Below are 56,991 nucleotides of genomic sequence, written 5' to 3' on the forward strand. Positions count from 1 at the left end.
TGGTGACCTACTGATTACAAGTCAGTTGCTCTACCTACTGAGCTAAGTCGGCACACTAAATTCTTTATGCTTTTGTCCGTGTTGCTACTCCCTGTTAAAGAGTGTTGACACCAACAAATCAAATTGTGGTGCCCGGAGGCGGAATCGAACCACCGACACGAGGATTTTCAATCCTCTGCTCTACCGACTGAGCTATCCGGGCAACGGAGCGCTATTAAACGGATTTTCTGCATAACCGTCAACACCTTTTTTGAAAATAACTAAAAAAAACGTTCGTTAGTTGTTTTTTTATTCAAAAGTGAGGCTTACGTTTTACCTTGGTTAAAATCTTTCTTGAATTTTGTTACTTTCTCTAAGTATCGGCGCGACTCTTTATTGGGATGTTTCTTTGTTAGTGCCCAGTAAGCTTGACTCGGTTGCAATGAATTTAAGTCACGCATTGCTCGCTTTCTATCCTTACTGAAAGTATTGAGCACGCCACCAGTGCCGCCGTTGTATGCAGAGATCATACTGTACTCAAGCGTGGTTGGGTGTTTTACGTCTTTTAAATAACGATTTTTAAGGATGTAAAAGTATGCGGTGCCTGCATCAATGTTGTTTTCTGGATTGAATAAGTACTCAGGACTAGGCTCTCCAGGTTTCTTTTTAACGAGCTTAAAGACATCTCGTCCAGCGGTTTTAGGTACCACCTGCATAAGACCATAAGCATTTGCCCAGCTCACCGCGTAAGGATTGAAGCTGCTTTCTGTCTTGATGATTGCATAGATCAAGTCTTCAGGGATGTCATAGCGTTGAGATGCTCGTTGTACTATGTCGGCATACTTATAACTACGTTTGCTCGCATGATCTGCCACCATTGGGATTTCGACGTAGTAGGCTTTTTTAAAGTCTACCTCTTTGGTTTTTAGGTTATTGGCGATCAGGTAATCTGCGAATTTGTTAGCACGCCATGTCCATTGGATGGGCTTTTTCTCTTGGTCTACGACTTGGTTGTAGAGGAAAGGTTGACCTTCTAGCTTTATGCTTTTGGACGAAAATAGATCGACATGAGCTGGATCATCGGGTGTCAGGAGCGTCGTCATGATCGCATTTTTGAGGTGCTTTTTAGGATCTGTTAAGGAGACGGTTTCTACCGTTATGATACCTTGACTGAAGTTAACTTCTGAACGGCTTAGATAATTGTCTATGTATTTCACATAGTTACTCTTACCTGCCATCTTTACTTCACTGCTGCCCCAGCGCTTTTGGATATTGCCTGAAAAGCTACTAATCAAAGCATCCAACGCCCCAGTATCTTTTTCAAATTGCCCTGGTAGTTCTGCCAAATTACTTACAAACCGGTTGGTTGGTTCGTAGTTAACATCATAAATGCTTTCGACAAATTCACGACTGCACCCTGTTAACAACATGGCTGTTAGGAAGTAACTTAGCTTTTTCATAGTTCCTCATACAAAAATGACATCGCGGCGTAAACCATGATGTCATTAAAATTTATTTAAATAAATGTCTTATTCGCTAGGCGGGGTATAGCCATCAATAACGACATCTTTACCTTCGAAAAGGAAGTTAACCATCTCAGTTTCAAGAAGTTTTCGATGCTCAGGATCCATCATGTTCAGCTTCTTTTCATTGATAAGCATAGTTTGCTTACTTTGCCATTGTCCCCAAGCTTCTTTAGATACGTTGTCAAAGATACGCTTACCTAGGTCACCCGGGTAAAGTTGAAAATCTAGGCCTTCAGCATCTTTTTGAAGGCGAGCACAAAATACAGTGCGGCTCATAGTGGTTCCTCTTATCGCGTTCGTTGATTCAAACGTCGTTCAGTTCAAAGGGTAGGCTCTCAATAAGCTGCTTTACAGGAGCGGCTAGGCCAATTTCTTCCGGTTTTGATAAGTTATACCAGAGACCTTTAGTCCCTTCCATTATCAAATCTGGTTGTTTATCTAATTTTACTAATACAGGCGTGATATCTAAGTGGTAGTGGCTGAAAGTATGTCGAAACGCAATCATGGTCTTGATCGAATCGGTTTCATTGTCTTTGATCGAACGAAGGTCTAACTGATGTTCGATCTCTGCGTTTTCATTTTGAGGGAAACAGAATAGTCCTCCCCAGATACCAGATTGAGGGCGTTGTTCGAGCCATACTTGATTGTTGTGGTACAGAATCACAAACCATGTTTCTTTTATCGGCTTTTCTTTCTTAGGTTTCTTGCCAGGGAAATCGAGTTGTCTATCGAGCTTCTTAGCTTCACACATGCTTTCAATCGGGCATAACGTACATTTGGGCTTGCTACGAGTACAAACCATCGCACCCATGTCCATCATGGCTTGATTGTACTTATCAACATCTTGATTGGGAGTGTGTGCTTCTGCGTGTTCCCAAAGCTGGTTCTCGACTTTCTTTTGCCCCGGCCAACCTTCTACTGCAAAGCTTCTCGCTAAGGTGCGTTTGACGTTGCCATCAAGAATCGCATGAGGGAGTTTATGCACAGAGGACAACACTGCAGCGGCAGTAGAGCGCCCAATACCCGGTAGCGCGTTCATTTCTTCGATAGAAAGCGGAAATTCACCACCGTATTGCTCGGTAACAATCTTGGCAGCCTTATGTAAGTTACGAGCTCGCGCGTAATAGCCAAGCCCTGTCCATAAGTGCAGCACCTCATCTTGTTCGGCGTTCGCTAGGTCAATAACTGTTGGAAAGCGTTCTAAAAAGCGCTGGTAGTATGGAATCACCGTGGCCACTTGAGTCTGCTGAAGCATGATTTCTGATAGCCAAACGGTGTAGGCGGTTTTGTTTTGTTGCCAAGGTAATTCTTTACGCCCAAAGGCGTCATACCACTTTAATATGGCGGTTGCGAAAGGAGTCACGACATGCTCTATGCTTTGCTATTATTAGGAGTGAAATTGCACCACACTTACGGTTGGATGTAAAACAGACAAATTGTGTGGGAATTTATCCACGGAAAGACTTGCACCGGAGGCAATTCTTTGGATAATCCCCGCTTTGATTAATCAATGTGCAGGCAAAAATCAATGAGTGAAGTGACCACTAACGAATATACTGAAGACGGCAAACTGGTTCGTAAGATCCGTAGTTTTGTTCGCCGCGAAGGCCGCTTAACAAAAGGCCAAGAAAACGCGATGAACGAATGTTGGCCAACAATGGGTATCGACTACAACCCAGAACTTCTTAATTGGAAAGAAGTGTTTGGCAACGATAACCCTGTTGTACTAGAAATTGGCTTCGGTATGGGTGCATCACTGGTTGAAATGGCAAAGAATGCGCCTGAGAAAAACTTCTTAGGTATTGAAGTTCACAGCCCAGGTGTTGGTGCGTGTTTAGGTACAGCTCGCGATGCTGGCGTAACTAACCTGCGTGTAATGTGTCACGATGCAGTAGAAGTATTTGAACACATGATCCCAGACAGCAGCCTGCATACACTGCAACTGTTCTTCCCTGACCCATGGCACAAAGCTCGTCACCATAAGCGTCGTATCGTTAAGGCTGAGTTTGCAGAGATGGTTCGCGGTAAGCTGCAACTTGATACTGGTATTTTCCACATGGCAACAGACTGGGAAAACTACGCAGAACATATGATTGAAGTGATGAACGTAGCTCCAGGTTTCGAGAATATCGCTGAAGATGGTGATTACATTCCTCGTCCAGACGAGCGTCCACTGACTAAGTTTGAAGCTCGTGGCCACCGTTTAGGTCATGGTGTTTGGGACATTAAGTTCAAGCGTACTAAGTAATTCTGAATCAAATTAAGTGAAGGTGAATCCGACTTAGGATTAACCCCTACACTTTATGGGATTGATAAAAGCCAACATTATTGTAGTGTTGGCTTTTTTGTCCTTAGGCTTTTATTGCGATAAAGGTTTAAGGACAGAAAGTAATGTCGTACCCCCTACAAAAATAACAATAAAGAAGTAAGCACACATGAAACCAACTCAAGCTATTTTGGCCGAGATTTTAGATGAAGTTCGCCCTTTAATTGGTCAGGGAAAGGTCGCTGATTATATTCCTGCATTGGCTCGTGTATCGAACCAGAAATTGGCGATTGCGGTATACACCAATGAAGGTGAAGTCATTCAAGCTGGCGATGCTGATGAAGCCTTTTCCGTGCAATCAATCTCTAAAGCTTTAAGCCTGACGTTGGCGATGGTGTTGTATAAGCCGGAAGAAATTTGGCAACGCGTTGGAAAGGAGCCTTCAGGACAAGCCTTTAACTCGATGATTCAGCTTGAGATGGAACACGGCATCCCTCGTAACCCGTTTATTAATGCTGGCGCGATTGTCGTTGCTGACTTATTACAAAGCCGTCTATCAGCACCAAGACACCGTTTATTAGAATTTGTCCGTCAGCTATCAGGTGATACACATATCGTGTATGACAAGGTTGTGGCAGCTTCTGAGATGATGCACAGCGATCGTAATGCTGCTATCGCTTATTTGATGCGTTCATTTGGTAATTTTGAGAACGATGTTATCCCCGTACTCAACAATTACTTTCATGCTTGTGCGCTTAAAATGACCTGTGTTGACTTGGCGAAGACCTTTAGCTATTTGGCAAACAAAGGTGTGTCTGTTCAGACTAAGAAAGAGATCATCACGCCAGTTCAAACCAAACAGCTGAATGCTTTGCTTGCGACATGTGGTTTGTACGATGGGGCGGGAGAGTTTGCCTATCGTGTTGGTATGCCGGGTAAATCGGGTGTTGGCGGTGGGATTATTGCGATTGTTCCTGGCGAAATGACGATCGCGGTGTGGTCTCCAGAGTTGGATGCATCGGGTAATTCACTGGCGGGAACTCAGGCTTTAGAATTACTCTCAGAGCGTATTGGTCGCTCTATTTTCTAAGTTCTAAGTTCGACAAAAAAAGCCTCTCGTGATGAGAGGCTTTTTGCATTCTAGCGTTCGAACTATTCGTCTTCTTCTGCCATAAAGGCTTCAAGCAAATCGTTTAAGAAGAGTTTTCCTTTTTCAGTGATCTGCCAATGGCTGTCGGTTTCATTAAGATAACCGAGATCTTTGGCCCACTCTATTGTTGGTTGAATCGAATCAAATTCTAACCCAGTTGTATCAATGAAATCCTGCTTTGGACATGCTTCCATTAGCCTGAATCGATTCATAAAGAACTCGAAAGGGCGGTCCTCATTAGGTACTTCAAGTTCATCCGACAGATAGGGCTTCACCAGATTCTGATACGCGGCTAGGTAGCCTCTAGGGTGTTTAACCTTAGTGGTGCGAACAATACGTCCATCTGCAAAGCTCAGCTTGCCATGAGAGCCACAGCCAATACCTAGGTAGTCACCAAAGCACCAGTAGTTGAGATTATGCTGACACTGATATCCCGGCTTGCTGTAGCCTGAAATTTCGTACTGTACATAACCTGCGTCTGCGAGCTTCTTATGGCCTAAGTCGAAAATATCCCAAAGGTCATCATCGTCAGGCAGCTTTGGCGTTTTGTAATAGAACATGGTGTTAGGTTCTATTGTTAGCTGATACCAAGATAAATGCGGAGGATTAAGCTCGATCGCTCTGTCCAAATCAGCCAAGGCCTGATCAATGCTTTGATCGGGTAAGCCGTGCATTAGATCTAGGTTGAAGCTATTTAGTCCGATTTTATGTGCTAAATGAGCTGCGTTGACAGCTTCGTCTTGACCGTGAATACGCCCAAGCCTTTCCAGTTTCTCTTGTTCAAAACTTTGCACACCCACCGAGATTCGAGTTATGCCTGCTTTTTGGTAACCAGCAAAACGCTCAGCTTCGATAGTTCCCGGATTAGCTTCCATGGTGATTTCTATTTCAGGTTTGAACGGGATGCGTTGTTCAATGCCTTGCAGCAATCGACCTATTCCTTCTGGAGAAAATAGACTCGGCGTGCCGCCACCAATAAAGATCGAATGCAATGGGCGAGGTGCGCCATTGAGTTGGTATTTTTCGATATCGGTATCGAGATCCTCAAGCAGAGCATCGATGTACTCTTTTTCAGGAATCTCAGCTTTGAGAGCGTGAGAGTTAAAATCACAATACGGACACTTTTGTACACACCATGGAATGTGGACATAGAGGCTGAGTGCGGGTGGTATTAGCGCTGCATTGTGCATTACAGAGCTTGCTCCTTGAGAGTCTTGAATAATGACGCGAGGGCTTTACCACGGTGTGACAGTTGCTTCTTACGTGACGATTCAAGTTCTGCTGAGGCGCAGTTATCTTCTGGTACAAAGAATACAGGATCGTAGCCAAAGCCATTCCCACCGTGTTCTTCAGTCAGAATGCGACCTTCCCATTTACCGTGACATACTAATGGAGTTGGATCGTTTTCGTGACGCATTAACACCAATACACAGTGAAAACGAGCGGTACGCTTTTCAACATCGACACCTTGCATAGCATCTAACAGCTTTTCGATGTTTTGCTTATCAGTCGCCCCTTCACCTGAGTAACGCGCTGAGTAGATACCGGGTGCACCATTAAGGTAATCAACTTCTAAGCCAGAATCGTCAGCAATGGCTGGTAGCCCCGTCTCTTTCGCAGCGTGGCGAGCTTTGATGATGGCATTTTCAATGAAAGTCGTCCCTGTTTCTGCGACTTCTGAAACGTTAAATTCACTTTGCGCGACAACGTCGAAACCAAACTCAGACAGAATATCTGCCATCTCGCGAACTTTGCCTTGGTTGCCTGTTGCTAAAACAATCTTACTCATGGGGATGTGGCTCTAATAAGTTAATGACTAGAAATGTGAGCTTTGAAGCTACTCTTCTATATAGAATTTTTGTGTGAAACGCAGTGGACCAGTGCCTTTTAGGCCTGCGTTCACATCGATGTCGAAGGTGATGTTTTCTTCGTGAGTTACGGGAAACTCAGCAAGGTAATAAATCGCATCGCCTTCTTTGATTTCGCGAAACTTCAAAGTACGGGTGTTTCCAACGAGGTTCTTCGCTGTTCCCGTAATTTTAGCCGTTGTCGCAGGCTTGCCTAGAGAAGCGTTGTCTAGCACGCTGATGTTTAGAATCGCTGAGTATCCGTTTCGTTTCAGCTTATATTGCTTAGCGACCTGCGCAGTTAAAAACGTGGAATTGAAAGCCGAGTAATGAACCTCGACATCCTTGATACTTTTAAACTGTCCTGCCGAGCTTGGTAGGGCAATCAGAGCGGTGAGTAGTGCTGTTATCCATAGACGCATAATGACTCCAATAAATAGCAAAAAGCCATCATAGGATGGCTTTGACTTCAGTTGGGAGCTGGCTTGGTGAGCATATTCGAACTTGCTTATGCCGACCGAGCTCTCCCTTTTCTATCTTAATTTGCCCTTTCGCGACCTTAAATTGTTTCGCAAGGTATTTCGCTAAGTGAGCATTGGCTTTGCCATCAACCGGTGGTGCAGTAATGGCAATTTTCAGTTCCTCTCCGTGTAAGCCAACGATTTTATCGCGGCTTGCCTTGGGTTGGATATAGAGTCGAAGAAGAATATCGTCTTCTTCGGCCCAAACTGCTTTTGGCATCGTCAAAGTACCTGAGGTTCGTACTTAAATTATAGCTGATACCAAATAGGGCCAATTAGGTCACCCATTAAGAAGTTCGCGAATTGCAGAACAATAAACAGTACCAGTACGCTTAAATCAAAACCGCCCATTGCAGGAAGAATACGACGAATTGGAGCCAGCATTGGTTCAGTCAGTTGATGGAACACGTATTCAATTGGGCTACGGCCTTGGCTAACCCAGCTCAGGATTGCACGGATTAGCAGAACCCAGAAGATCAAACCACCAGCCGCTTTAAGCAGAGATAGCGCGCCAAAGATCAGGAAGCTGATGTCAAATACAGCCGCACCGCCAGAGATAATCAGGTTTAGAGCGACGAACTTAAGTACACATAGCACATAAGCGAAAACAACCGTCGCAAGATCAAGGCTGCCGATTGATGGAATTACTCGGCGTAGTGGTGCAACAACCGGTTGTGTCGCTTTTACGATAAATTGTGAGAATGGGTTGTAGAAATCTGCACGTGATGCTTGTAGCCAGATACGCAAGATCACAACCATGATGTAAAGATCAAAAACGGTCGAGATCAGAAAGCTCATCGAGTTCATATTGTTTCCTTTTTCGGATTTACTTGCCGTTTAGGTATAGCCTGAACGACACAATGCTTTTTTACTGTAATTAGTATTAAAACAGTTTTTCCATCTCTTCAGCTCGAGCAACCGCCGCTTGCATGGCTTTTGCTACGATATCTGAAAGTTGATGGTCGTTAAACGTGCGCAGTGCTTCTGCGGTTGTGCCGCCTTTTGAAGTCACTTGTTCACGCAGTGTAGATAATTCTGTGTCTGGATTTGCAACCACCATCTCTGCCGCACCTAATGCCGACTGCTGCACTAATTTACGAGCGGTTTCCTGGTCGAAGCCTTGGTTGATTGCTTCGGCTTGCATCGCTTCCATAAATAGGAAGAAGTAAGCCGGAGCACTGCCCGCCGCCGCAATGATGTTATTAATCCCAGATTCTTGCTCAACCCAGCTAACTTCACCTACAGCTTGCATCAGCTGAGAAGCAAAGTCTTTATCATTTTGGCTGACCGTTGAATCGGCATAAAGACCGCTCATCCCTTTACCAAGCAGCGATGGCGTGTTTGGCATCACACGAACAAGGTTCAGCTGGCAGTTTAACATCTCATTGAGTCGATTCGCATTAATACCCGCTGCAATTGAGATAACCAGTTTGTTGCTGAAATCGATACCTTGTAAGGGTTTACATACATCAGCCATCATTTGTGGCTTCACCGATAGCACAATAACGTCTGCTTGCTCTGCTGCGGCAATATTATCGCTGGTGGTATTGATGCTGTACTCTTGCTCTAGCGGCAGCCTTCTGGTGTCTGAAGGTGCTGTAGCAGTAATCTTTTGCGCTGGGTAACCACTCGCGACTAAGCCCGCTACAATTGAGCGAACCATGTTTCCCGCCCCAATAAAGGCGATGTTCTTATGTTCCATATATAAAATCCTGAGCGTGTCGCTGCGCGGTTCAAGCGAAGCTGTATCAATACTTGTACTTGGTTACTTACTACGGTTATTCGCGTAATCACGAGCACCAAAGATGGCCGTTCCAATACGAACCATTGTGCTACCAGCCTCAACTGCTGCATCCATATCACCACTCATACCCATCGAAAGGGTATCTATGTTTGGATACTTTGCGGCTAGCTTGTCTTTAAGCTCCGCCAGTTGAGAAAATGCATTAAGCTGAGATTGATAGTCAGATACGTTTGCAGGAATCGACATCAATCCTCTTAAAGTGAGGTTAGGGAGCGACGAAATCAACTCCGCGAGTGCAAAAACTGTTTCTTCTGACGTTCCAGACTTGGATTCTTCACCACTGGTGTTTACCTGAATCAAAACTTGCAAAGGTGGAAGTTCGCTTGGTCGTTGATCACTAAGTCTTTGCGCGATCTTATCGCGTTCAACAGAATGTACCCATTGGAAGCTTTCTGCGATTGGGCGGGTTTTATTGGATTGAATTGGGCCAATAAAATGCCACTCTAAATTTAGGTTAGAATGTTGTTCTGAAAAGTGTTTTACTTTATCAACACCTTCTTGAACATAGTTTTCACCAAAGGCAACTTGGCCTCCGAGTGCGGCTTCTAGAATCGCATCAATAGGTTTAGTTTTGCTGACGGCTAAAAGTTGCACGGACTCTGGAGCTCGTCCGCACTTTTGCTCAGCACTACGTATCTGTGAGGTGATTTGTTCGATATTTTGTTGAATACTACTCATAGCTGACTTTACTTAAGGGAAAATAAATGGATATCACTGAGTTACTAGATTTTAGTGTAAAGCATAACGCGTCAGATCTACATCTTTCTGCGGGTGTATCTCCAATGGTACGTATAGATGGTGAAGTAAGGAAGCTTGGAATACCAGCTTTGAGTCATGCTGATGTGCATCGTTTGGTTTTTGAGATCATGAGTGATTCACAACGCGGTGAATTTGAAGAAAAACTGGAAGTCGACTTCTCTTTTGAATTACCCAACGTTGGTCGTTTCCGTGTTAATGCTTTTAACCAATCTCGTGGCTGCTCTGCTGTGTTCCGTACCATTCCAGTAGAGATTCCCACCCTTGAACAGCTAGGGGCTCCTGAGATCTTTGAAAGAATATCTAATTACGAAAAAGGGCTAGTATTGGTCACTGGGCCGACGGGTTCAGGTAAGTCGACAACTTTGGCAGCGATGGTGGATTACGTTAACCGTAACCATAATAAGCATATATTGACGATTGAAGACCCGATCGAATTTGTTCATACCAACAACAAATGCCTAATCAACCAACGAGAAGTGCATCGCGATACTCACAGCTTCAAAGCGGCATTGCGTAGTGCGTTGCGTGAAGATCCAGACGTAATCCTTGTCGGCGAACTTCGTGACCAAGAGACGATCAGCTTAGCGCTAACCGCAGCAGAAACGGGTCACTTAGTTTTTGGTACCTTGCATACTAGCTCTGCGGCAAAAACCATAGACCGTATTATCGATGTATTCCCGGGTAGCGACAAAGACATGGTGCGTTCAATGTTGTCTGAATCGTTACGTTCGGTGATTGCCCAGAAGCTGTTAAAGCGTGTTGGTGGCGGTCGTGTGGCTTGTCATGAAATCATGATGGCGACACCTGCGATCAGAAACTTGATCCGTGAAGATAAGGTCGCGCAGATGTATTCGATTATTCAAACGGGGGCGGCACACGGTATGCAGACCATGGAGCAAAATGCGAAGCAGTTGATGGCTCAAGGTCTGGTTGATTCAGAAGAGGTCGAGAAAAAGATCGAAATTGAAACCTCAATGTTTTAATCAAGGTGAACAAAATGGAATTGAATCAAATTCTTGAAGGGATGCTCTCTCAAAAGGCGTCGGATCTTTATATCACTGTCGATGCGCCAATCCTTTTTCGTGTGGATGGTGAATTACGCCCCCAAGGAGAGAAGCTGAATGCGGCTCAGGTTGCTCAATTACTTGATGCAATGATGGATCAAGATCGACGCGATGAATACAAGCAAACGCGTGAGGCTAATTTTGCCATCGTGCGTGATTTTGGTCGTTTTCGTGTCAGTGCATTCTTTCAGCGAGAGCTACCTGGAGCGGTAATTCGTCGCATCGAGACTAACATCCCAACCTTTGAGCGATTAAAGCTTCCTGACGTACTACAAGACCTTTCAATCGCTAAGCGCGGGCTTGTGCTGGTGGTTGGTGCGACTGGCTCTGGTAAATCGACCTCGATGGCTGCGATGACAGGCTATCGCAATACCAATCGTTCAGGTCATATCTTGACGGTTGAAGACCCGATTGAATTCGTACACGAACATAAAAAGTGCATCGTGACTCAACGAGAGGTTGGACTCGACACCGAAAGCTATGAAGTCGCGCTTAAAAACTCGTTACGCCAAGCCCCTGATATGATTTTGATTGGCGAAATCCGTAGTCGTGAAACCATGGAATACGCGATGACCTTTGCTGAAACGGGTCACTTGTGTATGGCAACCCTGCATGCCAATAACGCTAACCAAGCGCTAGAGCGTATTCTTCACTTGGTGCCGAAAGAGCAGAAAGAGCAGTTCTTGTTTGATCTGTCGATGAATCTGCGTGGTGTGGTCGCTCAGCAGTTAATACGCGATAAAAATGGCAATGGTCGTCATGGTGTCTTCGAAATTCTGCTAAATAGCCCTCGTATATCTGACTTGATTCGTCGTGGTGAGTTGCATGAGTTAAAAGCGACCATGGCCAAATCGAAAGAGATTGGTATGCAGACTTTTGACCAAGCTTTGTATGATTTAGTAGTTGCGGACAAAATTAGCGAGGATGATGCATTCCATAGTGCAGATTCTGCCAATGACTTGCGTTTAATGCTTAAGACCAAACGTGGCGATGATGACTACGGAACTGGTGCGTTGGCTGGCGTTAAGATTGATATGGGCTAAGTCACGGCTTTGTTGATAAACACAAAACCCGCTTCTGTGGCGGGTTTTATTCGTTTATAGCTTAATGCATGTTAGATGAGTGCATGTTGGAGCGATGGTTATCATATGAGTAACCGCGCTCCTTTTCTAATTTGATTTTTGACGGGTACTGTTGACCGTCGTAACCCGCGGAACCGCTTCCCATTGAGCTGCATGCCGTTATAGATAACGCTATGAATATTGCTAGAAAAATTTTCATATGAACTCCCAAGTTCTTTTCCTTTATCGCTCCTTCATTACGCAGTTAAAATGGCAAGGGATCATAAGCTTGCTCGAGTTTGCTAAATAAATAACTTAGCTATATTGTGCTTCAAACCAGCTCTCTAGAATTACAACGGCTGATTGATTATCGACGTTACCTTTACTTAGCGCTTTATAGCCGCCCATTTCAAAAAGGTCGGCCCTTGCTTCTGTCGTAGAAAGTCTTTCATCATGTAGTTCAACATCCACACCAAAGCGTCCTTTAAGACGGTTAGCGAATTTCTTTGCTCTGGGTGTAATAGCTGCTAGATCTTTACCATGAAGGTCGGTCGGAAGGCCAACCACGATAAGATTTGGCTGCCATTCCTTAATTTGCTTCTCGATATCGTCCCAGTTAGGGATGCCATCTTTGGCTTTAAAAGCTTTTAGAGGGCTTGCAGTGCCCGTGATTTCTTGTCCTATCGCACTGCCGATACTTTTTGTACCGTAGTCAAATGCCATAATTGTTCGTGACATGGGGGTTCCAAATTTATCTGTGTTTGAGAGTGTTTATTTATTTTATGGAGCTAATTTGAGCTAGGCGTGTCCTGCGTCTGCTGAAAGCTGAGCCGCGTTAATACCTAACATTTGCACGGCAACTTTCCAGCGGTCCGAGATCGGTGTGTCAAAGATGACCTTTGGATCGGCTTCAACGGTTAGCCATGAGTTTTCGGTCAGTTCTATCTCCAACTGGCCAGGCTCCCACCCAGAATAACCAAGTGCAACCAGATAATTGATCGGTTCATCTTCAGTCCCTAAGACCATCAGAATATCTTTCGAGGTTGTTACTGAGATTTGATCCGTCATGTTGATGCTGGATTGATAGCTGCCTTTGGGCTTGTGCAAAATAAACCCGCGGTCTTCTGCTACAGGTCCACCATTTAAAACTGGCTTATCAAGGCTTGCTTGGTTGGATTTTGGTTGTTCAGAATCAACCTCAACTTGTTTGAGCATGCTGCCGACAGTGACATCAATAGGAGCGTTGATCATCAGACCCATTGCGCCTTCGTCATTATGCTCACAAAGGTAGATCACCGAGTTTTGAAAGTATGGGTCTTTCATTCCGGGCATAGCGACCAGAAAGTGGTTCGTTAAATTCATAGAGCCTCCTGCCAGTGTGTTCCCAGTAAAGGAAAAAGAGCGGCGTAAAGCCGCTCATTGATTCTGTGTCTAAATGTTTGCGAATAGCTAAGACTTTCTTAAGTTTAGGCTATTTAGCGTTAACGCGACGCTCGATTGCATCCATTAATTTACCCGTAACAGAAATATCAAAAGCAGCTTCAATTTCACGGATACAAGTTGGGCTCGTTACGTTAATCTCAGTTAGCTTGTCACCGATAACATCAAGTCCTACAAAGATTAAACCTTTCTCTTTTAATGCCGGTGCAACTGCTCTTGCGATAGCCCAGTCTGTTTCACTCAGCGGGCGAGCTTCACCTGTACCGCCAGCAGCAAGGTTACCTCGAGTTTCCCCTTTCGCAGGAATACGCGCTAGGCAGTAAGGCATTGGTTCACCGTCAACCACAAGAATACGCTTATCACCATTGCTGATGTCTGGAACAAAGGTTTGTGCCATTGCGTAGTTTTGACCGTGGTTGGTCAGTGTTTCAATGATTACCGATACGTTAGGATCGCCTTCCTTCACTCGGAAGATTGACGCACCACCCATGCCATCAAGTGGTTTTAGAATCACGTCACCGTGCTTCTCGCGGAACGCTTTAATTTTTTCAGCTTTACGAGTCACGATGGTGGTTGGTGTCAGTTCAGGGAACCATGCCGTGAACAACTTCTCGTTACAGTCACGTAGGCTTTGTGGCTTGTTGACGATAAGTGCGCCGTTCTCTTCAGCTCGTTCAAGAATGTAAGTCGCGTAGATGTACTCAGTATCAAACGGAGGATCTTTACGCATCAGTACCGCATCTAAATCGGATAGCGCGATAGTCTGTTCTGATTTGAACTCGTACCAACCGTTTGGATCTTCTTTTAGTTCAACAACCTTAGTGTCAGCAATGGCTACGCCTTGATCTAAATGTAGATCATCCATTTCCATGTAATGGATTTCGTAACCACGACGCTGAGCTTCAAGCATCATGGCAAAGCTAGAGTCTTTTTTGATGTTAATGGATGAAATTGGATCCATTACGATGCCAAGTTTGATCATTTCTTTCTCCTAGCCTAGATCGCCAAAACGAACTTGTAAGGCAGTAATTGCGGTTAGAGCTGCTGTCTCGGTACGAAGTACACGTGGGCCGAGTAGCGTCTCTTCAAATTTGTATTGTTCTGTCATACCGATTTCTTCAGCTGACAGTCCGCCTTCAGGACCGATCAATAGGCGCACCTTACTGATGGGTTCTGGAAGGGTGTTAATTGAGTATTTTGCACGAGGATGCAGGTTTAGCTTTAACGCTTCACTCGGTTCGCTGCACCACTCTTCAAGTTGCATGATTGGGCGAATAACTGGAACCGTATTACGGCCAGACTGTTCACATGCTGCGATAGCAATCTTTTGCCACTGCGCGAGCTTTTTCTCGAAGCGTTTAGTATCAAGCTTAACGCCACAGCGCTCTGAAATCAGCGGGGTAATGGTATTCACACCAAGCTCAACCGATTTCTGAATCGTGAATTCCATTTTGTCGCCACGTGAAATCACTTGGCCTAAATGTAAGTCTAACGGAGATTCGCTGCTACGCTCGATACGTTCAGTAACATTAACTGTGACGTTCTTTTTTGATACTTCAGCAATTGTCGCAGGGAATTCAGCGCCACTGCCATCAAATAGAAGAACATCTTGACCTTCTTTCATACGAAGGACTCGACCAACATGACCCGCGGCATCTTCGCCTAAAGCGAGTGAACCTAACTGATGAATGCGTTCTGGGTGATGGATACGAGGGATTCTCATGCTGGTAAACCTATAAATAGTGTCATTTGGGTATTTTGTCTCTGCCTAACATGGATGCTTTTAGTTGAAAAAACAAGGGTAGAGCAAGAGTTTCAGAGGCAATTCTGAAACTCTTGTTTGAGATGGAGGCAATTGGAGATGTTGGTTGCCTAAGTCGTGTTATTTACAAGCAGGGAAAACAAATGGGTTGTGATTACCTTGGATCGCATGGATTCGCTCATCACGAGTACATTCCCACTTATCGACAGGGAATTGCTTGTTCCACGCCATCATCAGGTTAGTCTGCTGCTTAGAGAGCTTGAAACCATACTCTTGGCTCATGTAAAGATAAGTACGCGCGATAGAACCTTTTGCTCTGTCTGGCGGCATCACTTTACGCTGTTTGAAGTTGACCTGCATTTCACACTGACCGTAGCTCACGCCATCCATTCCATTCCACTGACTGAAATTGTAATTGGAGCGATCACCGTTAACCTCGCCAATTGCCGGAGTTAGGTTGTGAAGATCGGCTTCCATCGATTTGAATATTTTGTCATTGCGAGTGCAGTTCTTACGTCCGCCATCTTGCCAGCACTGACGCTGGTGGCCAAATTGCCAAGCTGGAACTACGTGTTCCCACTCAATACGGGAAGCGCGTTTTTGCTGTTTTCTCACTTGATAACCACAGCCATCGAGGTCGGGGATACCTTTCTTTTTGTCTTTCCAAGTGATGTCACAACCACAATAAAATGAAGTCGGGTGATCGAGATAAATCTTCACTGCTTCTTTTTTTGCTTTGGAGAAGGAGCTTGGTGGAGCGGCGAAAACGCTTTGGGTTACCAGTAGGCCAAATACTATTGATAGGTAAAAAGACACCGATAGGCCAAATACTTTTGAAGTGGTTTTTTGCATAGAAGAGGACTGATGAAAGTATGATAAACAACAGTCTAGCACTCAAATGTTAGTTCTCTCTATTACATTTATTCTCGTTACCTTGTGAGCTTAAGACTTAGCTCAATTGAAGGCCGGTAAAAGCTAAGGTTTGCTGGCATTGTTGGCAACGATAAGTTGATTGGTTGCGGATGACTTTGTTGTGTCGTCTTATCGAAAGGGGATAAGTAGTGCAATCACAGCGGTACTCAAAGGTTTTGCCCTGCACTGAGGTTATCTCCAAGCTGTGGGTCGTTTTGGCCGGTACATTGAATACCTTTTCCATCACGTATTTCCACTCATTCCCGTGAGGCCTAACTCGTCCGAATACCTGATGTGTGATCAGGTGTGCGAGTTCATGAGGCACGACTTCGTTAATAAAGGCGTCTTCATTTTCGCTGAATAGCACTTGGTTGAGTTTTATCTCGTTTAACTGAAGGTAGGCTTTTCCCGCTGCCTTTCCTCTTAACTTGTAAGTGACGGTTGGGTATGGAAATTCACGAGAAAAATGTTGATTAGCGATAGCTAGGCATTCGCCCAGCTTCTTATTTACTCGATGTTGTTGCGGGGTGTAAGACAAGCGTTGTTAACTCCAAAAAAAGCCTCAGCGTTTAAGCTAAGGCCTCATCATAACATTGCTCATCGATCGTGAAACGATTTAAACGTGATGTTTCTTTTTGATGACTTCGTGGTAAGCATGCCATGTTCCGTAACCAAGTAATGGCATCGTTACAATCATCCCCACACCGTAGGTCGCGAAGCCGACTAAGATACCAGTACCAATGATACCAGCCCAAACGACCATCGCAGGGATGTTTGATTTAACAGCGTTGAAGCTAGTAAAAATCGCACTCATTACATCTACACGTCTCTCCATCATTAGTGGAATTGAAAATGCTGAGATACTAAATATCAGGCTAGCGATAACAAAACCAATTACAGACCCTGTAATTAAGAAGGGAGCAAATTCGGTCAATGGTGCCCCTTGTACTGAAGGGTAAAGTGCGTGCAATAATGCAGCGATACGCATCCAGAATATCATCGCAACCATTAATACAATCGCAAATGCCCATTGGTGGGTTGAGTTGCGTGTGATGGCTTTCATCGAGTGCAGTAGGCTAGCGTTGTGCCCCTTTTCTCTTTCCCAGGCTGCGTCATATAAGCCTAGGGCAAGAAACGGCCCTATTAGCATGTACACAATCAAGCTTGGCATAACGACTAAATGTGTTCCTTGCCATTGGACAAGTTGAACAATGGCGATGGCCGCACCCATAAAGCACAAACCGTAAAATGCGCTGATTAATGGCATTCTCACTAAGTCGTGCAGAGCAAGCGACAACCAATGAAAGGGCGCTGAAATGCTCACCTGATTACATGGTATTGTACGAGCGTATTCTGAGTCTTTGATTTCTTTTTGTTTATCGTCGAAGTCTTGTGTATTCAATGTACGAGGCATAGATCCTCCTTGATCGGTTTTCTACCTGCGCTGCAGTTAAATTGCAGCGAACGAAACTCGATGCCCGACTTGGCGACGTCTTTGATGTAAGCGCGCATCAGCTAAATAGTTCACGAAACAAAGTCTGATCTTGATTTGTTCGTTAACATTATTTTAACTATTGACCGTGAAGCGGCAAATATCAACTTTTGACAGGCTGTTATTAGGGCGCGTTGACCTTTTGTGGTTAAATTTCGTTCGAGATAAAAGCGTTTTAATCGCGGCGAGGGGGGAAGTAGCCTAGTCATTCTAAGCAAATCTCCCTCAACAAAGAGTAAAACGCTTTTAGCCGAACCCTTCGGGCAGCGTTTGCTGGTCATTTCTACTACGTTATCGGCTTCTCATGTAGGCTAGCTACACATCAAAGTCTCTGCCTTGTATAAATACCCAGCAACTCGCTGCAAAAATCAGCTCGAAAGATCAACTCGCCCTATTGAAAGCGTTCAAGGCGCATTTTTTCACCCATACTTAATAAAGCGCTCCTTTGAATATTTTCGCTACCAAATCAGGGTTATACGGGAAGTACCAATGTGCATAAGAAGCGATGGTGCTTTGTTTTATCCAAACAGGATCGGTTGGCCTACCATATTGAGATTCAGGCTGAGTTAGCACGGTTTCTTTACTGTCTGTTTTTGAATAATGGAAAGTATGACCACGCAGCATTTGACCATCGAAATTAGCTTCTAGGATCCCTAGCGCGGCTAGCTTCTTCTGCATAGTCGCTTTGGCATTTAACGCTCCAACCATGTTTTCTGTTTGGCTTTCTGTATCAGTCAATGCTTTGTTGAGGTATAGCATGCCACCACATTCGGCTAGGCAAGGTTTTCCTTGTTCAATGTGTGTGATGATTTGCTGTTTTAACGCATGATTGAGCGCTAGCTTATCCATATGTAATTCAGGATAACCTCCTGGTAAATACAAAGCGTCACACACTGGTAAATCATCATGTGCAAGCGGTGAGAAAAATGACAGTTTTGCCCCCAATTCGATCAACAAATCAAGGTTGGCTTGATACAAGAAAGCAAAGCTATTATCACGAGCTACTGCAATTGTATGACCAGTCAATGATTCATGTCTGGCTGGTAGTGCTTGCTTTGGTTTTTCAAATGCTTGTGCTGTTGGTAATGGGATATCACCATGTTCTAGTAGTAGCTTGGCTGCGTGATTAAGTCGCTCCTCTATGTCATCTAACTCTTGTGCTTGTACTAAACCTAAGTGGCGTTCTGGCAGCGACAAATCCATGTCTTTTGGTAACCAACCACAAAACTCGGTTTCAGGTTTTAGGCTTTCTTTTAGCATTTCAGCGTGACGTTCAGAACCTACGCGGTTTGCAACTACACCAAATACATCCACGTCATCACGGAATGTCGATAAGCCATTTACAATGGCTCCAAAGGTTTGTGCCATTGCGCCAGCATCTACCACGGCCAACATCGGAAGGTTAAATTTAGCCGCAATATCAGCACTTGAGCATTTGCCATCAAACATACCCATTACGCCTTCAATTAGAATCACATCCGCTTCTAGGGCTGCTTGGTAAATTAAGTGTTGGCATTCCGCTTCACCACACATCCACAAATCCAATTGGTAAGTGGGTGTATCTGATGCAATAGATAGAAATTGTGGATCAATAAAATCAGGCCCAGTTTTGAATACTCGAACTTTCTTTCCTTGTTGAACCAAAGCTCTTGCTAGAGCGGCGACCACGGTTGTTTTTCCGCTTCCAGAAGAAGGTGCGCCTACCACTAGGGCAGAACAGTAAGCTGTAGACATAATTATTCCTTGAGTTGTTCGAGTGCGCGAGTGAGCGCTTGCCATTGTGATTCGTTGGCGGGTAACCCGAAACGAAGTGCATCGTTTTCATCACAATGACGAGTAAAAACCCCTAACTTGGCAAGTTGATGGTGCCGTGATGCCGAATCCGAAATTTCAACTCGGTGAAAGAGTATCTGTGATGTTATTTTTACCGAGCCCGCCATTTGGCCAAAATGTAGTTGTAAGAGTTGGTTCATACGCTGAGCCTCTTCATGTAGGCGTTGGCGGTTTTTCTTTTGCCAATTGGAGTTGAGTAAGGCATGTGTGGTGACATAGCGAGTTGGGCCACTGAGTGTCCAAGGTCCAAGGTGTTGTTTAAGAATATTTAAACGCAATGGCGAGGCAAAACAAAAGCCTGCGCGAATCCCTGCTAGTCCAAAAAATTTACCCACTGATCGCAATACAATCAGGTTATCTGGAACTCCTGTTGGGAAACTCGGTAACACTGAAAGCTCAGGAGTACAGTCTACAAACGCTTCATCAATCACGAGCGTTGAATGATCTTGGATATGATCTAGCCAAGTCAGTACTTCACTTGGTGGCACATTCAGCGCGGTTGGATTATTGGGATTAATCACTACGACCACGTCTGCCGTTTTGAGCTGTTCGATTGTCGGTTTATGTAGGTAAAAGTCGAATATGAGGGCTTGTATGCTTTGTTCTGCGTACTGCTGCCACGCATGTTGATGTTCTTTGTAACCCGTATGAGGTAATAGGATGTGCATCAATGTTGGCTGTGTCTTTGCAATCATATGAGGTAGCGATTGAATGGCTGCCTGACTGCCAGCTACGGGTAACAAGGCATCACTTTGATAGTAGGTTTGCGCTGCTGTGATTAAGCCATCATCGTCTTCTGGTAGCCGATTCCATACCGATGCAGGGATTTCAGGTATAGGGTAGTGATGCGGGCTCACTCCAGTTGAAAGGTCGACCCATTGTTCGATTGGCCTTTGATAGCGCAATGAAAACTCGATTAACTTACCACCGTGATGCGGAAGTTCGTTTGAGGTTGAGTGTTGTTTAATCGTCATTAGCGTACTTAAAGTAAAGAGTTAAAATAGACATGAAATCAAAACAAACAAAGAGTTAAAATAGAAAGTAATAGCATTACGATGACCCAAAGCACACTGGTTTTTTGAACCAAAGATATGGCTCGTGGAATATCTTCTAAAGTCGCAATATTACCTTTTCCCATCGGACGCTTTTTCACAAGTTTTCCGTGGTAATAAGTATCGCCACCTATAATGATTTGTAGTGCGCCGGCACCTGATGTCATTACGGGGCCACCGTTTGGACTCGAGCAATGTTTAGCCTGTTCTTTCCAGCATTTCAGAGCCAACTTAGTGTTGCCTAAAAGGCTGTAGCTAAGTGCGGTTAAGCGCGCAGGTGCCCAGCCCATCACATCATCGACTTTTGCTGCCACATAGCCAAATTCTAGCCAGCGTTCATTTTTGTAGCCCCACATCGCATCAAGTGTGTTCACTAATCGGAACAGTAATGCCCCTGGAGCCCCAAGCAGTGCAAACCAAAATAGAGTGCCGAAGATCGCATCGTTACCATTCTCTAATACCGACTCAATCGTCGATGACGTGATCTGGCGTTGATCCATGGTTTCAGTATTACGGCTAACGATCCAACCAACTTTCTCTCGCGCTAAATCAAGATCACCTTGGCTCAGTGGCTGGTGGATCCACTGGGCGTGCTCAAGCAGGCTACGTTGACCTATCGCGATATACAGAACCACGATATTAAATAGCCAAAAGCCTAATGTGTTCCCCATGCTTAGTAGCGTATGTTGTAGCCAAAAGCTGAGTAAGCACAATGGAACAGTCGCAGCTATCCATGCGATCAAACCTGAGAATTTAGTGGCTCGGTTTAACAGCTTCTCGATTTTCTCAACCGCATAGCCAAAACCGATCAAAGGGTGAAATCGTTTAGGCTCACCTAGTAAGTGATCAAGCATCAAAGCTGCGATCATCATTAGCGCGATCGCTAAACTTGAATAACCAAAATTTAAATCAAAAAAGATCATCATATCTGCCAAATAATGCTGCTGACTGGATAGTGAAAATGAATAAACGCATAAACCAATCAACAGCTAATGAGCGAGGTTAGTCTGCGTTCTTATCGTCTTCCAATGTTCCACTTTCAGCTACACCCTCTTCAACGACACGTGCTTTTCGGCAAGCGTGTGAGAAGGTCGGATCGTAGAGTTTAGAGTCAACAAAATCATTGTCGCCTAGCACTTTACTGACGATGATCATCGCGGTGGAGCGAATCCCTTCATCATGCATAACTTGGGCGATCGTACCCAATGTAGCACGGAATATTCGCTGTTCAGGGTGACTGGCTTTTTCAACGACAGCCACTGGCCAATCTTGCGGGTAAACATCTGATAATTCACGAACCACTTTACGAATTAATGTTGCGCTAAGAAATAAACACAGTGTTGCTTCGTGAGAGGCAAGGGCGCGTAGATTCTCTTTTTCAGGAACAGGCGTTCGACCTGATGCTCGGCTAAGAATAATGGTCTGGCACTTTTCAGGTAGCGTCAGTTCTTGGCCAAGAGCTGCGGCACTCGCTTGGAAAGAGGAGACGCCCGGAACCACTTTCCAATCAATGCCAAGTTCGTTCAAGCGACGTGTTTGTTCTGCAAGCGACGAGTAAATTGAAAGATCGCCAGTTTGAACGCGTGCAACGTTTTGACCTTTTTCGTGTGCGGTTAGGTACACATTGGTTAGATCATCAAGATCCATGTCAGCGGAGTTATAGACCAGTGCATCAGGGTGAGCGCGATCGATGACGGCTTTTGGCACTAAACTGCCTGCGTAAACAATCACAGGGCACTCTTCAACTAAGCGTGCGCCTTTCACTGTTATTAAATCTGGGTCACCCGGCCCTGCGCCGATAAAAAATACCGTCATACTAGTTTGCCTCTTCCGTCACTGATTCTGGTTTAGGTTCAACTTTTAATGAATGGCCACGTTTTTGACCTTCTAGTACCTTGCCGTCTTTCAGTTGATATTTATTGGTGTAGCCACGCGGTGTTACGATCCAATCACCAAATCGGTAGCTGTTGCTGTTACCTATCACGACCGCGGCGTTCATACCAAATTCCACTTTGGTAAATTCAGCCAGTGTTGTCAGTGTGACTTTTTGCTCATCACGATACGCAGCATTCACGATAGCAACGGGAGTATTTGGGTCACGATGTTCCAAAAGGATTTCACGTGCAGTTTCAATGTGCTGAATTCGCTTTTTAGAGCGAGGGTTGTAGAAGGTAATCGCAAAATCAGCCATTGCCGCGGCTTCAATCCGCTTGGTAATCACTTCCCAAGGCGTTAATAAGTCAGACAGAGAAATGGTACAACTATCGTGGCCAAGAGGTGCACCAACTAAAGAAGCACAGGCGTTAGCCGCGGTGATGCCCGGAATAATATCCAGTTCAACTTGTGCGTTTAATTCTGCGTTTTGCTCCAATAATTCAAGCACTAAAGGCGCCATCGCGTACATGCCAGAATCCCCAGAACATACCAATACGACTTCTCGACCTTTTGCTGCTTCTTCTACTGCGGCTTGAGCGCGGTCCCATTCGCGAGTCATACCACTTTGAATGACTTCTTGAGTGTCGATTAGTGTGCTGATTGATTCTACATACGGCTTGTAGCCTGCAACGACATCTGCATTCTTTACGGCTTGTTGCGCTGCGGGGGTTACTAGATCAATAGCGCCAGGCCCTAAGCCTACCAGTGTTAGTTTTGCCATGATTATTTCTCTTCCTCTGGTGCACCTAAACGAATTAAGCCTTCTTTAATTTGCTTATCGATAATCTGTAACAGTTCTGGCATATCGAGCATGCAGAACTTGTCACCTTGGATTGGCTCTGCCACTTGAACGTCAGCGTCTTCTGCCAGCATCTCTTTAATTTCTTTAAGATCGTTGATGAAGTGGTTACCCGATACAAGCAGTAGTGGAACTAGATTAAGAAGCGGTCGGCCTTGGCCTGTATGTTGCTCTTGAATGCGGCGAACCATTTCATCTTTCACTAACTTAAATGGCCATGCGCCTTCGAGCGAGCAAGTGAAGTTGCGTTGCGATAATTTGCCTAGTAGATCATCACAGTAATGGACCGATTGGTGGCCCGGGTTATCTAACATAGGCGCACCGTGGTGAACGAATACGTTGAAATGACCTTGCGGAGCAAAACGATCATGGAGGGCTGAAAGCAAGTTGGTCGTCAATTGACTGTGATGCATTATCGCTGGTGTTTGTTCGATACGTGCAAATGAGAACAGCTTGAAGCCATCGACAATCGATGTCATGTAGCGATGTTCATCGGTAGGGAATAGGTATACTGAAACAATCAAAATACGTTCGTAACCTTGTGTGTCTAGATCGGCGAGTACCTGAGGTAGGCTGAAACATGGTGTGTCTTTACGAGCCAGCTTCTTGATCACCATCTTTGAGCTGGTGGCGATACGCACTGCCACATCTGGGTAACTTTGACGTACGCGCTCTGCGAGAGTTTCATAACGTTGTTGTTCTACAACGCTACCAAAGCAGCTCAGTACAATGGCTGTGCCTTGGTTATAATGACGAAGTCGTTTCATAATTGTCGCTGTCCTTATCAAATCTATATCACAAGATAAACGGGTTATCTCATGTTGGTAATGAGGTTGAAGTGAGCTTTGAAATATCATGTTCATAGCTTGCAAAGTATTTGGCCTACTGTGTTCCTAAAACTCAGTGATACCTAAAGCTCAGTGGTGCCGTCTGCATTTTCAATTGGTGCGATAAACTTAGGATCTAAATAAGCTTTTAATGATTTCCGATCGACTAGATTTGTGAACAAATCTTTCCAGTCTTGCTCGGTAAATTCTTCGATACCTCGAATCCAAAGCCCGTTGTTAACAGGTGTTTCATGTTCTAGTAAACGTTCGTAAATCACCATTGCAGCGCGGTTTCTGCAGGTGCCCGCACAGTGTGTACGGCTTATCTTGATGCGCTGTTCACCGTCGGAAAAATTGAGCGCTTTAAGTACCTGTCTAAGATCGTGTGCAAGGTTTTTACTGCCTTCTTTCGCGCAGCGGCCACCTTCACATAGCAATACGTGATGGCGGTGGTACAGCATCGGGCGGTTTAAATCGACATGCTTAGGCTTACACTGAAAACCATCTACCACTTCATTACCGTGAAGGTTGATTTTGACGTTTTCATCTAGCCAGTTTTTCCACTTCTTCTTGGCGAGGGGTTCATCGTATTCGATGCGAGTACAAGATAAAGTCATGTTGAAACCGTCTTGTTTGAACTTCCACTTAGGTACCAATAGTTGATCTCGCTTAGCGTGCTTTAGCGCGGCTGCTTCAGAAACCGATGATACGCCCGTAATTTTTTTTACGTATTCTGATGGGTTTTCAATCCCTTCAACGCCGTCGAGTTGCTCGGCTGAATAAGTGTGGAAAGGAATTTGGCTTTCAGACGAGAGTTCTAAAATACCTTTTTCATCCGCTTTTAAAGCGATACTGGCGAAAGCTGAAACACTGGCTTTTGCTAGGTTATATTCAGTCAGGAAAACATCGATACCTGCTTTCAATACATGCAAAGGAGTATTGCGGTCACAGCCTATTCCAAGCACAAGCGATTTTGGTCGCCACAGTACGGTTTTATTTTTAAAGTCGGCGTAACTTTTTGGTTGTGCTTCATCTGAAATCAGAACTAAACCATCCCAATCATCAGTACTGATTTGAGAAAGGTCTGTATCGCTTAGTGCAGGGTGGGTAATGATGTGTCTTGGCATGGAACGTTTGTTCTGCCACCAGTTCTGTTCGCCAGCGTGCTGCACTATTAGAATGCGTTTTTCATTTACAACTGCTGCGCTGGTGGCGGTGATCGCGGGTTCGCATTGTGGATCAAGTGTCCAACCAAATGGCGATCCGAGCATATCAACCGACAAACTGCCGGCAGCGTCAGAAGCGGTGGTGATCACAGGAGTCGCGTTGAGTGCTTGTGAGACTTGTAACGCGATCCCATTTGCGCCACCGCGATGACCAGATAGCATAGGGATCACGAATTGGCCGTGATCGTCAATGCAGATCACGCCGGGGTCGGTGCGTTTGTCTTCTAGCAAAGGGCCGATCATTCGGCTGACAATACCCGCAGCAAAAAAGCAGATATGGTGATCATATTGCTTAAATTGAGGAGGAAGAAAACCAGAAAGCGGCAGGGTTAACTCATCGGCTTCTGGGTATTCTTCTTGTCCAACTGGTGCAATAAAGACATCAGCAAACGGAAACGTTTTAGCTAAGCGTTTGGCTTGCCTTGCTCCGTGTAGCGTGATGGCATAAATGGCGATTTTCATTACGCTTTACCGCCAATAGTTTTATCGATGCCATCTTTACCACTATCAGCTTTACCATCATCAAGAACGGCACATTTCTTTGATTCATTAGTACCACGTAGTACGCCACGACGAGCGCGAACAGAAAGCTGAACCATAGAGAAATAACGGTTTTCATTCGGTACATCACGTAGGTCAGAGTAAAGCTCTTGTTTCTCTGTGGTGGCATGCGACACGTAGGTTGCACAATCCAACATATTCATCGACTCAAGTTGAGTGATCAGCTTAGGGATAACGCGACCTGCTTTGATTAGCATGATGGTGTCAAAATCTTCGACTAGCTTTTCTAAACACTCGATACCCCATGTCGCAGGTACAACACAAAAACGCTCCTGACCGTCAGCAAGTGGAATTTTTGTTTGTGATGGAATAGCGGTAACTGAAGTGATACCCGGAATGATCACCGGATCAAGCTCAGGAAGTAGCTCTGTCAGTTCTTCTTGGATGTATGCCCATGTGCTGTAAACCGATGGATCACCTTCGGTTGCAAATGCCACGTCTTTACCTTGCTTTAATAGTTCAACAATTGTGACGGCTGCTTTACGCCATGCAGGAACGTTGATGCTTGGGTCACGCGTCATTGGGAAATGCAAAAATAGGTATTCGCCTTTCATGCTTTCAGGGCTAACAGAACCCGCTGCAATTTGTTGAGCAAAAGAGTGGTTACTGCCCGCGTCTTTTTCTGGAAACGCGACAATGTCGACGGTGCTGAGTAGTCGGTGAGCTTTAAGTGTTAATAATTCTGGGTCTCCAGTGCCGACACCAATTGCGTACATAGTTCCTAATTTCATCTGTGCTTTCTCTAATTATGTTTTTATTTAATATGTTGAGTGGCGCTTAATTAAAAAATTAAGCGCTTATTTCTGAATAAACGGCTTGGTAAAAATAAATAAGTGAATCGGATTTTCTGATTGATAACGGGTGTAGTGAGCGAGTGGTACGCCTGTTGATATAGAGATCAGTTGAACCTGTGTCGGAGCATCGCTGTCTTTACTCCATTGATGAAGTTCGCAAACTGAATCGACAGTCACTGCAGAACCGATCACGACGCCTCCCGGTTTTATTGCTGACCAACAGAAATCTAAAATGGTGTGCATGTTGCCGCGGCTTCCACCAATAAAAATACTGTCTGGCTGAGGCAAGGTGTCGAGTTGCATTGGGGCTTTATCTCGAATCAGTTGTACGTTGTCGGTACCGTGCGCTCTAAAGTTAGCCTCGGCCGACTCATAACATTCTTGGTTTGATTCAATGGTGAAGACTTGTCCTTGATGGCACTGTTTAGCGGCTTCTATCGCAATAGAACCTGAGCCTGTGCCTATGTCCCACACCACAGATCTTGGTTGAATACGCATACTTGCTAACGCTAAGTGACGAACGGGCTGTTTGGTAATTAAGCCGCGTTTAGGCATGCGCTTCATGAAGTCATCATCGTTGGCGTATTGGCCCAATTCACCCCACGCATGAGGTAGCGGTCGGTGCAGTACCATTACATTGAGCGTAGAGAAGTCGTCGGAACTTTTTAGTGCGAGGTCTTCGAGAGTCCACTGGCTTATCTTTTCGTCGGTGCCACCTAAGTTCTCACATACCCAAGCCGTCCAACCTTGTTGATTAAATTCGACTAAGTGTTTCGCAATACGAGCTGGGTTGTTTTGAACATCGGTTAGCAAGCAGTAGCTAGTTCCCCATTGCATTTGGCTTGCGATACCTTTAATGCCATCGTAATGCTGCTTTCTTCCATGTAGTGAAATTGCTTTGGTTTCTTGCCATGCAATGCCGACTCGGCTGCAAGCGAGTTGCATTGAACAAGGGGAGGGAATAAAGCGCACTTCATCATTAGGCAGTTTTTTTAACAACGATTCGCCGATGCCAAAGAACAATGGGTCGCCAGAAGCTAATACGACGACGCCGCCTTCCTCGCATTCATCAAGTAACTTAGCGAACCAAGATTGATAGCCTTCTTGCATCGATAAGCGTTGACCTTTGAATTGGGGGAACCAATCCAATAGTCGGTCGTTACCTGCAACAACGCGTGCAGATTCAACTGCATTAACAGCTCGACTGGTTAGGCTTAAACACCCATCTTCGGGTACTCCGACTACCGTGATAGCCGATTGATAGCAATCGATAAGCTGAGAGTGAGTACTTACATTATTCATTTTACTGACTCAGCAAGTAGGGCGTGAATAGTCGATACCACTAACGGGCTGCCACCTTTACGGCCTAGGCTGGCAATGTAAGGCACGGTGTTTTGTTCGGTTAATGCTTGCTTAGATTCATCTGCTTTTACGAAACCAACAGGAATGCCAATGATCAATGCAGGTTTTGCTTCGCCTGCTTCTATCATGCGCAATAGCTCAAGTAATGCGGTAGGCGCATTGCCTACACCTATGATAGAGCCGTCGAGTAGGCCGTTATCGCGGGCATAACGCATTGAGTGAATAGCACGTGTTTCTCCTGTCTCTTTGGCCGTGCTAATGACGTCTGGATGACTAATGAAGCACTGTGCTTTATTGCCGTAAGCGTTGAGGCGAGTTTGATTTAAACCTGTCACGATCATGCTGACATCGGTAATGATGTTGGCACCGTTTTTTAAAGCGGTAATGGCAGACTCAATCGCGTTGTCGCTGAATTGATATAATTTAGCGTATTCAAAATCACCCGTTGTATGAATGGCACGACGAACCACATTCCATTCACCTTGATTGAAGTTATGTCCCCCATGGAGAGTTTCTATTTCTTCATCGATGATAGAGAAAGAGTCATTTTCAATTTGACGGCCTTGCTTGGTCATTTGACGCATATCGTTAGTCATGGAGTTTTCCTTGTTCATGCTTATTCATCATGAAAGTGAGTGTTGGTATCACTTCCTTTTGAGCAGAGATGTTCTGCTAATAGATCGCCGTTAAAATCGATCAATTTGAATTCAATGCTGACGTGATGTTTGACATACACAGCAGCGTGCTCTGCAGCTTGTTTGCAGAGCAAGGTAAGAAAGTCGTAATTGGGAATCTCTTGGCCCGATTGGGCTTCTTTCCATGTGTCGAGTACGTGGCGGCCTGTGTTGGCTTGGCTAACAGCTTCGGTAAACTCACTCGATGCACCCGATTGAATGGCGAGGTCGGCCAGCAATGAAAAGTCGATAGCTTTACCGGATACGTGAGTCATCATGTGCCCAGCGACCATCTTGCCGAGTTTGCCTATCATGGCGACGACGGTGATTTTGCTTACTTGATAACGTTTTGCTGCGCGCAGTCCGACCCCAACAAAATCACCCGCTTGGATAAAACACATCGAGTCATAACTTGGTAGCATGGCCATCGCTGATTTTTCGGTTCGAGATCCTGTCGTGAGAACCAAGTGGTTTTGGCCATTTTGTTTCGCTATTTGTACCGATTGACGCACAGATGCTGAAAACGCTGAAGTGGAGTAGGGTTTTACCGTTCCGCGTGTCCCGAGAATGGAAATACCACCGATTAAACCGAGTCTTGGCCCAATGGTTTCCTTGGCTCGCTCTTCTCCATCAGGGACGCAAATTTCCAGTAATATACCGACGTGTTTTTTCTGTTGACTGGTAGCTTGGTTCCATTCCAAAGTCACCATATCGAGAATGTTTTTTCGAGGAACGGGATTAATCGCCGCCTGACCGACGGGAAGTTCTAATCCGGGTAGAGTCACACGAGCTACGCCAACACCCCCATCGATGTGAAAACCGGGCTCTGAATGCCAGCGGGCAAGACTCTGAATATGGGCTTCGTGGGTACAATCAGGATCGTCCCCTGCATCTTTAACAATGCTGGCGGTCACCGCATCGTTGGATGTTTGGATAAACGCGACCTTAAACGTAGCGGGCTCACCATTAGGTAGAGTGATGGAGATATAGTCAGGCTTTTGTCCGGTTAATAGTGTTTGAACTGCCGCTCTGCTTGCTGCAGCTGCGCACGCTCCGGTGGTAAACCCACTGCGGAGATCGGACTTATTTTTGGATCGTTTAACTTTTGTGACCACAGTATTCTTCATCTACGTTTTAGGTATTGACGAATACAGAGCGTTCCCTTGTTAGACAAGGTATGGATGGTGTTGAGTTTTCCCGCTCGATATTCATGTGTGTCCAGGTATTCTGACTTACGATGTTGAGGTTCTCATTGCGCTTTACTCCTTCCCAAGTCGTGTGACTCAGTGGCTTGTAAAGGGCTCATCGCTTACAGCTGCGGGTACAGTTCAGGAGTTACACCTGATTCCCTGATGTGACGTTATACTTCGATATCTATCCTGAGGATTTCTCCGTTGTTTGGTGTTTCTATTATTTGCTTTGGTGTCCCTAAACTGGCTAATGTTTTTATCCAGTCGCCATGTCCGAGCAGCAAAATAGGGTTCTCATTGTTGTGGTGACGAGAAACTCGTTGGATCCACTGAATCGCCATTGTTCTTCGTTGCTGTTCTGAATCGAACTCACTGAGCTCCATTTGAGAAATGACGGGCACTTTCAGGTAGCGTGCGATGGTTTTAGCACTGGAAATCGCACGGCCTAATTGACTGGTGTAAATAGCATTGAGGGTCAATGATTTTTGAGTTGCAAGATAACGACCGACGTTATGCATCTGTTGTTTGCCTTTCATTGTCAGAGGGCTATCCAGTTGATTCTGTGCTTTGCCTATTCGATTCCATTCGGTTTCGCCATGACGAATCGCAATGATGGTGAAGCGTTCAGCTTTCATTACTTTTCTCCATCAAAATGGAAACAATGAATAGTGCGCCAAACGCGGTGGTGACAACACCAAGAGGCAGTTCTTGAGGAGCAACTAAGGTTCTCGCCAAAATATCACTTAATAGCATAAGCAAAGCCCCAATCAGCCCTGAAGTGATGAGTAATTTTTTGTGTAATGGGCCGATGATTTTCTTCGCGATATGAGGAACCATCAAGCCAATAAATCCGACAACTCCGATGATAGAAACAAAACATGCCGTTGCAAAAGCGCAGACAATAAAGACACCGCTTTGCAGGCGTTTTGTGTCTACGCCCATGGTTTGTGCTACGTCGTCTCCTGCAAGTAAACAATCTAACTGGCGATGTTTTAATATACCTAGGGCTATCAAGGCGATAAGTCCAGCAAGCACAATTAGCACATTGTCCCAGCGTGCGTTTCCTAGGCCTCCTAGCGACCAAAATAGAATCGAATGGGCAGCTCGTTGATCACCATGGAAGACCAAGAAGTTAGTCAAGGCTGTAAATAAAAATGAAATAGCCAACCCGGCTAAAACAATTTGAGAAGACGCTTGTCCATCTACTTTTCTGACTAGAAATAGCACTGCCGAAGCCGAGATTATTCCACCGATAAAAGCGGCGAGTGGAAGTGTCCAAATGCCGATAGCGCTGCCGATGACTGTAATCACAAAGACTGCTCCCGTTGCGGCACCGGATGACAATCCAAAAATGAAAGGGTCGGCAAGATCGTTTTTTGTCACGGTTTGTAATAACGCCCCAACAATACCTAACCCAGCACCGCAAATAATAGCGATGATTGTTCTAGGTAAGCGCAGGTGCAGTACCACTTGATCTATCGGTGAGTCGATCTGTTGACTCATCGCCGCTGAAAAAATCGTAGCGACTTGTGCAAAAGATAGCTGAACGCTGCCTAAACTCAGAGAAAACATCGCTAAGAGGGCAAAAACAGAACTGAATACGCAGGTGTTCAGTGCGGTTCAGGTTAGTACTAAGACTTGTCATGGATTTCTTGGATGCGTTGTGCCAATTTTTCAATTGCAGCTATGTTTGCTGGCCCGGGAGTAATTTCCTCATAACGCAGAGGAAGGTATTGGATGGTCTTTACCGCTGTGGTCAGCTTCATCGCTGGGTGCTGTTCCAAAAAGGCTTGCATGCCTTTAGCGCCTGTCCCATTTTGATAATCGAGAAGAATAATGACATCAGGGTTATGCATCGCAACTGACTCCCATGATGTGGTTCCCCAGCTGATATCCAGATCTTTCATTACATTGGCGCCACCCGCTGCTTCTATCATGGCGCTCACTGTCGCGTACTTTCCTGCTGTGAATGGTTTCTCTTCCCCTGAATCATACAGAAAGACTTTAAGCGGGGTTTGATTTTGGGTTTGCTGTTGAATCAATATTAATTGCTCTCTCCAAGTGGAGATAAGAGTTTGAGCTCTGTCTTGTTGACCGAATAAAGTCGCAAGGCGTGTCACGTCATCAAACATCTGTTCCATGTTAGCTGGCTGCTTATCTTTACGGATATGGCTGCAACTCTCATTAAGAATCAGAGTATTGATGCCAAACTCTCTCAGAGAATCAGGCGTGACTGAGCCGCCCAACCGCATACCGTAATTCCATCCTGCAAAGAAAACATCAGGGTTGGCACTAACTAACACCTCTAAAGAAGGATATTTCGGTGCGAGCTCGGGAATGCTGCCCTGGAGGCGATTAAATTCAGGGGTCGTTTTGTAGTACCCGCTAATACCGGTCACTCCGATCATATTCTCTTCAAGCCCGAGAGAAAATGCCATCTCAGACATATTGATATCGTGAGTGATTAAGGTTTTCGGCGCTTTATCTAAGGTAAGTGTAGAGTCGCAGTTTTCTACCGTAATTTGGGCTTGTGCGGACACGGTAAGTAATAAAGTTAATGCTGATAGTTTTTTCATGAAAGCTCCTGTCCTTGGTCGAGTTCAATGTCGAAAAATTTACTTGTTTTCTGTGTGCGCTTATTGGTCGTGCTGATTAAATCGACTTCAAAGATCGGCTTAAGTTGATTGTGAGTTAGTCGTTCTTCTACCTTTCCTTTCGCGACTACCTGGCCGTGTTCCAAAATCGCAATGTGCGTCGCGAACTTGGCCGCAAGGGAAATATCATGCAGTGAGCAAATCAGTGTTTTTTCTTGCTCTTTCAATAGTGATAAAACTTCCCCTTGAGCACATGGATCTAGATGGTTTAGAGGCTCATCCAACACCAGAAACTCGGCGTTCTGACATAAAGATCGTGCAATATGCGCTCGCTGCCTCTGGCCACCTGAGAGCTGTCCCATTCTTCGTTCGAGGAAAGTATCGATCTTTAGTGCTTTACTTATTTGGTCAAGTGAAAAGCTAGAAGTGGCTTGATTGGAAGCAGTTAGTTGAATGTACTCTCTGAGTGTTAAACGACCATCCACTTGACTGTGTTGTGGAAGGTAACTGATTTGTTTTGCTCTTTGCTGGCAAGTTAACTTACGTAGCGGCAATTGGTTTATGACGACTTCGCCTTTGAAGGGAAGCAAATTAACCAGTGCCTTCAATAACGTGGTTTTTCCGGAACCATTGCGTCCAATGACAACCCAGCGCTCACCTTGAGTAATTTTCAGATCGAGTGGGTGCAGTCGTTGAGTGTTTTGTTGTTGAACTGAAAGTTTGTGGCAAAGAAGCATGAGTTACTGAGAATGGTTTGTTTTTAACAAGTGCTATTACATTAAAATTTAAACGTTTGCGTAACATTGATCTCAGCACGTAAAATCCCCACTATTATCAAAATAATCTATAAGTTAACGCTTGTGCTACGTGAAAGGGTTAGGATTTATTAGTGAAAGAATAGAAGAATAGAAGAATAGAAGAATAGAAGAATAGAAGAATAGAAAGAAAAAAGCCTCTGAGAACAGAGGCTTTTAAAATTACGTTTCAGCTAAGCGTGTTGCGTAATGCTTACAGGCCTGCGAAGTCCGCAAGGATAGCGGCTTTGTCAGTTGCTTCCCAAGGGAACTCTTCGCGACCGAAGTGGCCGTATGCAGCAGTCTGCTTGTAGATAGGTTGAAGAAGGTTCAGCATCTCTTGAAGACCGTATGGACGTAGGTCGAAGTTTTGACGAACTGCTTCAATGATGATTTCGTGCGCTACTTTCTCAGTACCAAACGTTTCAACCATGATAGATGTTGGATCTGCAACGCCGATAGCGTAAGACAGTTGAATCTCACAACGGTCAGCCATACCAGCAGCAACGATGTTTTTCGCAACGTAACGCGCTGCGTAAGCTGCAGAACGGTCAACTTTTGATGGATCTTTACCAGAGAATGCACCGCCACCGTGACGAGCTGCGCCGCCGTAGGTATCAACGATGATCTTACGACCTGTTAGACCACAGTCACCCATTGGGCCACCGATTACGAAACGGCCTGTTGGGTTGATGAAGAAGTTAGTGTCTTTGTTGATCCACTCAGCAGGAAGTACTGGCTTGATGATCTCTTCCATTACCGCTTCACGTAGGTCAGGTGTTGTTACTGAATCACAGTGTTGAGTTGAAAGAACAACTGCGTCGATACCAACGATCTTACCTTGGTCGTATTGGAACGTAACTTGAGATTTCGCATCTGGGCGAAGGAAGTCAAGCTTGCCGCTCTTACGTACTTCAGCTTGCTTCTTAACAAGAAGGTGAGAGTAAGTAATTGGAGCTGGCATTAGGATTGGCGTTTCGTTAGTCGCGTAACCAAACATGATACCTTGGTCACCTGCGCCTTGATCTTTAGGATCGGCTTTATCAACACCTTGGTTGATGTCTGGAGACTGCTTACCGATTGTGTTTAGTACTGCACAAGAGTCAGCGTCAAAGCCCATATCAGAATGAACGTAACCAATGTCACGAACTGTTTCACGAGTGATTTCTTCGATATCAACCCATGCAGACGTTGTTACTTCACCGCCAACCATAACCATGCCGGTCTTTACGTAAGTCTCACAAGCAACACGTGCTTTTGGATCTTGTTCAATGATGGCATCAAGAACAGCATCTGAGATTTGGTCTGCAATTTTATCTGGATGGCCTTCTGAAACAGATTCAGAAGTGAATAGGTGCTTAGCCATGAGAGCTCCACTTTTAGTTTAGTTTTTAGTTGCAAATAGTTAAATGCAAATAATTTATGCCGTCGCAATCGAGGAAGCGCCGCCATTCAATACAGTATATTTTGTAGGTGTTTCTACATCTAGACGGCTATTTTAAATTCCAACGGTCGAATTACAAGCTCTTTTTTAGGATATGTCATAACTAAACGTTTGCGTGTTGATAGGGGGAAGCCATTGTTAAGTGGTGTAAATGATCGAAAATTGCGGGAAATGACCGTTAAAGTACCAGTAAAACGTTTGCAGTCGCTATAGTCGTTTGAGAGAATACCCGCGCTAATAAAAATGAAAACTTTAGCATCTATCTCTTTTTTAAATCGCTTATGTATCCAGGAGCAGACATGCCTTCTCGTAAAGATCTAGCCAATGCAATCCGCGCACTTAGCATGGACGGTGTTCAACAAGCAAACTCAGGCCACCCAGGCGCACCTATGGGTATGGCTGACATCGCTGAAGTTCTTTGGCGTGGCCACTTGAACCATAACCCAGCAAACCCAGAGTGGGCTGACCGTGACCGTTTTATCCTGTCTAACGGTCATGGTTCTATGCTGATTTACTCTCTGCTTCACTTAGCAGGTTACGAGCTTTCAATTGAAGACCTAAAAAACTTCCGTCAACTGCACTCTAAGACTCCAGGTCACCCAGAGTACGGTTACGCTCCTGGTATCGAGACAACGACTGGTCCTCTGGGTCAAGGCATCACCAACGCTGTTGGTATGGCGATGGCTGAAAAATCATTGGCTGCACAGTTCAACAAAGAAGGCCACGACATCGTCGATCACTTCACTTATGCGTTCATGGGGGATGGTTGTCTGATGGAAGGTATTTCTCACGAAGCATGTTCTCTAGCAGGTACGCTAGGTCTTGGTAAGCTGGTTGCTTTCTGGGATGACAACGGCATCTCTATCGATGGCGAAGTTGAAGGTTGGTTCTCTGACGATACACCTAAGCGTTTTGAAGCATACGGCTGGCACGTAATCCCAGCAGTTGATGGTCACGATGCTGACGCAATCAATGCGGCTATCGAAGCGGCTAAAGCGGACCCTCGTCCAACACTTATCTGTACTAAGACTATTATCGGTTTTGGTTCACCAAATAAAGCGGGTACGCACGACTGTCACGGTGCTCCACTAGGCGCTGATGAAATCACAGCAACTAAAGCGGCACTGGGTTGGGAACACGGTCCTTTCGAAATTCCAGCTGATATCGCAGCTGAGTGGAATGCGAAAGAAGCAGGCGCAGCGAAAGAAGCAGCGTGGAATGCTAAGTTTGACGCATACGCAGCGGCTCACCCTGAGCTAGCAGCTGAATTCAAACGTCGTACTAACGGCGATCTTCCAGCTGAGTGGGAAGAGAAAGCAAACGCAATCATTGCTGATCTTCAAGCTAACCCAGCAAACATCGCATCACGTAAAGCATCTCAAAACGCACTAGAAGCGTTTGGTGCTATGCTACCTGAATTCATGGGCGGCTCTGCTGACCTTGCGCCTTCTAACCTGACTATGTGGTCTGGTTCTAAGTCGCTTGAAGCGAACGACTTCTCAGGTAACTACATCCACTACGGTGTACGTGAATTCGGTATGACGGCTATCATGAACGGTATCGCTCTGCACGGTGGTTTCGTACCATACGGCGCAACATTCCTAATGTTCATGGAATACGCTCGTAACGCGATGCGTATGGCTGCTCTGATGAAAGTTCAGAACATTCAAGTTTACACGCATGACTCTATCGGTCTTGGCGAAGATGGGCCTACTCACCAACCGGTTGAGCAGATCGCTTCTCTACGTCTGACTCCAAACATGAGCACATGGCGCCCATGTGACCAAGTTGAGTCTGCTGTTGCTTGGAAACTGGCAATCGAACGCAAAGATGGTCCTTCTGCACTTATCTTCTCTCGTCAGAACCTTGCACAGCAAGACCGTGACGCTGAGCAAGTAGCTAACATCGCCAAGGGTGGTTACATCCTGAAAGATTGTGCTGGTAAGCCAGAGCTAATCATCATCGCTACAGGTTCTGAAGTTGAGCTAGCGGTTAGCGCTGCTGCTGAACTAACAGCTGAAGGCAAGAAAGTACGCGTAGTATCTATGCCTGCAACTGACGCGTTCGATAAGCAAGACGCTGAGTACCGTGAGTCTGTACTGCCATCTGACGTTACAGCGCGTATCGCAGTAGAAGCTGGTATCGCTGACTTCTGGTACAAATACGTTGGTTTCGGTGGCAAGATCATCGGCATGACAACGTTCGGCGAATCTGCACCAGCAGGCGAGCTATTCAAGATGTTCGGTTTCACTACTGAAAACGTAGTAAAGACAGCTAAAGAGTTATTAGTTTAAACAGAACTGTATAGTTAGCGTAAAAAGCCTCTATCCTAGATAGAGGCTTTTTTTTTGTGAGGACGAAATGGAATTCTCATCAGTTCAGGGTAGGCGCTTAATTTTTTGGTTTGCTATTGGGAGCATGTTCTCTCTTTATTTTTCTTATATCGACACGATAGACCTTCTAAAAGGGGAGCTATCTAGAGGACAAATGATAGGGCGAGACTTTTTACACTCATGGACAGCAGCCAAATTAGCGATGAGTGGCGATTTTTCAGAAATATATAATGTTAATGCTTTTCTTAATCACGCGCCTATCGCTGTAAAAGAAAGCGGAGTTGCTTTTAATTTTGCATACTCACCTCAAATGCTCGTCGTTCTTGCACCATTTAGTTATTTTGATTACGTATCGGCTTATATTATCTGGTGCTTATTATGCGTTCTGGTCTTTCTCCCAACGGTTCTTATCGGTAGTAAAAGTCGATTGGACGTCGTTGTATTCATTGCCCTTTTAGCTCCTACAACAATCATCAATATTACCTCTGGACAGAATGGCTTGTTGGTTGCAGCCCTCTTTGTTGGTGGATGTCGCTTTTTACCAAAGTTTCCCGTGTTGTCAGGTGTAATGTTTGGTCTTCTAACTATTAAACCCCATTTAGGTCTACTTATTCCCATCGCCTTAGTCGCTGGAGGGCATTGGAAAGCGATCTTAAGTGCTTCACTTACAACCATAATATTTGTTGGTTTTTCAGTTGTATTATTCGGAATTTCAGCATGGGAATCATGGTGGAGGGAGGGAGCTCTTGAATATGCTAAGCACTTTATTGAAGAGGGAGAGGGAATGGGTATTCTAATGCAAGTTTCCCCTTTCATCGCAATAAAGGAGAGTTTCGGGAGTGTAGCAGCAGCTTGGTATATTCAAGTTGGAACGATGTTGATGGCTGTTGGAGTTGTTGTATATGCTTTTCGAACGACAGTCGATTATTATATTAAGATGTTTATCCTAATCACGGCGACTTATCTCGTAAGTCCTTATCTACATAACTATGATATGGCAGCTTTAACGGCAAGTGTGCTTTTACTGTTAACAAAGTATGACATTACGACCATGACCCAAATTGATGTGAGTGTAATTATCGCTGTTTGGTTGATTCCTATAGTTGGTATGTATGCCGCTCTATATGGTTTGTATGCTACTCCTTTAGTTACTGTTTTTTATATTATCTTACTGACGAATCAAATTTTACAAGGGGATAAAGGTTGGACACTAAAAAGGAGCTAGCCCTATCTGTAATTTATTCAAGGCTAGGGTGATTTTTACTAGAGTGATGGATAGAGTTGATGCGATTTCCATAGGATTCAGTTATCATCTGTTGCACGAAATTTTGGTTAGATGTACGGAACTATGCTAAAAGTCGCGATAAACGGATTTGGACGAATAGGGCGTAATGTATTGCGCGCTGTCTATGAAAGTGGCAAAAGCCAACAAATCAAAGTAGTAGCTGTCAATGAGCTTGCTCAGCCTGACGCTATGGCTCACCTATTGCAGTACGACACCAGTCACGGCCGCTTCGGCAAGAAAATCTCTAATGATCAAGAGCACATTTATGTTCATCATGGCATTGGTGCTGAAGATAAAGGCGAGTTTGATACCATTCGTATCTTACACCTGGCTGATATTGAACTATTGCCTTGGCGTGATCTTGAAGTCGATATTGTTCTCGATTGTACCGGTGTTTACGGTTGCCGAGATGATGGCCTAGCGCACATCGCTGCTGGAGCTAAAAAGGTACTGTTTTCACACCCTGGAGCTAACGACCTTGATAACACCATTATCTATGGTGTAAATCACGATACTATCGAAGCTGACCACCGAATCGTTTCCAATGGTTCATGCACCACTAACTGTATTGTCCCTATCATTAAAGTACTTGATGATGCCTTTGGTATTGAGTCAGGTACCATTACGACCATTCACTCTTCGATGAATGATCAGCAAGTTATTGATGCATACCATAGCGACTTGCGTCGTACTCGAGCGGCAAGCCAATCTATCATTCCTGTCGACACCAAATTGCATAAAGGCATTGAAAGAATCTTCCCGAAATTTTCTAACAAGTTCGAAGCGATATCTGTGCGTGTGCCGACGGTAAACGTCACTGCGATGGATTTAAGTGTCACAATTAATACAAATGTGAAAGTTAATGACGTAAATCAAACCATTGTTAATGCTTCCCAGTGTACATTACACAATATAGTTGACTATACTGAAGCGCCGCTCGTTTCCATCGACTTTAATCACGATCCCCATAGCGCAATCGTTGATGGTTCACAAACTCGAGTGAGCAATGGCACCTTAGTGAAAATGCTGGTGTGGTGTGACAATGAATGGGGCTTTGCGAACCGAATGCTGGATACGGTTCTTGCAATGCAAGCTTCAGAAGGCAAGAAGTAAGACCTAGAAGCAAATGTGTGGATTATTTATTTTTTAGCTTGAAATAAATACTAAGTGTCCACATATTATTAGCAGTTAAAGCATTACCAGTTGAATAATTTATAGGCTTAGCAGGGTTGCTGAGTTTCCAAAACTTTATTTTTATTTAAATTTGAGAGGACAAATCATGTCTGTGATCAAGATGACTGACCTGGAACTTGCAGGTAAACGCGTATTCATCCGTGCTGACCTAAACGTACCAGTAAAAGACGGTAAAGTAACTTCAGATGCTCGTATCCTTGCATCTCTACCAACTATCAAACTTTGCCTAGAAGCTGGCGCAAAAGTTATGGTTACTTCTCACCTTGGTCGTCCTACTGAAGGCGAGTACAACGAAGAGTTCTCTCTAGCTCCTGTAGTTAACTACCTAAACGACGCACTAGACTGTGACGTTAAACTAGCGAAAGATTACGTAAATGGTCTTGAGCTAAACGCTGGTGAACTAACTGTTCTTGAAAACGTTCGCTTTAACAAAGGCGAGAAGAAGAACGAAGAAGCTCTTTCTAAGCAATACGCTGCACTATGTGACATCTTCGTAATGGATGCATTCGGTACAGCTCACCGTGCTCAAGCGTCTACACACGGTGTGGGTACTTACGCTCCTGTAGCATGTGCTGGTCCTCTTCTAGCTGCTGAGCTTGAAGCGCTTGGCAAAGCAATGGACAACCCAGCTCGCCCGCTAGTGGCTATCGTTGGTGGTTCTAAAGTTTCTACTAAACTTACCGTTCTAGAATCTCTTTCTAAAATCGCTGACCAACTTGTTGTTGGCGGTGGTATCGCGAACACGTTCATCGCTGCTGAAGGCCACAACGTAGGTAAGTCTCTATACGAAGCTGACCTAGTTGAAACGGCTCAGAAACTAATGAAAGAGTGTGCTATCCCTGTAGCGACTGACGTTGCATGTGCTAAAGCATTCGACGAAAACGCAGAAGCTGAAATCAAGCACGTTTCTGAAGTTCAAGACGACGACATGATCTTCGACCTTGGTCCAGATTCAACTGCTGCTCTAGCTGAAATCATCGGCAACGCGAAAACGATTCTTTGGAACGGCCCTGTAGGCGTCTTCGAATTCAAGAACTTCGAAGCGGGTACAGCTGGTATCTCTAAAGCAATCGCTGACTCTGAAGGTTTCTCAGTAGCAGGCGGTGGTGACACGCTAGCGGCTATCGACAAGTTCGGTATCAAAGCAGATGTTTCTTACATCTCTACTGGTGGCGGCGCTTTCCTTGAGTTTGTTGAAGGTAAAGTACTTCCTGCAGTAGCTATGCTTGAAGAGCGTGCTAAAGCGTAATTGATTTAGAAAGGCGAGATACGAATCTCGCCTTTTAACGTTTGCTGCATATCATACTTATTTGCTAGAATAGCGGAAGTTGTGAGCAAACGATTGCAAATTTTTAAACTTAAGTTTTTTATCTTAAAACGAATAGAATAAATAGGACTATTTCCATGTCTAAGATCTTCGATTTTGTAAAACCTGGTGTAATTTCTGGCGATGACGTACAGAAAGTATTTGAAGTAGCAAAAGAAAACAAATTTGCTCTTCCTGCAGTAAACGTTGTTGGTACTGACTCTATTAACGCAGTACTAGAAGCGGCTGCTAAAGTTAAGTCTCCAGTTGTTGTTCAGTTCTCTAACGGCGGCGCTGCATTCTTCGCAGGTAAAGGCGTTAAACTTGAAGGTCAAGGCGCACAAGTTCTTGGTGCTGTAGCTGGTGCAAAATACGTACACGCTGTCGCTGAGTCTTACGGTGTTCCAGTTATCCTGCATACTGACCACGCTGCTAAGAAACTTCTACCATGGATCGACGGTCTACTAGACGCTGGTGAAGAGTTCTTCGCACAAACTGGTAAGCCTCTATTCTCTTCTCACATGCTAGACCTTTCTGAAGAGTCTCTAGAAGAGAACATCGAAACATGTGCTACTTACCTAGCTCGCATGGCTAAAATGGACATGACAATCGAGATCGAACTTGGTTGTACTGGTGGTGAAGAAGACGGCGTTGATAACTCTGATATGGACGCATCTGAGCTGTACACTTCTCCAGAAGACGTAGCATACGCATACGAGAAGCTAATGGCTGTTAGCCCACGTTTCACTATCGCTGCATCTTTCGGTAACGTACACGGTGTTTACCAAGCTGGTAACGTTGTACTTACTCCAACTATCCTACGTGACTCTCAAGCATACTGTGCAGAGAAGTTCGGTATTGCACCTAACGCTCTAAACTTCGTATTCCACGGTGGTTCTGGTTCTTCTGAAGCAGAAATCCAAGAGTCTATCGGCTACGGTGTTATCAAAATGAACATCGATACTGATACACAGTGGGCAACTTGGGATGGTATCCGTCAGTACTCTGCTGATAACTTCGATTTCCTACAAGGTCAAATCGGTAACCCAACTGGCGAAGCTGCGCCAAACAAGAAGTACTACGATCCACGCGTATGGCTACGTGCTGCTCAGTCTTCGATGGTTACTCGTCTTGAGAAAGCATTCGCTGACCTTAACGCTGTAGACGTACTATAATTCTTTGAATTAAGTACTCTTTAAGTTTTAAAAACCCGTTCATTGAGCGGGTTTTTTTATGTCTGATAAAAACTTGTATTAAATATGTGAAAAACCTAGCCTACGGTGAATAAATTTCGTAGTCTTTTAGTTATCGGTATTTGCGTTTATTGGTAAGTTTTATTAATTCAAAAGCTTACATAAATATGACTTTGCAATCGGTCAAAGATAGGATATCGTGCCGAAAAACTGGACCTGGTTCAGTTTATAAAAAGGACTTGGCTTTAATTTACTTTTAACACAGTGACTTAACAGGAGTTAAACTGTTTATTATTGTAAAAGTAAGTTTGGCTTAAGACAGTTTAGCTCATAGCATATTATATAGAGGATGCACATTATGGCTGATAGTTCGACAGCGCTTGAGACTCCAATTGTGGATGGTTTATCTCAGGCCGAGCAGTGGTTAACAAATAATTCAGATCTATTTATCCAATACGGTGTAAACATTATCTCTGCACTGATAATTCTATTTATTGGTAACTTGATTGTTAAAGCAGTCGCGAATAGCGTATCTAAGGTTCTTGAGAAGAAGAAGATGGACCGAGCTGTTGTGGAATTTATCCACGGTTTAGTTCGTTACTTATTGTTTGTTATTGTTCTTATCGCTGCACTTGGTCGTTTAGGCGTTCAAACTGCATCTGTAGTTGCTGTTATTGGTGCGGCTGGTTTAGCCGTTGGTCTTGCGCTGCAAGGCTCACTATCTAACTTTGCAGCGGGTGTACTTATCGTTGCATTCCGTCCATTCAAGTCTGGTGACTACGTGGAAATTGGTGGTGTAGCGGGTTCAGTTGATTCAATTCAGATCTTCCAAACTGTTTTAACAACACCAGACAACAAAATGGTTGTAGTACCTAACGGAAGCGTTATCGGTAGCCCAATCACTAACTATTCTCGTCATGCGACGCGCCGTATTGACCTAATGATTGGTGTTTCTTACAACGCTGATCTTCAGAAGACAAAAGCGCTACTGACTAAGATCTGTGAATCTGATGAGCGCGTATTGAAAGATCCAGGTGTTCAAGTAGGTGTTCACACGCTAGCTGATTCTTCAGTTAATTTTGTTGTTCGTCCATGGGTTAGTACTGCTGACTACTGGAATGTTTATTTCGACCTTATGCAAGCTATCAAAGAAGGCTTGGATAACGAAGGTATCGAAATCCCATTCCCGCAAATGGATGTACACATGAATAAAGTTGAAGCTTAATTTCTAGTTAGTTTTTATAGCTATAAGCTTTTATAAGGAAAGGCGGATAACTTAGGTTATTCGCCTTTTTTGTTGGATGAGTAAAGTTTGTTTGATGACTAAAGAAGAATAGGTTTACCCGTATTGCTCAATGAGTCCATTGGCGAGCACAAGTGCAATAGCGAACATCATGGTTGCAACCGCGATATCGATGCCTTTCTTAACTTTAGGTTTCGATAGCGTTGGACCTAGCTTTGCTGCGCCCAATGATAAGGAATAAAACCACACGAATGAAGCTAAGATAGTCCCCATCGCAAACGCAACTCTGTCGTTGCCTTCAAATTGCCCACCAATAGATCCAAGAATCACCACGCTATCCAAATAGAGGTGTGGGTTTAATACTGTTACAGCTAATGCACCCAAAATAACGGTGCGCTTGCCACGAGCCAATACCTCACCTTTTGATTCATCACTGGTGCGCGTTTTGAATGCACTGCGCAGTGATAGCAAACCATATACCGTTAGAAAAGCGATACCGCCCAATGTCACAGAGGTAAGCAGCAATTCATTTTGAGACAGAATTGCTCCGCCACCAAAAATACCCAATGAGATAAACAGGGTATCGAGCAGGCTACAAATCGTTGCAGTCGTTAAATGATGATTGCGTTTTATGCCTTGATTTAGGACGTACGCATTTTGTGCGCCTATCGGGATTATCATACTTGCCCCTAGACCAAAACCTTGTAATAAAACCCAAAAACTCATTTTAACCTCCACTTAATTAACGATATTTACGTGCTATGTGGCGAAGATACTCCGACCCTTTAAATAAGTATAATTAATGATTTTAATCCATTATTAGAGTTGCTAATGTGGTGTTGGGTTAGCTTAAAAAGGAAGCAAATTGATGCGTGGATTGGATTATAAATGGATTGAAGCACTGGATGCCGTTGTGAAACAACGTAGCTTTGAGAGAGCCGCTGAGCAGTTATACATCTCCCAATCAGCGGTGTCCCAACGTATCAAACAGCTAGAAAAGTGGTTAGCCCAGCCTGCGCTGGTGAGAGAAAACCCACCAAGACCTACACCAGCAGGAAAAAAGCTGTTGGGTTTGTATCGTCGTGTTCGCTTGTTAGAGCACGAGCTTGTGCCTGAGTTAATGAATGAAGAGGGTACTCAACCACTATCGATATCCCTAGCCACCAACGCTGATAGTTTGGCGACATGGTTGTTACCTGCACTGTCGGATGTGATGAAGTCTCGTCAAGTCGAGTTGAACCTCGCGATTCATGGTGAGTCTAGAACCATTGAAAAAATAAAAAGCGGTGAGGTTGCCGGTGCGATCAGTTTAGAGCCCCAAGCGATTCCTGGATGCAGTGCTGACTACCTCGGTCGTATGGACTATGTGTGTGTGGCGAGTCCTGATTTTCATCAGCGTTACTTTTCAGAGGGCGTAAACTACGCCACATTAAGCAAAGCGCCTGCGGTTTCTTATGATCAATACGATGATCTGCATAAGAAGTTTCTGCATGATCATTTCAATGTACCCAGAGACAGTGTGATCAATCATACGGTCGGCAGTTCAGAAGCATTTGTGCGCTTGGCATTATCGGGTGTTGCCTATTGCTTGATTCCTCGATTGCAGATTATCGAGGAACTAGAGTCTGGTGCTCTGATTGATATTACCCCTGGCTTTCTGCTGTCTTATCGCATCTATTGGCACCATTGGCAGCTTGAGAGCGGGGTGCTAAAAGAGGTATCCCAAGCGATATTAAGTTTTGCTCACAATCATTTACCTCAGTAAGTTGTCGGTTTTTTCAGCGTCAAAGTTCTGTTAGATGTGCACAATCAGGATTGGCTAAACGACAAATTACTCTATGATGGAAGGACATTTGTTTAGCATAGGTCTACCTAATGAAGTTTGTACCAAAGATGTTAGCAACGTCTCTTACTCTTACTGCTGCGTTGAGTGCTGTGAGCTTTCCATCACTGGCTGACTCTCCATCCTTTCCGCATATTTCAACAACAGGTTATGGTGAAGTCATCGCGACACCAGATATGGCGACATTCTCAGTGAGAGTGGTAGAGTCAACGATGACGGCTGAACAGGCTAAAAGTACTGTTGATAAAGTGGTAACGGGCTTTCTAAATAAGCTGCACCAAGCCGGCGTAGATGAGGCGAGCGTACACAGCTCTAATCTGTACCTATCTCCTCAGTACCATTATCCAAAAGATGGCAAACCAGAATTGGTTGGCTACCGCGCTTCACGCAATGTGAGCGTTCAAGTGAATGAGCTCGCTAATCTCAATGAGTACATGGATATTGCAATAGGACAGGGTATTAACCAAATCGATAATATCCAGCTGCAAGTTCGTGACCAAGCTAAGTATCAAGAGCAAGCACGCTTAGAAGCGATCAAAGATGCGACATCAAAAGCTAAATCATTAGCGAGTGGTTTTGAGCGTGAGCTAGGTGATGTTTGGCGTGTTGATTACAACGCACAATCTTCTCAGCCAGTGCTAATGCGTTCAATGGCGATGGATGCAAGAACAGAATCGAACTCTTATGAAGACTCAACGATCACCATTCGTGATCGTGTCAATGTGATCTACCAATTAGAAGAGTAGTGAACGCACCTTAAGAAGGTTTTGGATCATCATGATCTTTTTACCTACGATAGGCCAAATACTAGAAAGGCTCTCATGATGAGAGCCTTTTTTGTGCATTTTGAATGCGATGATTAGTGAAGAAGACGAGCACGGATTGTGCCTTCGATCTCTTTCAGTTTAAGCAGTGCTTCTTCAGAGCGATCGGCTTCTACATCGATCACAACATAACCCATATCTGCTGCAGTCTGTAGGTACTGACCCGCGATGTTGATCCCTTCTTCTGCGAAGATGGTGTTGATCTGAGTAAGAATACCTGGACGGTTCTCATGGATGTGTAGCAAACGAGAAGTACCTGTATGCAATGGCAGTGAAACCTCAGGGAAGTTAACACTTGATAGCGTAGAGCCATTATCAGAGTACTTAGCAAGCTTACCAGCAACTTCTACACCGATGTTCTCTTGTGCTTCCTGTGTTGAACCACCCACGTGAGGGGTAAGAATCACGTTATCGAACTGCATTAATGGAGACTCAAACGGGTCTGCATTGGTTTTTGGTTCTGTTGGGAAAACATCAATAGCCGCACCAGAAAGGTGACCAGAATCCAGAGCGCCACACAGAGCAGGGATGTCAACTACCGTGCCACGAGCTGCATTGATAAAGATAGAGCCAGGCTTCATACGCTCGAACTCTTCTTTACCCATCATGTCTTTAGTTTCATTGGTTTCAGGTACGTGTAAAGAGATCACGTCACACTTGTTCAGCAACTCGGTCATAGTATGAACTTGAGTGGCATTACCTAGAGACAGCTTGTTTTCGATATCGTAAAAGTAAACACGCATACCAAGGTTTTCAGCAATAATACCCAGCTGAGTGCCGATGTGACCGTAGCCAATAATACCTAAACGCTTACCACGAGCTTCGTAAGAGTTGTCTGCACTCTTTTTCCAGATACCACGGTGAGCAAGAGCATTCTTCTCTGGGATACCGCGAAGCAGTAATAGAACCTGACCTAGAACGAGTTCGGCAACACTTCGAGTGTTTGAGAACGGTGCATTGAAAACAGGGATACCGCGTTTTGCTGCTGCTTGAAGGTTGACTTGGTTAGTACCAATACAGAAACAACCGACAGCAACCAGCTTTTCAGCCGCATCAATAACTTCTTGGGAGATGTTGGTGCGAGAACGGATACCAATGAAGTGAGCATCTTTAACTGCTTCAAGAAGTTCATCTTCAGGTAGTGAGCCTTTGTGGTACTCAATGTTTGTGTAACCAGCGGCTTGCAGTACTTCTACAGAAGAAGGGTGAAGACCTTCTAGAAGTAGAATTTTTATTTTTTCTTTTTCCAGTGAAACTTTGGCCATTGTTCTCGTCCTTAAAATGGAAAGGTTGGGCAAATGCGGCGCACGTGCTACAAAATGGCTGAAAGGGGAACAAATTCACCACTTTGTTAGGAGACAAACGTTTTCCCTGTGCGTCTTCTGAACAATAAAGTAACAAAAAAAAAATGTTTTGGGTAAGAAAATTACGGAATAAGACATAATTTTACAGCAATAAAGCAAAAAAAACGGCGCCCTAGGGCACCGTCTGTAATGAAGTAACAGAAAAACTCAATCTTCTATTATTTATTCTTCGATTTTTGCACCTTCAGGCGTGCCAGTGATAACTACATCAGCACCACGGTGAGCGAACAGACCAACCGTTACCACACCTGCGATACCATTGATGATATCTTCTAGCTGTTTTGGGTTTTCGATCGCCATGCCGTACACATCTAGGATCACGTTGCCGTTATCGGTTGTGCAGCCTTCGCGGTAAACTGGGTCACCACCAAGTTTCACTAATTCACGAGCAACGTATGAGCGTGCCATTGGGATAACTTCAACAGGCAGTGGGAATTTACCCAACACATCAACTGCTTTGGTACCATCAACGATACAAATAAACTTATCAGAGATAGCTGCTACGATTTTTTCACGAGTCAAAGCAGCGCCGCCGCCTTTGATCATATCGCGAGAACCGTTAATCTCGTCAGCGCCATCAACATAGATGTCTAGCTTGAATACGTCGTTGCATTCGAATACTTTGATTTCTAGCGCTTCTAGTTTTTCAGTAGAGGCTACAGAGCTTGAAACCGCACCCTTGATTTTGTCTTTCATTGTGCCAAGTGCGTCGATGAAGTGATTTACTGTTGAGCCAGTACCTACACCTACAATGCTGCCTTCTTCAACATATTGAAGTGCTGCCCAGCCCGCTGCTTTTTTCATTTCATCTTGAGTCATGCCATTCTCCTGAATAAGGTCTTGCGCTTTGAATTAATCGTTTGCGTAATGATGAAGTTAACGTTTAGATATTGAGGTAACTTTTGGATGTCGAGGTTAACGTTTGCGGCGCGATTATAGCGCTTTAATGGTTGTTTTCCCATTGCCAAGTTTTACTCGGAGTCACGATTTTAGGTAACGGAATGTCCCAACCTTCAATTGGTAAACGATCGACATGTTGGCAATCGTGAGCAAGGCCAATAGGTGTTGCGCCATTGCCCGTCTCGAACCATCGAGTCAAGGTGCGATCGTAATATCCACCGCCCATGCCTAAGCGATGCCCCTGAGAGTCAAAGCCCACCAATGGTGTGAGAATAAGGTCGAGTTGTTGGCATGGTTTGACGAGCAATTGATTGAGCTGAGGTTCAACGATTCCGTACTTATTCAAAGCCGTCGGTGTGCTTGGCGAGTAGTGCAGAAACAGCAGATGTCCGGCAGAGAAGGGGTGCAATACTGGTAAATAAGTTTGCTTACCTTGCGCCCATAGCCATTCAATTAAAGGCTGGGTATCGAGTTCGCCATCGATGGATATATAGAGTGCAATATGCTGAGCAGATTGAACTTCATCAAGCTGAGCACACTGCTGGACTAAATCTAAACCGGATTGAGTTTGTTGGTCGCCAGATAAGGCATTGCGCTTGATACGGATCTGTTTGCGAAATTCGCTGCGTGTGAGCGTCTTCATAAGAAGGGATACCCCAAAGTGCCGTTGAGAATAGATGGCCCTTGAACCAGCGAGTTCAAGGCGGATCAGCAATGATTACCGTAGGCTTCTCGGCGGACCGAGCATGCTCAATAGCAATCAAGTACTAACCCTTAGGGATTGCTTATCGGCTCGGGGACGTGAATCCTCTGACAAACACTCCAGGGTAAATTTTGTGTACGCTATTGCTGTCCGTGCTTAACTTTACTGAGGACATCTGAAAGTGATGTCGTGAGCTGTTCCATTCGCTCGGTCAGTGCGTTTTGTTCATCATTTGCTTCAAACTTCTTGGTTTGTAATTCATAGCAAATGTTCAGAGCTGCGATTGTTAGCAGCTTCACTTCATTGGTTACCTTAGTACGTTCAGCCATCTCTTTCAATCGATTATCAAGATCGGCCGCCGCTGCAATCAATGACTCTTCTTGCCCTGGGGGACAATTCACTCGAGTCAGTTTTCCTAATATTTCAACGTCTACCGCTTGATTACTCATGATGGATGAACTCTTTAACGCACTATTTAAGGCTGTTGCTCTTTATCATTTTTTGAGAAAGAAAAAGTGCAAGTACCGATGAGGAAGCAATCTCCTCTGAGGGAGAAACTATAGGTAAACCGCTATTAAGATTCAAGCTTTTCAGAGTGACTGTTTGTAAATGAGAGCTTGAGCACACAGTAATTCAGCAAATTGAACAATTGGTAGTCAGTCGTCCTTCAATTGCTCAGGATCGACGCTTACCAGAATTGGGGTGAAGTGGTACGATTATACTATCGATATAAAGAATAACTGAGCGAGCTATCTGATGAGCGAAACTACTTTACCTGACTACCTAACGGTTGCGACTGAACTTCAATCGGCAAGCCTAGCCGTAAACCCTGCTGAGATGCATGGTTTATTAACGGGTATGTTGAGCGGAGGCTTAAACCTAGCAGATAAAAGCTGGCAACCACTTATCTTTGATTACACCAATGAAAGCATGGGGTGGCCAGATCGCGCATTAACGTTAGCGGAAGCTACATTAAAGGTGACGACCAGCGAAATCACAGGTTCAGGCATGGAACTGTCTATGTTGCTGCCTGATGAAGACGCAAGCGCAAGCTTGTTTGATTTGGCTGATGGTGTGTCAGATTGGATCAACCACTTTATTTCTGGTTTAGGCTTGGTTGGCGCTCAATTGAATAAAGCGTCTGACGGTACCAAAGAAGCATTAGCTGATCTTGAAGAGATGGCAAAGCTAGGCATTGACGAAGACGATGATATGGAAGAGCAAGCGCAGCTTCTAGAGCACGTTATTGAACACGTAAAAGCGTGTGCACTAACGATTCATGCTGAATTCGGTGCTCGCCCATCTGAAGATGCGGCTCCAACCATTCATTAATCCGCTTGTCGGTTTGAGGTTATAATGGCTCAGTATGATGTTGTAATTGCTGGTGGCGCAATGGCGGGGGCGACCTTAGCCCTTGCTCTGAATCACCTCAGTCAAGGTTCTCTATCGATTGCGGTAGTAGAGCCTTATCAGGTTGATCATCAAGCTCACCCAGGCTTTGATTCTCGTTCGATCGCTCTGTCTTATGGCACGGTGCAGATCCTCGATTCTTTGCGCCTTTGGCAATCTATCGCTCCGGTAGCGACCCCAATTAAAGATATCCATGTATCAGATCGAGGTCATGCTGGGATGACAGACATCTACAGTGAAGATCTTGCTGTTGATGCGCTCGGCTACGTGGTGGAGTTAGCGGATGTTGGGCGGATCTATCAGCAGAAATTAGAATCAGAAGCTGCAATTACGATGCTTTGCCCTGAGTCTGTTAGAACCGTTGAACGTGATGAATCGTTAACGACGATTGAGCTGACAAGTGGGCAAACCGTCACGACTAAGTTATTGGTTGCTGCTGACGGTGCAATCTCAACCTGTTGTCAGCAACTCAATATCTCATTGAGTGAGCATGACTTTGAACAAGTCGCTGTGATTGCCAATATCGTTGCTAGTGAGCCCCATCAAGGTCGAGCCTTTGAGCGTTTTACTCATCATGGGCCAGTTGCTCTGTTACCGATGAGCGACAACCGTTTATCGCTAGTTTGGTGTTTGTCACCGGAACAAGCACAAAAAGTGGTGGCCTTAAACGACAACGAATTTCTTGAGCAGTTACAGAATGACTTCGGTTGGCGACTTGGCCGACTAGAGAAAGTCGGCAAGCGTGCGAGCTACCCACTGATTCTTCGCCACCGACAGCAAAATATCTCTCATCGATTTGCCATTGTTGGCAATGCTGCTCAAACACTTCACCCTATTGCGGGGCAAGGTTTTAATCTTGGCATTCGTGATGTGGCTTCTTTGGCTGAAGAGTTATGTAACCAACTGGATGATGTTGGGCGTTACACTGGTCTTGTTAACTTTAGAAAGCGTAGAGAACAAGACAGAGACACGACGATTACGTTGACTTCAAGCCTAGTTCATCTGTTCTCAAACGATTTTTTGACCGCTCGTATTGGGCGAAACCTTGGGTTAGCCGTAATTGATAACCTTCCACCACTTAAAGGTCCACTTTTGCGTCATACGCTTGGCCTAGTAGAAAGATAAGGTAATAAATAATGATGCAAAGTGTTGATATCGCGATTGTTGGCGGTGGCATGGTTGGCCTAGCGCTTGCGGCTGCACTGAAAGACAGCGATCTAAGAATTGCGGTCATTGAAGGCAGAGCGCCTAGCGAAGGGCTTAGCGAATTGCCTGATGTGCGTGTGTCGGCATTGAGCCGCTCGAGTGAAGTGATTCTTCGCAATCTAGGCGCATGGCAAGGTATCGAACAAAGACGTGCTGCGCCCTACCAAGCGATGGAAGTGTGGGAACAAGACAGCTTTGCTCGCATTGAGTTTGACTCAACACGCTTAGCACAGCCTAACCTAGGCCATATTGTAGAAAACCGCGTAATCCAATTAGCGCTGCTTGATCAGGTTAAGAAGCAAGATAATGTCAGCCTATACATGCCTGCAACGTGTAAAACGATGGCGATTGGTGAGAGCGAAGCATGGCTAACGTTAGACAACGGCCAAGCGCTGACAGCAAAGTTAGTTGTTGGAGCTGACGGTGCAAACTCTTGGGTTCGCAAGCAACAAGATATCCCATTAACTCATTGGGATTACGGCCACAGTGCGATTGTCGCGAACATCAAAACCTCAGAGCCGCACCATAGCGTTGCTCGTCAAATATTCACACCGCAAGGGCCGTTGGCGTTCCTGCCAATGCAGCCAAGCAAAATGAGCTCGATAGTTTGGTCTACGGAGCCTAATCGTGCCGAGAAGCTTGTATCAATGTCGGATGCTGATTTTAATAAGCAGCTAACGGCAGAGTTCGACTCAAAGCTTGGATTATGCGAAGTGGTTGGTGACCGTTTTGCCTTCCCACTGCGCATGCGTTATGCACGTGACTTTGCTGTAGAGCGTGTCGCTTTGGTGGGTGATGCTGCTCATACTATTCACCCATTAGCAGGGCAAGGTGTGAACCTTGGTCTATTAGACGCAGCAAGCTTAGCGCAAGAGCTGTTAACGCTATGGGCTTCTGGTGAGGATATTGGTACCAAGCGCAACCTTCGTGGCTATGAGCGCTGGAGAAAAGCTGAGGCGGCGAAAATGATTGCTTCAATGCAGGGCTTTAAAGATCTGTTTGAAGGCGATAATCCGGCTAAGAAGCTAATTCGTGGTATCGGTATGAAGCTTGCTGGTCAATTACCGGGTGCGAAAGATGAGATAATGAAGCGAGCGCTGGGGTTGTCGGGCAACCTTCCGGATTTAGCTAAGCGCCCCGTAGTACACCGATAGTCGCGTGAGATGGATTGCTGTTGATGGTCAGTAGCTAAAGTTGATAGCAATTAACGACATCACGAACACGAAAAAAGGGTTGGCATAATGCCAACCCTTTTTGTTTTTAATTCTTTAGACTATCAGATCATGCGTACGCGCAGCGCAGTTTCATGATTTCACTATTTATTTCTTTTACGGTTTGGAAGTGACGCTTCTCTGCTCGGTCTGGTAGTACGAGTTTACCGTTATCAAACTCAAATTTACCTACGCCGTAAATGTAGATTCGTCCTTTGAAAAGTCGACTTACATGTTTAGCAATCATACTCGGTGTATAGCGCTTAAACAGTCTCATTTTTAATTATCCTTATATTTACCTAGCCTGCATATTATAGAAAAACTCCGAGATAATTATTGTGATAAGCATGGAGTAATATGCAGTAGAGTTGACGTTAATTAGATATTTGTGCTGTTCTAAGCACTTTCTTCAGTAAATATCTATTTTTACGTGAGCTCCTCCCCAAAATAGTACTGAGTAGTGAACTGCTACGAACTTTCCTGTCCGGTATTAAGCAGTGCTAATGTTACAAGTATAAGAATAGGCGGAATTTTTTTGTTTGTGTAATCAAATTGTAAATTTTGAACAAAAAAAAGCCCGTCTAAAACGGGCGAATAGTCACAGATGCATTACACAAAAGTGGATACTGATGTTACTCAGTGGATTCACTTGTACTGATTTGCTTAAAGGCTAGTCAGTAAAATCACAATAACGCAAATTCAACCTTGTGACTACTTATGCTTTTATTTTGAGTAACTATTTAAGGTGGGTGTGTTTTTCTTATGACGAAGTTCACACTAAAAATGTACTCAATGAAATATTAAAATGAAGTTTGCGAAGCATGATCTGTTCGAAACGTTCATCGACTGATGTCAGCGACGATCGGTGCACATAGTGCTATGAGATCATTGGGATCCAACGCAACGCCAGCCATTCGATCACCCGAGCTAATGGTAACGGTCGAGTTGCTCTGAATGGAAGGATCAAAAATGATCGGCATGTATCTCTTTAGAGCAATAGGCCCAACACATCCAGCTTTAAAGCCGGTGATGGCTTCAACATCAGCGAGTGATACGCAGGTCATTCGACGGCAATTCAGTACCGAGCGTACTTTCTTTGGATCGATAGAGCGATCGCCAGGAGTACAGGCCAACGCATACTGGTTTCCCATATCCTTAAGCAGGATGCACTTGACCATTTGAGAGGCATTAATACCTCGTTCTTGCGCTGTCTCTTCGATGCTGGTGGTTGGCTTGCTTTGCACCAACAGGCGATAGTCCACCTGCTGTTGATCTAACCATTGTGTAATCAGTGTTTCCACGTGGCTACTCTTCGTCAAGGCTGTAAGGCAGTGGCAGAATGTTCCATATTTGCTCAGGTTGCGCAGTCAATCGAAGCTGAACATCGTCATCAAGGTTGTTTGGCAACACCATCAAACCAATCGCCTGATTATCAGCAAATTGATAGACGTTTAATAGTCGGCCTGCACCGCGCCAGTTCTCACCTACGCTGCGCTCTAGTTCAATCGTATTCTCTAGAGACAATACATCTGAACTCGTTCCTGAAACAATGCGCATTTCACGCTTGTTCATGCCACGGTATTTAGCACGAGCAACTGTTTCTTGACCTGTGTAACAGCCTTTTGAAAAGCTGATACCGCCAATCGCTTGCAGGTTGAGTGCTTGAGGGATGTGTTCGTTTTGCTCTGCTTTCGATAGGTTCGGCTGAGCATCAAGAATTTCATGATACTGCCAAAGCGCTTCTGATACTTTTTCTGCAGTGCTGCTTGATACCAAGGCTTCTGCTGCTTCTTGCGTAACAAGTAGAGCCCAGCGGTTGTCAGAGACTTGAACAGCGGTGCCACCAGAGATTACACGCACTTTACCTTGGCTTTCTGAAATCGAGTCAATGTATTGATCAGCGGACGCGCCCATGACACCGATAACAACGTCAGACGTTTGCTCGATATCAACCTTAGAGAATACAGCGTATTTCTTGATTTCAACTAATTCGACTTCAATCGCAGACTTAGGCTGCATGAGTGCGTAGCCACCGTTGTGGTGGAACAAGCGAAAGATACTCCATACCTTTCCTTTCGCATCACAATGCGCACCTAATGTAGATTCATCATTAGGAAGAGTGACGACATCGCACGTAACTTGACCTTGTAGGTACGACTTTTTGTCATCGCCTATCATGGTAATTGCGCTCCAATCTGACACGTGTGTCATCATCAGTTCTGGAAGCGATTCATTTTGCGTATGAGCGAGCGGCTGAAATGTGTTTTTCCAATCCATTTTATCTTTCCTAAGAATTTTATTTGGCTCTATGTTAATCCGGTTCTGTTTCTTTGTCAGCTTAGGTTTTTTTGTGAGCTTAGATAGGGACTGTGACTCACATAGTAGTTGCAGAGCGTATGACTTGTTACACTCCGAGAAAGAAAAATTATAGGTGAGGATAGCCAATGTACACTGCAGAGCAGAAAGCACGAATTAAATGGGGTTGCCGTCGTGGCATGTTGGAACTTGACGTAGTTATCATGCCATTTTTCGAAGAGTGTTTTGATTCATTGCAAGAGCAGGAGCAGCGTGAGTTTGTTTCTCTATTAGAGTGTGATGACCCAGACCTGTTTACTTGGGTAATGGGACACGGACGCAGTGAAAACCTAGGCCATGCTTCAATGGTTGATAAAATTGTCGCGCATAACCTCAGCAAGGTTCGTTAAGCTTCAGCTTAACCCTTCGTATTCCGCATTATTTGCAAAAGGCACTGTTTTTGGGTGCCTTTTGTTTTTCATCGTTTTCTCTTCTATTTCACTCGCTGTTGCCCTCTATTGTTTAGCTTTAGTGTTCAGTTTGTTTAAAGCCAATCATGTAATCTTGAATACAGCACATGGGTGCTTTGACTATAAAGAAGATGGCGAGTTCCGACTCAATGAGCAAGCCTACACACTTAAGTCCGTTGATAAGATCTGGGCGCAGTTCTTCGTTAAATTGCAGTTTGAGTGCGGATATTCAGTCTTGTTGTGGCGAGATAGTTGCAATGAACGTGAATATCGACACTTCTTGGCACATTTACAACGAATCCGTTTGATAAACGAAAGCATTGGATAAACAAGAACCAAAGATAAAAGAAAGGGAGCTCTAGGCTCCCTGTCGTCTTTTTCCATGACCAAAAATTAAGACTGGCTTTTCTCTGGTGTCAGAATGGTTGGGCCGCTGTCTTCAGCAAGTTCTGGGTAATCCAGCGTGTAGTGTAGGCCGCGGCTCTCTTTACGTTGCATTGCACAGCGAACCATCAACTCAGCCACTTGTAGTAAGTTACGCAGTTCTAATAGGTTATTTGAAACCTTAAAGTAGCTGTAGTACTCATGAGTTTCCTGCTGCAACATCTGAATGCGGCGCATTGCACGTTCAAGGCGTTTGTCCGTTCGAACAATACCCATGTAATCCCACATGAACAGTCTTAGCTCGTGCCAGTTGTGTTGAATGATCACTTCTTCATCACTGTTGGTGACTTGGCTTTCATCCCATGCCGGAAGTTCAGCGCACAGTTGAGATTGATCGATGTTTTCAACGATATCTTTTGCGGCTGCCCACGCGTATACCACACACTCAAGCAGTGAGTTTGAAGCCATACGGTTTGCACCGTGCAAGCCGGTATAACTCACTTCGCCAATCGCATATAGGTTAGTGAGGTCAGTTTGACCTTGCTTATTCACCATCACACCACCACAAGTGTAGTGAGCAGCCGGTACGATTGGAATCGGTTCTTTGGTCATATCAATCCCCAAATCCATCAAGCGAGTATGGATCATTGGGAAATGCGTCGTGATGAATTCTTCAGGCTTGTGGCTGATATCAACATACATGCAGTCAGCACCTAAGCGCTTCATTTCAAAGTCAATCGCACGAGCAACCACATCACGCGGAGCCAGTTCACCGCGCTCATCGAAGTCCTTCATAAAGCGAGAACCGTCTGGACGACGCAGGTAGGCACCTTCACCACGCAATGCTTCCGTTAGTAGGAAGTTACGCGCTTCTGGGTGGAATAAGCAAGTCGGGTGGAACTGATTGAACTCAAGGTTTGCCACACGACAACCCGCACGCCAAGCGATAGCAATACCATCACCTGAAGAGACATCTGGGTTAGAGGTGTATTGGTAAACCTTTGAAGCGCCGCCTGTTGCTAATACAACAAATTTAGCGCGCACGGTTTCAACGTGTTCTTGGTTACGGTTCCAAATATAGGCACCGATAACCTTGTCTTTCGAACCACCTATCTTATCTTCGGTGATTAAATCCAGCGCATTATGACGCTCGAAGATC

At 44.8% G+C, this 56,991-nt stretch carries 59 protein-coding genes, 1 tRNA gene, 1 other RNA gene and 1 riboswitch (1 of these 62 only partly in view); of the genes, 17 read left to right on the plus strand and 44 right to left on the minus strand.

Going from position 1 to position 56,991, the window contains the following annotated elements; all coding sequences use genetic code 11:
* Positions 1–126: 126 nt before the first annotated feature.
* The 4 genes from ACED60_RS13025 to mutY form a co-directional block, all read right to left on the minus strand.
* Positions 127–202: transfer RNA gene (locus tag ACED60_RS13025), tRNA-Phe, on the minus strand.
* Positions 203–305: 103 nt separating this feature from the next.
* Complete coding sequence (gene mltC / locus ACED60_RS13030; protein ID WP_017103679.1) at positions 306–1,439, minus strand: membrane-bound lytic murein transglycosylase MltC; 1,134 nt, start codon at positions 1,437–1,439, stop codon at positions 306–308.
* A 69-nt stretch (positions 1,440–1,508) separates the two neighbouring features.
* A complete protein-coding gene (locus ACED60_RS13035; protein WP_010435637.1) occupies positions 1,509–1,781 on the minus strand; it encodes an oxidative damage protection protein in 273 nt (90 codons plus the stop codon).
* Positions 1,782–1,809: 28 nt separating this feature from the next.
* A complete protein-coding gene (gene mutY, locus ACED60_RS13040; protein ID WP_009847708.1) occupies positions 1,810–2,868 on the minus strand; it encodes an A/G-specific adenine glycosylase in 1,059 nt (352 codons plus the stop codon).
* Positions 2,869–3,033: 165 nt separating this feature from the next.
* On the opposite strand from mutY, the gene trmB reads away from it, so the two are divergent.
* Positions 3,034–3,753 (plus strand): tRNA (guanosine(46)-N7)-methyltransferase TrmB, encoded by a 720-nt coding sequence (gene trmB, locus ACED60_RS13045; RefSeq protein WP_004735468.1) that lies wholly within the window; start codon positions 3,034–3,036, stop codon positions 3,751–3,753.
* Between the two features lie 187 nt (positions 3,754–3,940).
* A complete protein-coding gene (glsB, locus tag ACED60_RS13050) occupies positions 3,941–4,861 on the plus strand; it encodes a glutaminase B (RefSeq protein ID WP_009847707.1) in 921 nt (306 codons plus the stop codon).
* Between the two features lie 62 nt (positions 4,862–4,923).
* Here the strand turns inward: glsB and hemW are convergent, their stop codons facing one another.
* From hemW to ACED60_RS13085, 7 genes are all read right to left on the minus strand, one after another.
* Positions 4,924–6,111, minus strand: a complete 1,188-nt coding sequence (gene hemW / locus ACED60_RS13055) for a radical SAM family heme chaperone HemW (protein WP_371727722.1) — start codon at positions 6,109–6,111, stop codon at positions 4,924–4,926.
* Positions 6,111–6,710 (minus strand): XTP/dITP diphosphatase, encoded by a 600-nt coding sequence (locus ACED60_RS13060; protein ID WP_012604839.1) that lies wholly within the window; start codon positions 6,708–6,710, stop codon positions 6,111–6,113. The genes hemW and ACED60_RS13060 overlap by 1 nt, the downstream gene beginning before the upstream one ends.
* A 48-nt stretch (positions 6,711–6,758) precedes the next feature.
* Complete coding sequence (locus tag ACED60_RS13065; RefSeq protein WP_371727723.1) at positions 6,759–7,190, minus strand: DUF4426 domain-containing protein; 432 nt, start codon at positions 7,188–7,190, stop codon at positions 6,759–6,761.
* Positions 7,191–7,218: 28 nt separating this feature from the next.
* A complete protein-coding gene (gene yggU / locus ACED60_RS13070; RefSeq protein ID WP_371727724.1) occupies positions 7,219–7,509 on the minus strand; it encodes a DUF167 family protein YggU in 291 nt (96 codons plus the stop codon).
* Between the two features lie 29 nt (positions 7,510–7,538).
* A complete protein-coding gene (locus ACED60_RS13075; protein ID WP_012604836.1) occupies positions 7,539–8,096 on the minus strand; it encodes a YggT family protein in 558 nt (185 codons plus the stop codon).
* Positions 8,097–8,172: 76 nt separating this feature from the next.
* Positions 8,173–8,991, minus strand: a complete 819-nt coding sequence (gene proC, locus ACED60_RS13080; protein ID WP_102258155.1) for a pyrroline-5-carboxylate reductase — start codon at positions 8,989–8,991, stop codon at positions 8,173–8,175.
* A gap of 63 nt (positions 8,992–9,054) precedes the next feature.
* Positions 9,055–9,771 (minus strand): YggS family pyridoxal phosphate-dependent enzyme, encoded by a 717-nt coding sequence (locus tag ACED60_RS13085; protein WP_371727725.1) that lies wholly within the window; start codon positions 9,769–9,771, stop codon positions 9,055–9,057.
* Positions 9,772–9,797: 26 nt separating this feature from the next.
* Here ACED60_RS13085 and ACED60_RS13090 point away from each other — a divergent pair, with 26 nt between their 5' ends.
* Together ACED60_RS13090 and ACED60_RS13095 are read left to right on the plus strand one after the other, a co-directional pair.
* Positions 9,798–10,835, plus strand: a complete 1,038-nt coding sequence (locus ACED60_RS13090; protein ID WP_004735478.1) for a type IV pilus twitching motility protein PilT — start codon at positions 9,798–9,800, stop codon at positions 10,833–10,835.
* Between the two features lie 14 nt (positions 10,836–10,849).
* The gene (locus tag ACED60_RS13095) at positions 10,850–11,959 is read left to right on the plus strand and encodes a PilT/PilU family type 4a pilus ATPase (RefSeq protein ID WP_371727726.1); all 1,110 of its coding nucleotides are present in this window, start codon (positions 10,850–10,852) and stop codon (positions 11,957–11,959) included.
* A gap of 333 nt (positions 11,960–12,292) precedes the next feature.
* Here ACED60_RS13095 and ruvX read toward each other — a convergent pair whose 3' ends face one another.
* From ruvX to metK, 23 genes are all read right to left on the minus strand, one after another.
* Entirely contained in the window at positions 12,293–12,715 is a 423-nt protein-coding gene (ruvX, locus tag ACED60_RS13100; protein WP_004735480.1) for a Holliday junction resolvase RuvX, read from the minus strand.
* Between the two features lie 60 nt (positions 12,716–12,775).
* On the minus strand, positions 12,776–13,339 hold the full coding sequence (locus ACED60_RS13105; protein ID WP_017629552.1) for a YqgE/AlgH family protein: 564 nt from the start codon (positions 13,337–13,339) through the stop codon (positions 12,776–12,778).
* A gap of 109 nt (positions 13,340–13,448) precedes the next feature.
* Positions 13,449–14,399: a glutathione synthase gene (gene gshB, locus ACED60_RS13110; protein ID WP_102258157.1), complete on the minus strand. Its 951-nt coding sequence runs from the start codon at positions 14,397–14,399 to the stop codon at positions 13,449–13,451.
* A 9-nt stretch (positions 14,400–14,408) separates the two neighbouring features.
* Positions 14,409–15,140 (minus strand): 16S rRNA (uracil(1498)-N(3))-methyltransferase, encoded by a 732-nt coding sequence (gene rsmE / locus ACED60_RS13115; RefSeq protein WP_017077778.1) that lies wholly within the window; start codon positions 15,138–15,140, stop codon positions 14,409–14,411.
* A gap of 159 nt (positions 15,141–15,299) precedes the next feature.
* Positions 15,300–16,031 carry an endonuclease gene (locus ACED60_RS13120; RefSeq protein WP_371727727.1) on the minus strand — a complete coding sequence of 244 codons (732 nt, stop codon included), beginning with the start codon at positions 16,029–16,031 and terminating at the stop codon, positions 15,300–15,302.
* A 97-nt stretch (positions 16,032–16,128) separates the two neighbouring features.
* Complete coding sequence (locus tag ACED60_RS13125) at positions 16,129–16,629, minus strand: SprT family zinc-dependent metalloprotease (RefSeq protein ID WP_104214418.1); 501 nt, start codon at positions 16,627–16,629, stop codon at positions 16,129–16,131.
* A gap of 78 nt (positions 16,630–16,707) precedes the next feature.
* Positions 16,708–17,505 (minus strand): DUF2189 domain-containing protein, encoded by a 798-nt coding sequence (locus tag ACED60_RS13130; RefSeq protein ID WP_009847692.1) that lies wholly within the window; start codon positions 17,503–17,505, stop codon positions 16,708–16,710.
* Between the two features lie 507 nt (positions 17,506–18,012).
* Positions 18,013–19,317, minus strand: a complete 1,305-nt coding sequence (locus ACED60_RS13135; protein ID WP_017097268.1) for a cobyrinate a,c-diamide synthase — start codon at positions 19,315–19,317, stop codon at positions 18,013–18,015.
* Positions 19,318–19,319: 2 nt separating this feature from the next.
* Positions 19,320–20,390 carry a threonine-phosphate decarboxylase gene (locus ACED60_RS13140; protein WP_371727728.1) on the minus strand — a complete coding sequence of 357 codons (1,071 nt, stop codon included), beginning with the start codon at positions 20,388–20,390 and terminating at the stop codon, positions 19,320–19,322.
* Between the two features lie 38 nt (positions 20,391–20,428).
* The gene (gene cbiB / locus ACED60_RS13145; protein WP_371710253.1) at positions 20,429–21,394 is read right to left on the minus strand and encodes an adenosylcobinamide-phosphate synthase CbiB; all 966 of its coding nucleotides are present in this window, start codon (positions 21,392–21,394) and stop codon (positions 20,429–20,431) included.
* Between the two features lie 76 nt (positions 21,395–21,470).
* Positions 21,471–22,283 carry a precorrin-4 C(11)-methyltransferase gene (gene cobM, locus ACED60_RS13150; protein ID WP_269337050.1) on the minus strand — a complete coding sequence of 271 codons (813 nt, stop codon included), beginning with the start codon at positions 22,281–22,283 and terminating at the stop codon, positions 21,471–21,473.
* A 1-nt stretch (position 22,284) separates the two neighbouring features.
* Complete coding sequence (gene cobJ / locus ACED60_RS13155) at positions 22,285–23,124, minus strand: precorrin-3B C(17)-methyltransferase (RefSeq protein WP_371727729.1); 840 nt, start codon at positions 23,122–23,124, stop codon at positions 22,285–22,287.
* Between the two features lie 2 nt (positions 23,125–23,126).
* Positions 23,127–23,969, minus strand: coding sequence for a sirohydrochlorin cobaltochelatase (locus ACED60_RS13160; RefSeq protein ID WP_371727730.1), 843 nt, complete (start codon positions 23,967–23,969; stop codon positions 23,127–23,129).
* 143 nt (positions 23,970–24,112) lie between these two features.
* The gene (locus ACED60_RS13165) at positions 24,113–25,717 is read right to left on the minus strand and encodes a cobalamin biosynthesis protein (protein ID WP_371727731.1); all 1,605 of its coding nucleotides are present in this window, start codon (positions 25,715–25,717) and stop codon (positions 24,113–24,115) included.
* Positions 25,717–26,547, minus strand: a complete 831-nt coding sequence (gene cobI / locus ACED60_RS13170) for a precorrin-2 C(20)-methyltransferase (RefSeq protein ID WP_371727733.1) — start codon at positions 26,545–26,547, stop codon at positions 25,717–25,719. The genes ACED60_RS13165 and cobI overlap by 1 nt, the downstream gene beginning before the upstream one ends.
* A gap of 66 nt (positions 26,548–26,613) precedes the next feature.
* Entirely contained in the window at positions 26,614–27,912 is a 1,299-nt protein-coding gene (cbiE, locus tag ACED60_RS13175) for a precorrin-6y C5,15-methyltransferase (decarboxylating) subunit CbiE (protein ID WP_135382958.1), read from the minus strand.
* On the minus strand, positions 27,909–28,568 hold the full coding sequence (locus tag ACED60_RS13180; protein WP_371727734.1) for a precorrin-8X methylmutase: 660 nt from the start codon (positions 28,566–28,568) through the stop codon (positions 27,909–27,911). The genes cbiE and ACED60_RS13180 overlap by 4 nt, the downstream gene beginning before the upstream one ends.
* A 20-nt stretch (positions 28,569–28,588) precedes the next feature.
* Positions 28,589–29,773: a cobalt-precorrin-5B (C(1))-methyltransferase gene (locus ACED60_RS13185; RefSeq protein WP_371727735.1), complete on the minus strand. Its 1,185-nt coding sequence runs from the start codon at positions 29,771–29,773 to the stop codon at positions 28,589–28,591.
* Between the two features lie 93 nt (positions 29,774–29,866).
* Positions 29,867–29,997, minus strand: a riboswitch (cobalamin riboswitch).
* 9 nt (positions 29,998–30,006) lie between these two features.
* On the minus strand, positions 30,007–30,471 hold the full coding sequence (locus ACED60_RS13190) for a phosphoglycerate mutase family protein (RefSeq protein ID WP_135382955.1): 465 nt from the start codon (positions 30,469–30,471) through the stop codon (positions 30,007–30,009).
* Positions 30,461–31,408 carry a FecCD family ABC transporter permease gene (locus ACED60_RS13195; RefSeq protein ID WP_371727736.1) on the minus strand — a complete coding sequence of 316 codons (948 nt, stop codon included), beginning with the start codon at positions 31,406–31,408 and terminating at the stop codon, positions 30,461–30,463. The genes ACED60_RS13190 and ACED60_RS13195 overlap by 11 nt, the downstream gene beginning before the upstream one ends.
* Before the next feature lie 59 nt (positions 31,409–31,467).
* On the minus strand, positions 31,468–32,412 hold the full coding sequence (locus ACED60_RS13200; RefSeq protein WP_135382953.1) for an ABC transporter substrate-binding protein: 945 nt from the start codon (positions 32,410–32,412) through the stop codon (positions 31,468–31,470).
* Positions 32,409–33,167, minus strand: coding sequence for an ABC transporter ATP-binding protein (locus ACED60_RS13205; RefSeq protein WP_371727737.1), 759 nt, complete (start codon positions 33,165–33,167; stop codon positions 32,409–32,411). The genes ACED60_RS13200 and ACED60_RS13205 overlap by 4 nt, the downstream gene beginning before the upstream one ends.
* A 271-nt stretch (positions 33,168–33,438) precedes the next feature.
* The gene (gene metK, locus ACED60_RS13210; RefSeq protein WP_371727738.1) at positions 33,439–34,590 is read right to left on the minus strand and encodes a methionine adenosyltransferase; all 1,152 of its coding nucleotides are present in this window, start codon (positions 34,588–34,590) and stop codon (positions 33,439–33,441) included.
* A gap of 377 nt (positions 34,591–34,967) precedes the next feature.
* Between metK and tkt the strand changes: the two genes are divergently transcribed.
* The 6 genes from tkt (at position 34,968) to mscS (ending at position 43,204) form a co-directional block, all read left to right on the plus strand.
* On the plus strand, positions 34,968–36,962 hold the full coding sequence (tkt, locus tag ACED60_RS13215) for a transketolase (RefSeq protein ID WP_371727739.1): 1,995 nt from the start codon (positions 34,968–34,970) through the stop codon (positions 36,960–36,962).
* Between the two features lie 67 nt (positions 36,963–37,029).
* Positions 37,030–38,226, plus strand: a complete 1,197-nt coding sequence (locus ACED60_RS13220; protein ID WP_009847674.1) for a glycosyltransferase family 87 protein — start codon at positions 37,030–37,032, stop codon at positions 38,224–38,226.
* 123 nt (positions 38,227–38,349) lie between these two features.
* The gene (epd, locus tag ACED60_RS13225) at positions 38,350–39,399 is read left to right on the plus strand and encodes an erythrose-4-phosphate dehydrogenase (protein ID WP_029222970.1); all 1,050 of its coding nucleotides are present in this window, start codon (positions 38,350–38,352) and stop codon (positions 39,397–39,399) included.
* A 166-nt stretch (positions 39,400–39,565) separates the two neighbouring features.
* On the plus strand, positions 39,566–40,729 hold the full coding sequence (locus ACED60_RS13230) for a phosphoglycerate kinase (protein ID WP_009847672.1): 1,164 nt from the start codon (positions 39,566–39,568) through the stop codon (positions 40,727–40,729).
* A 155-nt stretch (positions 40,730–40,884) separates the two neighbouring features.
* Positions 40,885–41,961, plus strand: a complete 1,077-nt coding sequence (gene fbaA / locus ACED60_RS13235) for a class II fructose-bisphosphate aldolase (RefSeq protein WP_009847671.1) — start codon at positions 40,885–40,887, stop codon at positions 41,959–41,961.
* Positions 41,962–42,337: 376 nt separating this feature from the next.
* Complete coding sequence (gene mscS / locus ACED60_RS13240; protein ID WP_009847670.1) at positions 42,338–43,204, plus strand: small-conductance mechanosensitive channel MscS; 867 nt, start codon at positions 42,338–42,340, stop codon at positions 43,202–43,204.
* Positions 43,205–43,318: 114 nt separating this feature from the next.
* On the opposite strand, the gene ACED60_RS13245 is transcribed toward mscS, so the two are convergent.
* On the minus strand, positions 43,319–43,948 hold the full coding sequence (locus ACED60_RS13245; RefSeq protein ID WP_371727740.1) for a LysE/ArgO family amino acid transporter: 630 nt from the start codon (positions 43,946–43,948) through the stop codon (positions 43,319–43,321).
* Positions 43,949–44,090: 142 nt separating this feature from the next.
* Here ACED60_RS13245 and ACED60_RS13250 point away from each other — a divergent pair, with 142 nt between their 5' ends.
* Together ACED60_RS13250 and ACED60_RS13255 are read left to right on the plus strand one after the other, a co-directional pair.
* A complete protein-coding gene (locus tag ACED60_RS13250) occupies positions 44,091–44,987 on the plus strand; it encodes a LysR family transcriptional regulator ArgP (RefSeq protein WP_371727741.1) in 897 nt (298 codons plus the stop codon).
* 110 nt (positions 44,988–45,097) lie between these two features.
* On the plus strand, positions 45,098–45,811 hold the full coding sequence (locus ACED60_RS13255) for an oxidative stress defense protein (protein WP_017100740.1): 714 nt from the start codon (positions 45,098–45,100) through the stop codon (positions 45,809–45,811).
* 113 nt (positions 45,812–45,924) lie between these two features.
* Here ACED60_RS13255 and serA read toward each other — a convergent pair whose 3' ends face one another.
* The 5 genes from serA to zapA all read right to left on the minus strand — a co-directional run bounded on the left by serA (position 45,925) and on the right by zapA (position 49,305).
* The gene (gene serA / locus ACED60_RS13260) at positions 45,925–47,154 is read right to left on the minus strand and encodes a phosphoglycerate dehydrogenase (RefSeq protein ID WP_017097288.1); all 1,230 of its coding nucleotides are present in this window, start codon (positions 47,152–47,154) and stop codon (positions 45,925–45,927) included.
* Between the two features lie 261 nt (positions 47,155–47,415).
* Entirely contained in the window at positions 47,416–48,072 is a 657-nt protein-coding gene (gene rpiA / locus ACED60_RS13265) for a ribose-5-phosphate isomerase RpiA (protein WP_009847664.1), read from the minus strand.
* Positions 48,073–48,196: 124 nt separating this feature from the next.
* Positions 48,197–48,796, minus strand: coding sequence for a 5-formyltetrahydrofolate cyclo-ligase (locus ACED60_RS13270; protein ID WP_102582627.1), 600 nt, complete (start codon positions 48,794–48,796; stop codon positions 48,197–48,199).
* 6 nt (positions 48,797–48,802) lie between these two features.
* A non-coding RNA gene (gene ssrS, locus ACED60_RS13275) (6S RNA) lies at positions 48,803–48,985 on the minus strand.
* A gap of 11 nt (positions 48,986–48,996) precedes the next feature.
* Positions 48,997–49,305: a cell division protein ZapA gene (gene zapA, locus ACED60_RS13280; RefSeq protein WP_004735366.1), complete on the minus strand. Its 309-nt coding sequence runs from the start codon at positions 49,303–49,305 to the stop codon at positions 48,997–48,999.
* Between the two features lie 307 nt (positions 49,306–49,612).
* On the opposite strand from zapA, the gene ACED60_RS13285 reads away from it, so the two are divergent.
* Genes ACED60_RS13285 through ACED60_RS13295 form a run of 3 tightly spaced genes read left to right on the plus strand, consistent with a single transcriptional unit; the run spans position 49,613 to position 52,626 of the window.
* Positions 49,613–50,188: a YecA family protein gene (locus ACED60_RS13285; protein WP_371727742.1), complete on the plus strand. Its 576-nt coding sequence runs from the start codon at positions 49,613–49,615 to the stop codon at positions 50,186–50,188.
* A gap of 24 nt (positions 50,189–50,212) precedes the next feature.
* The gene (gene ubiH / locus ACED60_RS13290) at positions 50,213–51,391 is read left to right on the plus strand and encodes a 2-octaprenyl-6-methoxyphenyl hydroxylase (protein ID WP_102258174.1); all 1,179 of its coding nucleotides are present in this window, start codon (positions 50,213–50,215) and stop codon (positions 51,389–51,391) included.
* Between the two features lie 11 nt (positions 51,392–51,402).
* Entirely contained in the window at positions 51,403–52,626 is a 1,224-nt protein-coding gene (locus ACED60_RS13295) for an FAD-dependent 2-octaprenylphenol hydroxylase (protein WP_009847661.1), read from the plus strand.
* 127 nt (positions 52,627–52,753) lie between these two features.
* On the opposite strand, the gene ACED60_RS13300 is transcribed toward ACED60_RS13295, so the two are convergent.
* From ACED60_RS13300 to ygfZ, 3 genes are all read right to left on the minus strand, one after another.
* Entirely contained in the window at positions 52,754–52,960 is a 207-nt protein-coding gene (locus ACED60_RS13300) for a DUF1107 domain-containing protein (protein WP_009847660.1), read from the minus strand.
* A 562-nt stretch (positions 52,961–53,522) separates the two neighbouring features.
* Positions 53,523–53,984 carry an aminoacyl-tRNA deacylase gene (locus ACED60_RS13305; protein ID WP_009847659.1) on the minus strand — a complete coding sequence of 154 codons (462 nt, stop codon included), beginning with the start codon at positions 53,982–53,984 and terminating at the stop codon, positions 53,523–53,525.
* Between the two features lie 4 nt (positions 53,985–53,988).
* Positions 53,989–54,960, minus strand: a complete 972-nt coding sequence (gene ygfZ, locus ACED60_RS13310) for a tRNA-modifying protein YgfZ (protein ID WP_102582625.1) — start codon at positions 54,958–54,960, stop codon at positions 53,989–53,991.
* 167 nt (positions 54,961–55,127) lie between these two features.
* On the opposite strand from ygfZ, the gene ACED60_RS13315 reads away from it, so the two are divergent.
* Together ACED60_RS13315 and ACED60_RS13320 are read left to right on the plus strand one after the other, a co-directional pair.
* Positions 55,128–55,388: a succinate dehydrogenase assembly factor 2 gene (locus tag ACED60_RS13315; protein ID WP_004735374.1), complete on the plus strand. Its 261-nt coding sequence runs from the start codon at positions 55,128–55,130 to the stop codon at positions 55,386–55,388.
* On the plus strand, positions 55,336–55,776 hold the full coding sequence (locus ACED60_RS13320) for a protein YgfX (RefSeq protein WP_371727744.1): 441 nt from the start codon (positions 55,336–55,338) through the stop codon (positions 55,774–55,776). Before ACED60_RS13315 ends, ACED60_RS13320 begins: the two co-directional genes overlap by 53 nt.
* 65 nt (positions 55,777–55,841) lie before the next feature.
* Here ACED60_RS13320 and nadB read toward each other — a convergent pair whose 3' ends face one another.
* Positions 55,842–56,991: the 3' portion of an L-aspartate oxidase gene (nadB, locus tag ACED60_RS13325; RefSeq protein ID WP_009847657.1), read on the minus strand. The gene runs 467 nt beyond the window's last position; only the last 1,150 of its 1,617 coding nucleotides appear in the window; the start codon falls outside the window, past its right edge; its stop codon occupies positions 55,842–55,844.

It is taken from the genome of Vibrio sp. 1F279, assembly GCF_041439815.1.
In the GTDB taxonomy this organism is placed as follows: Bacteria; Pseudomonadota; Gammaproteobacteria; order Enterobacterales; family Vibrionaceae; genus Vibrio; species Vibrio tasmaniensis_A.

Bases quoted from the DNA above. Each gene is read 5' to 3' on its own strand.
- ygfZ (WP_102582625.1), bottom strand. From the start codon at position 54,960: ATGGATTGGAAAAACACATTTCAGCCGCTCGCTCATACGCAAAATGAA.
- ACED60_RS13220 (WP_009847674.1), top strand. From the start codon at position 37,030: ATGGAATTCTCATCAGTTCAGGGTAGGCGCTTAATTTTTTGGTTTGCT.
- ACED60_RS13205 (WP_371727737.1), bottom strand. From the start codon at position 33,167: ATGCTTCTTTGCCACAAACTTTCAGTTCAACAACAAAACACTCAACGA.
- ACED60_RS13270 (WP_102582627.1), bottom strand. From the start codon at position 48,796: ATGAAGACGCTCACACGCAGCGAATTTCGCAAACAGATCCGTATCAAG.
- ACED60_RS13190 (WP_135382955.1), bottom strand. From the start codon at position 30,471: ATGAAAGCTGAACGCTTCACCATCATTGCGATTCGTCATGGCGAAACC.
- ACED60_RS13300 (WP_009847660.1), bottom strand. From the start codon at position 52,960: ATGAGACTGTTTAAGCGCTATACACCGAGTATGATTGCTAAACATGTA.
- ACED60_RS13295 (WP_009847661.1), top strand. From the start codon at position 51,403: ATGATGCAAAGTGTTGATATCGCGATTGTTGGCGGTGGCATGGTTGGC.
- ACED60_RS13065 (WP_371727723.1), bottom strand. From the start codon at position 7,190: ATGCGTCTATGGATAACAGCACTACTCACCGCTCTGATTGCCCTACCA.
- ACED60_RS13085 (WP_371727725.1), bottom strand. From the start codon at position 9,771: ATGAGTAGTATTCAACAAAATATCGAACAAATCACCTCACAGATACGT.
- ACED60_RS13075 (WP_012604836.1), bottom strand. From the start codon at position 8,096: ATGAACTCGATGAGCTTTCTGATCTCGACCGTTTTTGATCTTTACATC.
- ACED60_RS13250 (WP_371727741.1), top strand. From the start codon at position 44,091: ATGCGTGGATTGGATTATAAATGGATTGAAGCACTGGATGCCGTTGTG.
- fbaA (WP_009847671.1), top strand. From the start codon at position 40,885: ATGTCTAAGATCTTCGATTTTGTAAAACCTGGTGTAATTTCTGGCGAT.
- ACED60_RS13180 (WP_371727734.1), bottom strand. From the start codon at position 28,568: ATGACTAACGATATGCGTCAAATGACCAAGCAAGGCCGTCAAATTGAA.
- ACED60_RS13160 (WP_371727730.1), bottom strand. From the start codon at position 23,969: ATGAAACGACTTCGTCATTATAACCAAGGCACAGCCATTGTACTGAGC.
- epd (WP_029222970.1), top strand. From the start codon at position 38,350: ATGCTAAAAGTCGCGATAAACGGATTTGGACGAATAGGGCGTAATGTA.
- zapA (WP_004735366.1), bottom strand. From the start codon at position 49,305: ATGAGTAATCAAGCGGTAGACGTTGAAATATTAGGAAAACTGACTCGA.
- ACED60_RS13255 (WP_017100740.1), top strand. From the start codon at position 45,098: ATGAAGTTTGTACCAAAGATGTTAGCAACGTCTCTTACTCTTACTGCT.
- gshB (WP_102258157.1), bottom strand. From the start codon at position 14,399: ATGATCAAACTTGGCATCGTAATGGATCCAATTTCATCCATTAACATC.
- ACED60_RS13090 (WP_004735478.1), top strand. From the start codon at position 9,798: ATGGATATCACTGAGTTACTAGATTTTAGTGTAAAGCATAACGCGTCA.
- ACED60_RS13105 (WP_017629552.1), bottom strand. From the start codon at position 13,339: ATGAATTTAACGAACCACTTTCTGGTCGCTATGCCCGGAATGAAAGAC.
- glsB (WP_009847707.1), top strand. From the start codon at position 3,941: ATGAAACCAACTCAAGCTATTTTGGCCGAGATTTTAGATGAAGTTCGC.
- ACED60_RS13165 (WP_371727731.1), bottom strand. From the start codon at position 25,717: ATGAAAATCGCCATTTATGCCATCACGCTACACGGAGCAAGGCAAGCC.
- ruvX (WP_004735480.1), bottom strand. From the start codon at position 12,715: ATGTCACGAACAATTATGGCATTTGACTACGGTACAAAAAGTATCGGC.
- metK (WP_371727738.1), bottom strand. From the start codon at position 34,590: ATGGCTAAGCACCTATTCACTTCTGAATCTGTTTCAGAAGGCCATCCA.
- rsmE (WP_017077778.1), bottom strand. From the start codon at position 15,140: ATGAGAATCCCTCGTATCCATCACCCAGAACGCATTCATCAGTTAGGT.
- ACED60_RS13140 (WP_371727728.1), bottom strand. From the start codon at position 20,390: ATGACGATTAAACAACACTCAACCTCAAACGAACTTCCGCATCACGGT.
- rpiA (WP_009847664.1), bottom strand. From the start codon at position 48,072: ATGACTCAAGATGAAATGAAAAAAGCAGCGGGCTGGGCAGCACTTCAA.
- ACED60_RS13230 (WP_009847672.1), top strand. From the start codon at position 39,566: ATGTCTGTGATCAAGATGACTGACCTGGAACTTGCAGGTAAACGCGTA.
- cobJ (WP_371727729.1), bottom strand. From the start codon at position 23,124: ATGGCAAAACTAACACTGGTAGGCTTAGGGCCTGGCGCTATTGATCTA.
- ACED60_RS13285 (WP_371727742.1), top strand. From the start codon at position 49,613: ATGAGCGAAACTACTTTACCTGACTACCTAACGGTTGCGACTGAACTT.
- tkt (WP_371727739.1), top strand. From the start codon at position 34,968: ATGCCTTCTCGTAAAGATCTAGCCAATGCAATCCGCGCACTTAGCATG.
- cobM (WP_269337050.1), bottom strand. From the start codon at position 22,283: ATGACGGTATTTTTTATCGGCGCAGGGCCGGGTGACCCAGATTTAATA.
- trmB (WP_004735468.1), top strand. From the start codon at position 3,034: ATGAGTGAAGTGACCACTAACGAATATACTGAAGACGGCAAACTGGTT.
- ACED60_RS13060 (WP_012604839.1), bottom strand. From the start codon at position 6,710: ATGAGTAAGATTGTTTTAGCAACAGGCAACCAAGGCAAAGTTCGCGAG.
- cbiB (WP_371710253.1), bottom strand. From the start codon at position 21,394: ATGATGATCTTTTTTGATTTAAATTTTGGTTATTCAAGTTTAGCGATC.
- mscS (WP_009847670.1), top strand. From the start codon at position 42,338: ATGGCTGATAGTTCGACAGCGCTTGAGACTCCAATTGTGGATGGTTTA.
- ACED60_RS13135 (WP_017097268.1), bottom strand. From the start codon at position 19,317: ATGTCTACAGCTTACTGTTCTGCCCTAGTGGTAGGCGCACCTTCTTCT.
- hemW (WP_371727722.1), bottom strand. From the start codon at position 6,111: ATGCACAATGCAGCGCTAATACCACCCGCACTCAGCCTCTATGTCCAC.
- ACED60_RS13200 (WP_135382953.1), bottom strand. From the start codon at position 32,412: ATGAAAAAACTATCAGCATTAACTTTATTACTTACCGTGTCCGCACAA.
- cbiE (WP_135382958.1), bottom strand. From the start codon at position 27,912: ATGAATAATGTAAGTACTCACTCTCAGCTTATCGATTGCTATCAATCG.
- proC (WP_102258155.1), bottom strand. From the start codon at position 8,991: ATGGAACATAAGAACATCGCCTTTATTGGGGCGGGAAACATGGTTCGC.
- ACED60_RS13130 (WP_009847692.1), bottom strand. From the start codon at position 17,505: ATGCCTCGTACATTGAATACACAAGACTTCGACGATAAACAAAAAGAA.
- mltC (WP_017103679.1), bottom strand. From the start codon at position 1,439: ATGAAAAAGCTAAGTTACTTCCTAACAGCCATGTTGTTAACAGGGTGC.
- ubiH (WP_102258174.1), top strand. From the start codon at position 50,213: ATGGCTCAGTATGATGTTGTAATTGCTGGTGGCGCAATGGCGGGGGCG.
- ACED60_RS13315 (WP_004735374.1), top strand. From the start codon at position 55,128: ATGTACACTGCAGAGCAGAAAGCACGAATTAAATGGGGTTGCCGTCGT.
- ACED60_RS13195 (WP_371727736.1), bottom strand. From the start codon at position 31,408: ATGTTTTCTCTGAGTTTAGGCAGCGTTCAGCTATCTTTTGCACAAGTC.
- ACED60_RS13320 (WP_371727744.1), top strand. From the start codon at position 55,336: ATGCTTCAATGGTTGATAAAATTGTCGCGCATAACCTCAGCAAGGTTC.
- ACED60_RS13095 (WP_371727726.1), top strand. From the start codon at position 10,850: ATGGAATTGAATCAAATTCTTGAAGGGATGCTCTCTCAAAAGGCGTCG.
- ACED60_RS13120 (WP_371727727.1), bottom strand. From the start codon at position 16,031: ATGCAAAAAACCACTTCAAAAGTATTTGGCCTATCGGTGTCTTTTTAC.
- ACED60_RS13035 (WP_010435637.1), bottom strand. From the start codon at position 1,781: ATGAGCCGCACTGTATTTTGTGCTCGCCTTCAAAAAGATGCTGAAGGC.
- cobI (WP_371727733.1), bottom strand. From the start codon at position 26,547: ATGAAATTAGGAACTATGTACGCAATTGGTGTCGGCACTGGAGACCCA.
- ACED60_RS13245 (WP_371727740.1), bottom strand. From the start codon at position 43,948: ATGAGTTTTTGGGTTTTATTACAAGGTTTTGGTCTAGGGGCAAGTATG.
- ACED60_RS13185 (WP_371727735.1), bottom strand. From the start codon at position 29,773: ATGAAGAATACTGTGGTCACAAAAGTTAAACGATCCAAAAATAAGTCC.
- yggU (WP_371727724.1), bottom strand. From the start codon at position 7,509: ATGCCAAAAGCAGTTTGGGCCGAAGAAGACGATATTCTTCTTCGACTC.
- serA (WP_017097288.1), bottom strand. From the start codon at position 47,154: ATGGCCAAAGTTTCACTGGAAAAAGAAAAAATAAAAATTCTACTTCTA.